Annotated in this window: 48 protein-coding genes, 1 tRNA gene and 1 CRISPR repeat array; of the genes, 35 read left to right on the top strand and 14 right to left on the bottom strand. The window is 49.5% G+C overall.

Annotated features, from left to right (window positions below):
* Nucleotides 1-69: 69 nt before the first annotated feature.
* Nucleotides 70-1,113, top strand: a complete 1,044-nt coding sequence (locus ACFQ03_RS12365; protein WP_379288412.1) for a D-alanyl-D-alanine carboxypeptidase family protein — start codon at nt 70-72, stop codon at nt 1,111-1,113.
* Nucleotides 1,114-1,421: 308 nt separating this feature from the next.
* Nucleotides 1,422-3,089, top strand: coding sequence for an alpha/beta hydrolase family protein (locus ACFQ03_RS12360; RefSeq protein ID WP_379288410.1), 1,668 nt, complete (start codon nt 1,422-1,424; stop codon nt 3,087-3,089).
* Nucleotides 3,090-4,003: 914 nt separating this feature from the next.
* On the opposite strand, the gene ACFQ03_RS12355 is transcribed toward ACFQ03_RS12360, so the two are convergent.
* Nucleotides 4,004-4,096 (bottom strand): YjcZ family sporulation protein, encoded by a 93-nt coding sequence (locus ACFQ03_RS12355; protein ID WP_144935213.1) that lies wholly within the window; start codon nt 4,094-4,096, stop codon nt 4,004-4,006.
* 104 nt (nt 4,097-4,200) lie between these two features.
* Nucleotides 4,201-5,091 carry a DMT family transporter gene (locus tag ACFQ03_RS12350; RefSeq protein ID WP_150960167.1) on the bottom strand — a complete coding sequence of 297 codons (891 nt, stop codon included), beginning with the start codon at nt 5,089-5,091 and terminating at the stop codon, nt 4,201-4,203.
* Between the two features lie 337 nt (nt 5,092-5,428).
* Here ACFQ03_RS12350 and trpB point away from each other — a divergent pair, with 337 nt between their 5' ends.
* Entirely contained in the window at nt 5,429-6,589 is a 1,161-nt protein-coding gene (gene trpB / locus ACFQ03_RS12345) for a tryptophan synthase subunit beta (protein ID WP_150960168.1), read from the top strand.
* 37 nt (nt 6,590-6,626) lie between these two features.
* Here the strand turns inward: trpB and ACFQ03_RS12340 are convergent, their stop codons facing one another.
* Complete coding sequence (locus ACFQ03_RS12340) at nt 6,627-7,385, bottom strand: SDR family NAD(P)-dependent oxidoreductase (protein WP_379288407.1); 759 nt, start codon at nt 7,383-7,385, stop codon at nt 6,627-6,629.
* Nucleotides 7,386-7,958: 573 nt separating this feature from the next.
* Here ACFQ03_RS12340 and ACFQ03_RS12335 point away from each other — a divergent pair.
* A complete protein-coding gene (locus ACFQ03_RS12335) occupies nt 7,959-8,279 on the top strand; it encodes a hypothetical protein (protein ID WP_150960169.1) in 321 nt (106 codons plus the stop codon).
* A 5-nt stretch (nt 8,280-8,284) separates the two neighbouring features.
* Complete coding sequence (locus tag ACFQ03_RS12330; protein ID WP_150960170.1) at nt 8,285-8,734, top strand: hypothetical protein; 450 nt, start codon at nt 8,285-8,287, stop codon at nt 8,732-8,734.
* Here ACFQ03_RS12330 and ACFQ03_RS12325 read toward each other — a convergent pair.
* Nucleotides 8,642-9,688: a YkvI family membrane protein gene (locus ACFQ03_RS12325; RefSeq protein ID WP_144935228.1), complete on the bottom strand. Its 1,047-nt coding sequence runs from the start codon at nt 9,686-9,688 to the stop codon at nt 8,642-8,644. The two genes, ACFQ03_RS12330 and ACFQ03_RS12325, sit on opposite strands and share 93 nt — an antisense overlap.
* 100 nt (nt 9,689-9,788) lie before the next feature.
* A complete protein-coding gene (locus ACFQ03_RS12320; protein ID WP_150960172.1) occupies nt 9,789-10,466 on the bottom strand; it encodes a hypothetical protein in 678 nt (225 codons plus the stop codon).
* Between the two features lie 281 nt (nt 10,467-10,747).
* Here ACFQ03_RS12320 and ACFQ03_RS12315 point away from each other — a divergent pair, with 281 nt between their 5' ends.
* Both ACFQ03_RS12315 and ACFQ03_RS12310 read left to right on the top strand, forming a co-directional pair.
* Entirely contained in the window at nt 10,748-11,320 is a 573-nt protein-coding gene (locus ACFQ03_RS12315) for a xanthine phosphoribosyltransferase (protein WP_379288403.1), read from the top strand.
* A 120-nt stretch (nt 11,321-11,440) separates the two neighbouring features.
* On the top strand, nt 11,441-11,758 hold the full coding sequence (locus tag ACFQ03_RS12310; protein ID WP_144935236.1) for a hypothetical protein: 318 nt from the start codon (nt 11,441-11,443) through the stop codon (nt 11,756-11,758).
* A gap of 47 nt (nt 11,759-11,805) precedes the next feature.
* Here the strand turns inward: ACFQ03_RS12310 and ACFQ03_RS12305 are convergent, their stop codons facing one another.
* On the bottom strand, nt 11,806-12,156 hold the full coding sequence (locus ACFQ03_RS12305; protein WP_379288401.1) for a hypothetical protein: 351 nt from the start codon (nt 12,154-12,156) through the stop codon (nt 11,806-11,808).
* Nucleotides 12,157-12,468: 312 nt separating this feature from the next.
* Here ACFQ03_RS12305 and ACFQ03_RS12300 point away from each other — a divergent pair, with 312 nt between their 5' ends.
* Nucleotides 12,469-12,681 carry a hypothetical protein gene (locus tag ACFQ03_RS12300; protein WP_379288399.1) on the top strand — a complete coding sequence of 71 codons (213 nt, stop codon included), beginning with the start codon at nt 12,469-12,471 and terminating at the stop codon, nt 12,679-12,681.
* Nucleotides 12,678-13,376: an adenosylcobinamide amidohydrolase gene (locus ACFQ03_RS12290; protein ID WP_449290184.1), complete on the top strand. Its 699-nt coding sequence runs from the start codon at nt 12,678-12,680 to the stop codon at nt 13,374-13,376. Before ACFQ03_RS12300 ends, ACFQ03_RS12290 begins: the two co-directional genes overlap by 4 nt.
* 31 nt (nt 13,377-13,407) lie before the next feature.
* Here the strand turns inward: ACFQ03_RS12290 and ACFQ03_RS12285 are convergent, their stop codons facing one another.
* Nucleotides 13,408-13,800 carry a hypothetical protein gene (locus tag ACFQ03_RS12285; RefSeq protein ID WP_379288397.1) on the bottom strand — a complete coding sequence of 131 codons (393 nt, stop codon included), beginning with the start codon at nt 13,798-13,800 and terminating at the stop codon, nt 13,408-13,410.
* 208 nt (nt 13,801-14,008) lie between these two features.
* On the opposite strand from ACFQ03_RS12285, the gene ACFQ03_RS12280 reads away from it, so the two are divergent.
* From ACFQ03_RS12280 to ACFQ03_RS12270, 3 genes are all read left to right on the top strand, one after another.
* Nucleotides 14,009-14,095 (top strand) — tRNA-Leu (locus tag ACFQ03_RS12280).
* An 89-nt stretch (nt 14,096-14,184) separates the two neighbouring features.
* A complete protein-coding gene (argS, locus tag ACFQ03_RS12275) occupies nt 14,185-15,903 on the top strand; it encodes an arginine--tRNA ligase (RefSeq protein ID WP_379288692.1) in 1,719 nt (572 codons plus the stop codon).
* 606 nt (nt 15,904-16,509) lie between these two features.
* Nucleotides 16,510-19,663: direct repeats of the CRISPR family, unit length 32 nt; unit sequence GTCGCACTCTACGCGAGTGCGTGGATTGAAAT.
* A gap of 224 nt (nt 19,664-19,887) precedes the next feature.
* The gene (locus tag ACFQ03_RS12270; RefSeq protein ID WP_225312751.1) at nt 19,888-20,139 is read left to right on the top strand and encodes a YqzE family protein; all 252 of its coding nucleotides are present in this window, start codon (nt 19,888-19,890) and stop codon (nt 20,137-20,139) included.
* Between the two features lie 39 nt (nt 20,140-20,178).
* Here the strand turns inward: ACFQ03_RS12270 and ACFQ03_RS12265 are convergent, their stop codons facing one another.
* From ACFQ03_RS12265 to ACFQ03_RS12255, 3 genes are all read right to left on the bottom strand, one after another.
* Nucleotides 20,179-21,264: a hypothetical protein gene (locus tag ACFQ03_RS12265; protein ID WP_379288394.1), complete on the bottom strand. Its 1,086-nt coding sequence runs from the start codon at nt 21,262-21,264 to the stop codon at nt 20,179-20,181.
* Between the two features lie 129 nt (nt 21,265-21,393).
* Nucleotides 21,394-22,347, bottom strand: coding sequence for a YqhG family protein (locus tag ACFQ03_RS12260; protein ID WP_144935254.1), 954 nt, complete (start codon nt 22,345-22,347; stop codon nt 21,394-21,396).
* The gene (locus ACFQ03_RS12255) at nt 22,344-24,131 is read right to left on the bottom strand and encodes a DEAD/DEAH box helicase (protein WP_144935257.1); all 1,788 of its coding nucleotides are present in this window, start codon (nt 24,129-24,131) and stop codon (nt 22,344-22,346) included. The genes ACFQ03_RS12260 and ACFQ03_RS12255 overlap by 4 nt, the downstream gene beginning before the upstream one ends.
* Before the next feature lie 177 nt (nt 24,132-24,308).
* Between ACFQ03_RS12255 and ACFQ03_RS12250 the strand changes: the two genes are divergently transcribed.
* The 5 genes from ACFQ03_RS12250 to ACFQ03_RS12230 all read left to right on the top strand — a co-directional run bounded on the left by ACFQ03_RS12250 (nt 24,309) and on the right by ACFQ03_RS12230 (nt 30,716).
* Complete coding sequence (locus ACFQ03_RS12250; RefSeq protein ID WP_379288391.1) at nt 24,309-25,151, top strand: lipoate--protein ligase family protein; 843 nt, start codon at nt 24,309-24,311, stop codon at nt 25,149-25,151.
* A 483-nt stretch (nt 25,152-25,634) separates the two neighbouring features.
* Nucleotides 25,635-28,238 (top strand): adenosylcobalamin-dependent ribonucleoside-diphosphate reductase, encoded by a 2,604-nt coding sequence (locus tag ACFQ03_RS12245; RefSeq protein ID WP_144935262.1) that lies wholly within the window; start codon nt 25,635-25,637, stop codon nt 28,236-28,238.
* A 237-nt stretch (nt 28,239-28,475) separates the two neighbouring features.
* On the top strand, nt 28,476-28,940 hold the full coding sequence (locus ACFQ03_RS12240) for a MarR family winged helix-turn-helix transcriptional regulator (protein WP_379288388.1): 465 nt from the start codon (nt 28,476-28,478) through the stop codon (nt 28,938-28,940).
* A 183-nt stretch (nt 28,941-29,123) separates the two neighbouring features.
* Nucleotides 29,124-29,582 (top strand): DUF2269 family protein, encoded by a 459-nt coding sequence (locus tag ACFQ03_RS12235; RefSeq protein ID WP_150960181.1) that lies wholly within the window; start codon nt 29,124-29,126, stop codon nt 29,580-29,582.
* A gap of 348 nt (nt 29,583-29,930) precedes the next feature.
* Nucleotides 29,931-30,716 carry a M55 family metallopeptidase gene (locus ACFQ03_RS12230; protein WP_191964383.1) on the top strand — a complete coding sequence of 262 codons (786 nt, stop codon included), beginning with the start codon at nt 29,931-29,933 and terminating at the stop codon, nt 30,714-30,716.
* Between the two features lie 163 nt (nt 30,717-30,879).
* Here the strand turns inward: ACFQ03_RS12230 and ACFQ03_RS12225 are convergent, their stop codons facing one another.
* Nucleotides 30,880-31,470 (bottom strand): TetR/AcrR family transcriptional regulator, encoded by a 591-nt coding sequence (locus ACFQ03_RS12225; protein ID WP_379288385.1) that lies wholly within the window; start codon nt 31,468-31,470, stop codon nt 30,880-30,882.
* Between the two features lie 157 nt (nt 31,471-31,627).
* Between ACFQ03_RS12225 and ACFQ03_RS12220 the strand changes: the two genes are divergently transcribed.
* From ACFQ03_RS12220 to ACFQ03_RS12205, 4 genes are all read left to right on the top strand, one after another.
* A complete protein-coding gene (locus ACFQ03_RS12220) occupies nt 31,628-32,098 on the top strand; it encodes a DUF3574 domain-containing protein (protein ID WP_150960184.1) in 471 nt (156 codons plus the stop codon).
* 245 nt (nt 32,099-32,343) lie between these two features.
* A complete protein-coding gene (locus tag ACFQ03_RS12215) occupies nt 32,344-33,399 on the top strand; it encodes an ABC transporter ATP-binding protein (RefSeq protein ID WP_150960185.1) in 1,056 nt (351 codons plus the stop codon).
* Entirely contained in the window at nt 33,396-34,184 is a 789-nt protein-coding gene (locus ACFQ03_RS12210; RefSeq protein ID WP_379288382.1) for an ABC transporter permease, read from the top strand. Before ACFQ03_RS12215 ends, ACFQ03_RS12210 begins: the two co-directional genes overlap by 4 nt.
* 28 nt (nt 34,185-34,212) lie before the next feature.
* The gene (locus ACFQ03_RS12205; RefSeq protein WP_379288380.1) at nt 34,213-35,004 is read left to right on the top strand and encodes an ABC transporter permease; all 792 of its coding nucleotides are present in this window, start codon (nt 34,213-34,215) and stop codon (nt 35,002-35,004) included.
* Between the two features lie 136 nt (nt 35,005-35,140).
* On the opposite strand, the gene ACFQ03_RS12200 is transcribed toward ACFQ03_RS12205, so the two are convergent.
* The gene (locus tag ACFQ03_RS12200; RefSeq protein WP_379288378.1) at nt 35,141-36,022 is read right to left on the bottom strand and encodes a methyltransferase domain-containing protein; all 882 of its coding nucleotides are present in this window, start codon (nt 36,020-36,022) and stop codon (nt 35,141-35,143) included.
* Between the two features lie 577 nt (nt 36,023-36,599).
* Complete coding sequence (locus ACFQ03_RS12195) at nt 36,600-38,678, bottom strand: serine hydrolase (RefSeq protein WP_260982049.1); 2,079 nt, start codon at nt 38,676-38,678, stop codon at nt 36,600-36,602.
* 270 nt (nt 38,679-38,948) lie between these two features.
* Here ACFQ03_RS12195 and ACFQ03_RS12190 point away from each other — a divergent pair, with 270 nt between their 5' ends.
* From ACFQ03_RS12190 to ACFQ03_RS12180, 3 genes are all read left to right on the top strand, one after another.
* Nucleotides 38,949-40,238: an NCS2 family permease gene (locus tag ACFQ03_RS12190; protein WP_144935289.1), complete on the top strand. Its 1,290-nt coding sequence runs from the start codon at nt 38,949-38,951 to the stop codon at nt 40,236-40,238.
* Nucleotides 40,239-40,425: 187 nt separating this feature from the next.
* Entirely contained in the window at nt 40,426-41,667 is a 1,242-nt protein-coding gene (locus ACFQ03_RS12185) for a Gfo/Idh/MocA family protein (protein WP_379288375.1), read from the top strand.
* A 133-nt stretch (nt 41,668-41,800) separates the two neighbouring features.
* A complete protein-coding gene (locus ACFQ03_RS12180; protein WP_144935292.1) occupies nt 41,801-41,992 on the top strand; it encodes a hypothetical protein in 192 nt (63 codons plus the stop codon).
* 49 nt (nt 41,993-42,041) lie between these two features.
* Here the strand turns inward: ACFQ03_RS12180 and ACFQ03_RS12175 are convergent, their stop codons facing one another.
* Nucleotides 42,042-43,622 carry an alkaline phosphatase family protein gene (locus ACFQ03_RS12175; protein WP_379288373.1) on the bottom strand — a complete coding sequence of 527 codons (1,581 nt, stop codon included), beginning with the start codon at nt 43,620-43,622 and terminating at the stop codon, nt 42,042-42,044.
* Nucleotides 43,623-44,032: 410 nt separating this feature from the next.
* Between ACFQ03_RS12175 and ACFQ03_RS12170 the strand changes: the two genes are divergently transcribed.
* From ACFQ03_RS12170 to ACFQ03_RS12120, 11 genes are all read left to right on the top strand, one after another.
* A complete protein-coding gene (locus ACFQ03_RS12170; RefSeq protein ID WP_379288371.1) occupies nt 44,033-45,067 on the top strand; it encodes a YeiH family protein in 1,035 nt (344 codons plus the stop codon).
* A gap of 1,576 nt (nt 45,068-46,643) precedes the next feature.
* On the top strand, nt 46,644-47,807 hold the full coding sequence (locus ACFQ03_RS12165) for an ROK family transcriptional regulator (protein ID WP_379288369.1): 1,164 nt from the start codon (nt 46,644-46,646) through the stop codon (nt 47,805-47,807).
* A 72-nt stretch (nt 47,808-47,879) separates the two neighbouring features.
* On the top strand, nt 47,880-48,887 hold the full coding sequence (locus tag ACFQ03_RS12160; RefSeq protein WP_144935306.1) for an asparaginase: 1,008 nt from the start codon (nt 47,880-47,882) through the stop codon (nt 48,885-48,887).
* Between the two features lie 143 nt (nt 48,888-49,030).
* Nucleotides 49,031-50,608, top strand: coding sequence for a glutathione ABC transporter substrate-binding protein (locus tag ACFQ03_RS12155; RefSeq protein WP_144935309.1), 1,578 nt, complete (start codon nt 49,031-49,033; stop codon nt 50,606-50,608).
* Between the two features lie 176 nt (nt 50,609-50,784).
* Nucleotides 50,785-51,714 (top strand): nickel ABC transporter permease, encoded by a 930-nt coding sequence (nikB, locus tag ACFQ03_RS12150; protein ID WP_379288366.1) that lies wholly within the window; start codon nt 50,785-50,787, stop codon nt 51,712-51,714.
* A 32-nt stretch (nt 51,715-51,746) separates the two neighbouring features.
* Nucleotides 51,747-52,622 (top strand): ABC transporter permease subunit, encoded by an 876-nt coding sequence (locus ACFQ03_RS12145; protein WP_144935366.1) that lies wholly within the window; start codon nt 51,747-51,749, stop codon nt 52,620-52,622.
* Between the two features lie 15 nt (nt 52,623-52,637).
* Nucleotides 52,638-53,624, top strand: coding sequence for an ABC transporter ATP-binding protein (locus tag ACFQ03_RS12140; RefSeq protein WP_150960195.1), 987 nt, complete (start codon nt 52,638-52,640; stop codon nt 53,622-53,624).
* Nucleotide 53,625: 1 nt separating this feature from the next.
* Nucleotides 53,626-54,603: an ABC transporter ATP-binding protein gene (locus ACFQ03_RS12135; protein ID WP_313960578.1), complete on the top strand. Its 978-nt coding sequence runs from the start codon at nt 53,626-53,628 to the stop codon at nt 54,601-54,603.
* Nucleotides 54,600-56,183 carry a leucyl aminopeptidase family protein gene (locus ACFQ03_RS12130; protein WP_379288363.1) on the top strand — a complete coding sequence of 528 codons (1,584 nt, stop codon included), beginning with the start codon at nt 54,600-54,602 and terminating at the stop codon, nt 56,181-56,183. The genes ACFQ03_RS12135 and ACFQ03_RS12130 overlap by 4 nt, the downstream gene beginning before the upstream one ends.
* 63 nt (nt 56,184-56,246) lie before the next feature.
* A complete protein-coding gene (locus ACFQ03_RS12125) occupies nt 56,247-56,948 on the top strand; it encodes a copper homeostasis protein CutC (protein ID WP_144935323.1) in 702 nt (233 codons plus the stop codon).
* 25 nt (nt 56,949-56,973) lie between these two features.
* The coding region (locus tag ACFQ03_RS12120; protein ID WP_379288689.1) for an ROK family protein at nt 56,974-57,671 on the top strand (698 nt) is incomplete at its 3' end.

Here is a 57,671-nt window from a genome sequence, read left to right as displayed (position 1 = left end):
TTGGTTAAACAATTTTCGGTAAAGTAAGGACCAGATATAACGAGAGTTCGGTAAACGTGGAAATAAGCAATGCATGAAGAGACAGCGGCGGCTATGGGCCGAGGTTTGGCCATTCTTGCAGAGCTGGTCCAGGGACGGACGTTCAGACAACGTAACAGATTGACGGAGGAAAGGGTCGGAAGCATGAAGCAAAAATTTGCACTTTTTGTATGTATTGTTGCAGTAGTACTACTGGTTAATATGGTAGGGAAAGATCAGTGGAGCCGGGTATGGGGACATGTCAAGGTTCAGACCAACGACCGCCAATTCGCAATGAATGAAATTCGGGGAGAAGCCGCCATTCTGATGGATCAGAGAACAGGCAAGGTTCTTTTCTATAAGAATGACAAGGAAAGGATGTATCCTGCCAGCACGACGAAAATATTGACCGCACTTCTTGCCCTCGAGCTGGGAGACCTGGACGAAATGGTTCAGGTTGGGGAAGAAGCGGTTCCGCACCCCGGGGAAAGCAGGGCGGGGCTTGTGCCCGGGCAGCAGTTCAAGCTGATCGATCTGCTCCATGCCCTCATGCTGCCTTCAGGCAATGACGCGGCAAGGACGATCGCCATTCATATTGCGGGCAAAGTAAGCGGCCGCGAGGATATGGAGCCTGACGAGGCAATAGACTATTTCGCCCAGCTTATGAATAAAAGAGCGAAGCAAGCGGGGGCGAAGCAGTCCCATTTTGTCAATCCTCACGGCTTGCATGATGAGAATCACTATACAACCGCCCGCGATCTGATGATGATCGCCAGTGAAGCGATTAAGAACGAGCAGTTCCGGAAAATTGTCAATACGGGGCAATATACCGCATACAGCAAGGGTAGAAGCCATGCAGATACGCTAAGCTTTACCAACACCAATCAATTACTTCAAAGAAACAGCGGCTACTATTTCGAAGGGGCGGACGGCATTAAAACCGGGTTTACGGATCAGGCAGGTTATTGTTTAGTCTCCTCGGCTACCCGTTATAATGCCGGATTGATCGCTATCGTGCTCAAATCTACGAATGATGAAGTCTGGCGGGATTCCAACCATCTGCTCGAGTACGGATTCAAGGCTCTGTCCCAATAGGATTCAATCGTTTTTATGTAATTGAAGCATCATTCGATACTGTGCATACGGATACTGGTCTCGCATTCTTGTGAAGAGTGCTGCATCTCTTTGTACCGGGCCAATCGAAAATAGTTTCTGGACAGGGTCTTCCGCATATAGGATAATTAAATAGAATTCAATAGATTTTCGGAGAAAGCGGGAAGACGCGATCGGAAAGGAGAAGGAAGGAACGCTTCTTTTCTTCGCAGGACGGTTGGCAGAAACTCCTTAATCGTCCCAACTGAAAATCTTGAATGATCTATTACGCAGGGGGCTTGATGAAAACGATGAAACAAGTTAAATGGAAAAAGGTTGCGGCCGGTACTGTGCTTGCTATTAGCTTATGCCTTCCAGTGAATGTGATGGCGGCTCCGGTTCCCGTCGCTAGTGTGACAGTTGAGGCGGCCATTGCGGATTTGGTGCCTCTCAGAGCCGTTGCAGAATCGATCGGTGCCCAAGTATCTTGGAATCAGGAAACTTATCAGGCGGAGGTGCGCCGGGGAACCCAGTCGCTTACGGTGACTATCGGCGAACAGAAGGCAATCGTGAACGGTGCGGAAGTGCATATGGACAAAGCGGCAGAACTGGTCAATGAAACGACGATGGTTCCGCTGGATGTCATTAGTCAGGCTTTCCAGGCCGAGCTCGAATGGAATGACGAAACCGGCCTTACGATTGACAGCAATGATCTTATCTCTATTAGCGGTTATCTCATGAGCCTTGTCCAGAATGGGCAAATTTCCGAAATCCCCTCTTACATGAGCGCCCCATTGCAGAAGGCCATGCAGCCGGAGTTGATTGCGGCTATTAATGCGCAATTAACTGCAATGTACGGCACTATTGAACAGTTGGCCGGCGTACAGCGGGAAGATAATGCTGTGCACAACAATGTGAAATTGACCTATATGACGGACAGACAGCTTCCTCTTGAAATAACGCTGCGATTCGATCAGAATCAGAAGCTGGATGATGTTTACATTCCTTACTTGTCGGCGGGCGGTTATGAGAAGCCGGATTATGACGATTCGAGCGCCTACACGGAGAAAGAGGTAGTTATTGGCGAAGGGCAGTTTAAATTACCGGGCACCCTGACGCTTCCTGCAGGCGAAGGCCCGTTCCCGGTTGTTGTACTGGTTCATGGTTCGGGTCAGAACGATCGTGACGAAGCGGTAGGAGCCTATAAGCCTTTCCGTGATATTGCGGTCGGTCTGGCTGCGCAGGATGTAGCCGTGCTCCGATATGAGAAGCGGACTCGGGAATATCCTTACCAATCCATGTCCATCCCGAATTTCACCGTTAAAGAGGAAACGGTCGATGACGCTCTGGAAGCAGTGAAGTATCTGCTTAAGGAAGACAAGATCGATTCCGAACGGATTTATCTGGCCGGGCATAGTCAAGGCGCCATGCTCGTTCCCCGGATGATCGAGGCGGATGAAGAAGGCCATATTGCCGGCGCCGCCGTTATTTCCGGACCTTCTACTCCTCTGGAGGATATCCTGCTGTGGCAATTCGAGAACCAATTGGACAATGCCAAGAAAGCCCAGGCTCCTGCAGAACAGATTGCGCAGCTGGAGCAGCAGATTGCATTGTTTAAGGAGGATTTGAAGGCGATCAAGGATCCGGCGGTGCAGACCCAACCGGATAATTTCTCCTTCGGAAACTTTGCCTGGTGGAAGGACTTCAGCAACTACTACGGCGGAGAAATCGCCAAGGAACAATCGGTTCCGCTGATCATTATGCAGGGGGAGAACGATATCCAGGTGCCTGCTAAAGAGCTGGATGGCTGGAAAGAAGCGCTAACCGCACGCAGCGATGTGACTTACAAGCTTTATCCGAAGATGAACCACTTCCTGATCGAGGTGGACCAGCCGTCTACCGGAATGGAATATTCGGTTCCGGGTAACGTATCCAAGCAGCTCATAGACGATTTGGCGGAATGGATTAAGAATAATTAAACTCATTGGCCGGGGGAAACCCCGGCTTTTTCTTTTCCGGCACGGATATCTAGTGGATTTATTTGTGGGTGTTTTACCTGTTCTTATATTTCATCGGTAGAACGCGCCTGTCCAAAGGACGGCGATAGCCGTTTATCCTTGTGCGAGTTTGCTCTGACGCGTCTAACTGGATTTATACAGCTAGTTTGCTTTTCTAGAGCGAAAGACGGTAACTACCTTGAAAATCCGTCTATTTTACCGTCTGCAGGCATCGTTGCAAGCGTAGCGGCACGTCTAACTGTATTTTGTACAGGTAGATTCAAGCGAATGGGCGAAAATGATCAAACTAACTGGATAAACTACAGTTAAAATGGGCAACTTTGGGTGAAACGACTGTTTTGGCGCAAACTAGCTGTAGGTTTTCCAGTTAGTTTCCATATTTCTTCCGAATATAGAAATCTAACTGTATGAAATCCATCTAGTCTTCAAATTTCACACTATTGAAGCAATTCAACTCTATTCTACCTTGATAATCCATCCATTTTCATCATCGATGGTGTCGCGTTCAGCGGCATGGGGGTCTAGCTGCAAAATGCAGCTAGTTTGTGCAAAAAGGCGATTTCAGCAAAAAACCTCGATTCTAAATGTAGTTTTTCCATTTATTTCAATAGCCTTCCACCATTCGCTCGAATTTACCTACATAAAATACAGCTAAATGTTTACCAAACGAAGGGATGGCGACCGACCAGCCATGAATATTTGTGGGTCCCGCTAGTTCGGCCGCGTTCAGAAGAATTAGACCCCGTCTCAGCCGGGGGCGAAGGAGCTACGAAGGTTGCAGCTTAGCGGCTTTTTCCCGAATAAAACAAACGGCCAACGCCTCACAAGGCACTGACCGTAATCAGACATATCCGGTTTCTCTGCAAGGACTTAAATCAGATCCAGGCGCGAGAAACGATGACCAAGAGTATGAAGAGAACCAGAATAACTCCGGTGCTGGTCCAGAGTCCACCTGCAGGATGTCCCATGTTCAAGTCCCCCTTTCTCTTCCATCTGGTCCTATTTTATGCGATCGCGAGAAGGGAGGTCACGAGGGCATCATGAAATGTGCGAATGCCTCTATTGTCTACGGTTAACCGATCAGCCGAAGCAGAATCATACCGCAGAAAGCGCAAATAATTCCCGCCGTTTCCTGGCGGTTGAATTTCTCCTTCAGAAACAATCTGGCATAGAACAGAATAATCAGGACATTCATCGCTACGACCGCCGATACGAGCCCGGTGACTCCAAGCTTGAACGCGGGAAGCAGGAGCAGCATTCCGGATATGTTGCTGACTCCGACGACGAGTCCCCAGAGAATAGTTTTCGAGAAAGACCAATTTGGTTTAGTGTCGGGCGAATTACCGGGTTCCTTCTGTGCTTCATCAGAGCTCCTTTTGTTCCGTCCCCATAGCCAAGAAATAAAGAACAAAACCATCCCTGTCGCATACATAATGACTAGTGTGGGAATGGTCTCACCGCCCCATAATACGGCCTGCTTGGAGGCGACGTCGGTTAACCCGAAAGAAATAAGAGTAATGATTCCCCACTGAAGCCCCTTCAAATTCGAGAACGAGAGATCACTGGAATAACGGATCAAGATGATGCCGCAAATAATGACAAGAAAAGCGGCCCCTTGCCCCCACGTAAGTGCTTCCCCCCACAAACCGTAAGCGAGAATAACGACGACAACCGGAGGAAGACCGGCCATAATCGCAATTAAAGAGGCTTTGCCGACCGCAAAACCTTTATACATGGCCGCATTGGCCGTAAAGGAAAATACCCCCATGAAGAGTCCAACCCAGACTCCGGGAGTCCATTCCGGCTGAACGATGAAATTAAGTCCGACCCCAATGAGCGTTCCGGACAAATAAACGGCGAATAAAAGCAAATTGCGATCCAACGGCTTCTGGGAAGACCATTGATACAGAATTCCTCTTAGCCCAAAGCATAGACAGGCTAAACCAGCATAAACAAGCCACATTGTACTACTCAGATCCTTTCTGTCATTCTATCAGGCTGTGCCAAGTCACTCTAACCACTATAGGCAGACTCACGAATTCCGTCAAGGAGGGAATCTTTATGCCGGAGAACCGGCGAGAAGAAAACCGGCCCCCCCATTTCAGCATTGATCTGTTAAAAAAGCGCTGGCTCTGCCGGCAAAGGAGCATCATCTCTCATCCTGAAAGCGGGAGAGTTCCGGAATTTAGTATTCATGACAAAAGGACGGGATTCTAGTAAAATGAGGTGGACAGCTTAGTGCAGCCAACCTTAATCGCTAAACTTTGAAAAATTTGATTGTCTATCGGGAGGGTTTAAGAATGAGTGCGGAACAGCAAGCGGGTTATTTCGGTTCATTCGGGGGCAGCTTTATTCCTCCGGATTTGCAGCAGGCCATGGATTACTTGGCGGAGCAGTTCGAGAAATATAAGAATGACCCCGAGTTTATTGAGGAGTACAAGTATTATTTGAAGGAATATGTCGGCCGGGAAAACCCTCTCACGTATGCCAAGCATTTGACCGAGAAGCTCGGCGGGGCCAAAATTTATTTGAAGAGGGAAGATTTAAACCATACCGGTTCTCATAAAATCAACAACGTGCTGGGTCAAATCCTGCTGGCGAAGCGGATGGGGGCCAAACGGGTCATTGCCGAAACAGGAGCGGGACAGCATGGAGTGGCTACCGCCACGGTCTGTGCCATGTTCGGAATGGAATGCGTTATTTATATGGGAGCCGAGGACACCCGCCGTCAGGCGCTGAATGTATTCCGTATGGAGCTGCTGGGGGCCAAGGTAGTACCGGTCAACAAAGGGCAGGGAAGGCTGAAGGACGCGGTTGATGAGGCTCTGGAAGACCTGGTGGCCAATTACAAGAATACGTTCTATTTGCTCGGATCCGCCGTAGGGCCTCATCCGTTTCCAACGATGGTGAAGCATTTCCAATCGATTATCAGCGAGGAATCGAAGAGGCAGATTATGGAGAAAGAAGGCCGCTTGCCGAATGCGGTCATCGCTTGTATGGGAGGAGGAAGCAACGGCATCGGTTCGTTCGCGCATTATATTGATGAGCCGTCCGTCCGGTTAATCGGAGTGGAGCCCGATCAAGCCCCGACCCTGACGCAAGGCGTGCCGGGAATGTTGCATGGATTTAAATGTCTCGTTCTGCTCGATGAGAACGGCGAACCGCGGAAAACTTACTCCATCGCCGCCGGTCTGGATTATCCGGGAATTGGACCGGAGCACAGCTATTTGAAAGAATCCGGCCGCGCCGAATACTATACCGTTACCAACGAGGAAGTGCTTGAAGCTTTCCAGGTGCTCTCCCGCACCGAAGGAATTATACCGGCCCTGGAAAGTGCTCATGCGGTTGCTTATGCCCTGAAATTGGCCCCGACCCTGGATAAGGATCAATTATTGATCGTCAACTTGTCCGGCCGTGGTGACAAGGATGTCGAGCAGGTATTCGAAATGCTTAATAAATAAAAATGAGAAGGAACGGGGGATGATATTCCCTCGTTCCTTATTCGTAAATCATTCGGATCGTCATGCCCCCGTCAATGATCAGGTTCTGGCCGGTAATAAAACCGGAATGCGGCCCGGTCAAATAAAGGCAGGCTTCGGCAATATCGTCCGGGGTGCCGACTCGGCCTACCGGATGCTGCTTCTTGTCCCGCTCACTATGCTGTGGCAGGGTGGCACGCGAGGATAGCTGCCAGTCGCATGTTTCGATCCAACCCGGGCTGACGGCATTCACCCGGATTCCATACGGCCCCAGACTGACGGCCATGGAATGGGTCAGAGCCAGCAGTCCTCCCTTGGATGCGGAGTAGGCTTCCGTATCCGGCTCAGACATGAGCGCCCTCGTTGACGCAATATGCAGAATGCTGCCTCCTCCCTGTGTTCTCATCACCTGTGCGGCTTGCTGTGAACAGAGGAAGGCACCACGCAAATTGACGGCTATGACGCGGTCGAAATCGTCGGCAGACAGCTCCATCATCGGCGCATTGCGGCTGATTCCGGCGTTATTCACCAGTACGTCAATTCGCCCGTATTCTTCCATCGTCAGGCGAAACCAGCGCTTGACCGCTTCTTCATCGGCGATATCGACGCACATGAACATGGCCTGCCCGCCGATCTGCCGGATTTCCCGAATGACTTCGAATCCGGCTTCTTTGTCTATGTCGGCTATGGAAACCAAATATCCGCAGGAAGCAAATTTCCAGGCAACGGCCCTTCCGATTCCTTGTCCTCCTCCTGTTATCATGACCACTCGGTTCATATTGACCCTCCTTCTTGCAGCTTGACGGTACCGTACCGATTTTCCGGCAGGTAGCGTCTAGCTGGATTTCTTCAGCTAGTTTGATCCACTGGGGCGAAAGTCGGGGACTAAGTGGAAAAACAACAGCTAGTTTATGCAAAAAAGGCGATTTCACCCAAAAGCTTCGATTCTAAATGTAGTTTCTCCATTTATGTTAATCATTTTCTACCATTCCCTTGAATCTACCTACATAAAATGCACCTTAACCGCTTGCCGATCCTTTAAAATCGGGTTATTCGTCTTCGAAGAGGCTCCGTTAGGAGCTTTTTTTATATTTCATCGGTAAACGCACCCGTCCTAAGGACGGCGATAGCCGTTTATCCTTGGTGGGGTCATTTCATTATACGGAAAGCTAGAGAAATATGGAAATGTTCGTTGCTTTTTCGATAAAGGTTCGAATACTATAGAACTAGTACATAAGATAATAGGAAACGTAAGATGTATCAATCATTCAGCTCGGGCTGAACACAAGCCGAACTTGCATCATGGACGGTAGGAAGATACATTTCGTCGGCTTGCGAAAGGAGGCAGGACATGGGTTCACCGAGAGGAAACCGGCCGAACAGGCCCATTACCTATCAGATCGGATGGAGAAAAGGCAGGATTGAATATGATCCGGCGGGAAAGGGGAGCAAGGACCACGGACATTCGGGTTCGAAACCGGGCTCCAGAGCCAGAATCGCCACATATCCCGCAGAACGTCCTACCTTAACGGGAATAGCCGGTTTGCTGTGGAAAAGGCTGCCTTTCGTTCCGTTGAAGGCCGCTGAAGTGCTGCTGTGGGCACTGCCTGCTGTCAGTTTTGCCATGATTATTTGGCTCGTGCATTCGCTGATTCATATAGGGAAGGGGTGACCGGCATGTACACTACGTGGGCGATTTTTGCCGGAGTCGTTGGATTGATAGTGACTGGAGCGGCCGTTTTTACAGTGTGGCATGTCTATTTTGCGGCACAGCAGGATGCGGATAGTCAGGGAAAGCCTGCGCCCGGACACTCACTGGAATCGAGAGTAAGCTCCTACTTTTTGCAATGGACCGTACTTGATTATGTAATGCTCGGGTTGATCGTAACCGGCCTGCTGTTTCTATTTGTCGATTTATTGGCGGTAATGCGCAATCCCGGCCGATTTCCGTATCATCATCATGCTTACCTGATGGTGGGCTTTGTGTTCAGCTTTCTGGGCACGCTGTTCATGGTCGTTCGTCTTGCCTTGACCTTACAGAGTATACGTCCTTCTGCGACGGGGGAAGAGCATCATGATCAGCCAGAGCAGACTGACCCCGCCGAACAAGGGATACAGAACGGATAGCAGCTTGCTGAATCCGATTTGGCTGACCAGATAGCTGACAGCAAGAATAAGGACGATCCCTTGAGTCCGGGAGATTCGGGTCCGCTGCTCTAACTGGAGAGTGAGTCCGTATGCATCCGCAATAAAAGTGGTGAAGATTTCTCCGAAAATAACGAAAACATACAGCAATTGAATGACGGGGCCCAGGTGGCGGATAATTTGTCCCATAGGAATTTCGAACTGAGCTATATCCGGCATCCGTGCGGCCAATGCAATATGAGCGGCCAAGAGCATTACCCCGATGCCGATCCCTCCGATAAGCCCTCCCCAGAACAGGACCGAACGGTCCCGAATGGCTGAGCCAAGCGGTACCAGAACCGCTTGCGCCATAGCTAAATTGAATGCGCTATATAGGAAAGGGGAGAACCATACCCTCCATGCGGAAGAGTCGGTGGACAACTGCAGCCATTGGCCGGCGTTAGGCAAGCTCAGGGTTGACCAGACGACAATGACCGAGAAGATCATCATAACAGGAACAACGATAGAGTTAACGACCAATATCCCCTGAATACCCCGGGTCAGTACCAGGTAAGAGAAGATGATCGTCAGAAGGAGTCCCGCCTGATAGGACATGTTCAGTTGTTCCTTGAACAGAGAACCGGCTCCGGCCAGCATAATCGTCGTCACACCGAAGAGTACGATCATGGTAAACAGACTGACATAATTTCCGATTCGCTCCCCGAACAATATCCGATTGAGATCCTCATAAGACTGTGCTTCCAATTTATGGGCCATCAGCATAATTTTAATCCCGATCCATGTGAAGAACAGACAGGAGAGGCCGATGGTGAATGCGGCAGCAGAACCGTACCGGGTATAGAACTGCAAAATTTCCTGTCCGGTAGCAAACCCGGCTCCGACAACGGTTCCGATGTAGGTAAAGGCAACCTGCATAATCTTCCCTGTCCTGCGCATAAAAATAAAGCCCCCTTGTCCACACCATTAATATAAGGTATGTCCAAGAGGGAGCGGGCATGACTATTGGATTGCAAACTATCTCTTGTTTCCGGCCAGCCTATTGCTTCTGGGCATCATCGAACAATTTGATCGACTGGATTTTCCCTGTTTTGGAATCGATGTCGAGCCTGAGCACGGTAGCTTCGTTAGAATAAGCCATGACGTAGTTGGTGGTCGTATCCGGCTCGCCCAGAGCCTTGATGGCATCGGCTGCTTTCTGTCCGAGCTTCAAACCGTTCAGACCCGGGTCGATATCGATCGAATCAATGCTGACAAATTCAACCTTGTCGGAACGATTGATTCCTACGGTAAAATCCGAATAATCCAACACCGTGATGGGGTCGGTCGGATCATCCATAACAAATTCGTTGTCAGGTTCTCCAAACTTGTCCAGGACGGTCTGCCTGCTATCCGAGATGGACAGTCCCATCAGCAACGGTCTTTCGCTGCTGTAGGCTTCTATTTCGGGCTTGTTCCGATCAGGCGTCATCGATTGGGCCGTTCCGGAAGGAGGTTCGCCCTCCTGTGGTACGAAGACAGGAGTGCCGTTAACCGGTGCCCCCTCTCGGGATTCGAAAGGGGAAGGGGCGGGCTGGGACTCATTCAGCTTGTCGTTCATTGACGAAGGAGACGGGGCCGGTTGAGCTTCCTTGCCGCCGCTTTGGCAGGCAGTGAGAGCGGCGGCAGCGGCACAGGCCAGTCCAACCAGGGCGACCCTTCTAATAAAGGGGTACATGATTTTTCTAGTCCTTTCAATTGTACTGTAATGAGGTACGTTCCATTCTTTTCTATACTTATATAGACAACTTAAACGCGTCGAAAGTTTCACTTTTTTTGTAAAAAAACAAAAAAAGTTGTCTCTTGATCAAGACGGACCGGCTGTGATAAGTTTTTAATCAAACCATATGCAAAGGATGCTGTTTCTTCTTCCGTTATGACTATGCCAGTAATGGGAGTGAAGGTCGGCTTAAATGGGAAGTAGCATTTTGTGTCAAGTTGGGGAGGCTGAGTTTTGTTATGGAACGGTTAAAACAACAAATACGCGAGCATGGAAAAATTTTATCGGATAAGGTTCTTAAGCTGGATGCCTTGCTGAATCACCAAGTGGAGCCTTCTCTTATTATGGAAATGGGGCAAGAATTTGCACGAAGATTTCAGGGGGATAACATTACGAAAGTGATTACAGTGGAATCTTCCGGGATCCCGGTTGCTTTCGCAACGGCTTGTCATCTTGGGGTTCCCATGGTTTTCGCCAAGCGCAAGAAGACGCTGACGACCGATGAGGATTGTTATATGGAACGGGTTCCTTCCTTCACCAAAGGAATTGTAACGGATATAATGGTATCCAAATCGTTCCTGTCTCCGCAAGACCGGCTGCTCTTCATTGATGATATTATTGCAAATGGGGATGCAGCCCGAGGCTTGATTCGGATTATCGAGCGGGCCGAAAGCCAATTGGCAGGAATGGGGATTGTTGTAGAGAAGTCCTTTCAGAAAGGGGCGCAAACGATCAGGGAACAGGGAATCCGCTTGGAATCTCTGGTCAACATAACCGGATTAACGGATGGGATCATTCACTTCGATTCCTGATTTTGCAAGAATCTGCCGAGCGGGATTAGGCAGGTGGATTTTGACAGACGTTCTTTACCTTCCCAACCTTGTTGTTTTTCGTTATAATTAAATCAGACTATAGAGAGAGGAGGCATTTCTATGGGGAAAGAGAACGTGCCGGTGGACTATTTCAAGACGAAGCTGAGGGAAGCCAAAGTTCATTTTGAACGTGCCCTGGACTGCAAGCATACAGAATTCGACGACTTGTATCCCTATATGATAGAGCATCCCCAATTCTTCTGGTACAAACGCTATGTAGCTTGGTCGGAATTGTTGACGATCGTTAAGCTGTGCGGTGAACTCGAGGTTAATTGGAAAGAGCAATTTACTCCTCAACAGATCAATTACATTGAGTCAAGAGTGATGTCCGGAACAGTGTTGGATTGCTGGTATGAGTCGAAAGAGCATGTCGGTTGACAGCCCTCGGATAACGAATCGGATACGACCTAAAAGCGGCTTCGCTTTTAGGTCTTTATATTACTATCCGCAGCATGCGGATCAAGCTCATGAGGCAAAATGTTCATGCTCTCGATATGCTTCCTTGTTTCTGGAGTTCCTAACTGATGCAGCATTTGATAAATTTGCTGCAGGTTGGCATCATACCATTCATTTTCTTTATCATGGGAATATTCGCGGAAAGGGATGACGGCTCTGGCGGCAGTACTGATTTCCGAAGCGGATGTATCTTCGAATAATTCCTGCAGCTTGTCCAATTCATCATCGGTTGCCTGAATAACGAACTCGTAATTCAAGGCTTGCTGATCCTGCAGAATCTCGCCGGGGGCGACCGCTACATAGTATGTTTTTTTCTCCACGGGTGTCGCTCTCCTTCCATAAACCGAATCTTTACAGAGCTTCTCTCAGTCAATTACTTTGTATATATAGAGCAATAAAAACAACCTTATATCCTATAGTGCCCCGAAGAAACCATGTTATGTATGTCCGTTGGCCATAACTACATGAATTAGCTTACTATGGATATAAAGAAGATCAAGAGGCCTGGCCAAAAGGCCGTGAATAGAAAACAAATCGGGAGCATTTGGTATTATATCAAGGGGCAACGAATTAATACGGACCATAAAGAGATGGATAACAGGAGCAATAAATTAAGTCGGGAGGAGATAAATATGATCTCGGATGAAGAACTGGATCGTTATCGGTTGGAAGGAACGAGGGTAAGGGTGGTCAGAGATGCGGACCCTGCCAACGATGTAAGAGGCTTCGTTATGGCCTGGGACGATAAAACGGTACTAATCCGCAAAATGAACCGGAAAGTCATCAAATTGGACCGAAATTATATATACCAACCGTACAATGAGGAGCGGAAGCTGCCGGAATGACGATCATTAGCGGAGTAAATGAAGCATTCGTCGAGCAGAATGGCAGTCCATATCTTCTGATCACATCGGAAAAATCGCTGTATACTTTAAATTCCTCCATCTGGAGAGGAGGATTCTCCGAATGCCGGTATCTGATAAATCGGCAGGTGAGCAAAAATTACTGCTGTGACGACCCAGTATTGGAGATGGAGCAATTTCTGCAGGGCGCAGGTCTTGCCCCCGCGGAGACGGCCGGAATGCTGACAGCGGCCCGGGTAACGGATGCGGGACGTTGCGAGGCGGAGGACTCCGGAATCCGGGTAAGCACCATAGTTACCGCAGGGCTGAGCAATCCGGCAAGAGCAGGCTCCAGACGGGAAAGGCATTCGTTATTCCCCGGCACGATTAACACGATTGTCATAGTGGAAGCCGCAATGACCGATTCGGCCATGGTCAATGCGGTCATAACGGCAACAGAAGCCAAGACGGCTGCCCTACAGGACTTGCGCGTACAAGCGGGTGACGGGGAAGGAACGGCAACCGGAACGACGACGGATGCCATCATCATCGCGGCGACCCAGACGGGGCGTACGTGCCAATATGCCGGTACGGCCACCTTGCTCGGGCATATGATCGGCCGTACGGTATATGAGGCTGCGTATTCATCGGCCCAGCGTAATTTGAATTATTGGCGGGAGAGAAACGCCGGCCAATAACGAAACGGCCGCTATTGGCCGATTCAGGCTGCTAGATACGGGAATGGACATAGTTCCCGGCAAGAATGCTGATCTCAGCCTTCACCATGCTGCGGGACAAGGTCAGGCTGCCTCTGTTCTCCCGGCAGATGTATTTACAGCGTATGCCTTGGGCATCCTTCACTTCGATATATATCCGGATGCCCGCTGATCTCAGCCGCTGCTTGAGCTGGACGAGATCAATCTGAATCATCTCGAGCATCCTCTGCATGACGACAATGTTCGGAAGGCAGAGCCTATGCGGTGAAGCCGATGAATTCTGCATCCGGTCCATATCCCGCCTGATCATGGTCAACAGAACAGGCAGTAACACAGCTTCCTTGACCAAATCGGATTCTTCCATCGTAATATGCTGCGGCTTGCGGACTAATGTATTTGTCGTCATAATAGCGAACCTCCGTTCGTATATTTGTTTTTATTGTAATGGAAAAAATCGTAAAACGCAAGTCAATTTTGGGACTTATTTGAATATATATAGTAGGTTAAATTTTTTTCGAAAAAAGGTTTGACAACCTATAAGCAGTCATGGTATATTACTTCTTGTCGCCGCAATAATTACTTAAGACGAAGCAGATAGCCGGCAGACACCATTCGCGGTCGTGGCGGAATTGGCAGACGCGCACGGTTCAGGTCCGTGTGGGCTTACCCCCGTGGAGGTTCGAGTCCTCTCGACCGCACCATTACATAATCTACGAGGGCACCCCTAATTGGGGTGCTTTATTGCATAGATTTCCTATATTCATAGCCCGAAAGGACGAAAGCGAACATGATTCAGTATAAACATAAGGTAGCCGGCTACCTCGTTCCCTCTTTGGAAGGAATGGAGGAGGCTGCGATTGCCGGAATGTTGGAATATCCGCCGAATCCGGACATGGGAGACTTGTCGCTGCCATGCTTCAAGCTGAGCAAGGTGCTGCGCAAGGCGCCTCAAGCGATTGCTGAAGACCTTAAGGCCAAGCTGGAGCAGGCTGATTGGCTGGAGAAGGTTGAAGCGGTATCGGGATATTGCAACTTATATTTGAAGAAAGATAGTTTTGTTCAAGATCAGTTGTCCTCCGTACTCTCCATGAGACAGCAATTCGGTTCCCAGAACCTGGGTCAGGGCCGGACGATTGTCATCGATTATTCCTCTCCCAATATCGCCAAGCCGTTTCACGTCGGACATCTGCGCACGACAATTATCGGCAATGCGCTTTATAAAATTTTCTCATTCCTCGGGTACAATGTAGTTCGGGTCAACCATCTCGGAGATTGGGGAACCCAGTTCGGCAAGCTGATTGTCGCTTATAAGGAATGGGGCCAGGCGGAAACCATCGAGCAGGAAGGAATCAGCGAGCTTCTGAGGCTTTACGTCAAATTTCACGATGAAGCGGAAACTCATCCTGAACTGGAGGATAGAGCCCGCGGCTGGTTTGTCAAGCTGGAGCAGGGGGATGAAGAAGCGACCCGGCTGTGGAAATGGTTTGTCGAGATCAGCCTGAATGAATTCAACAAGATTTATGATTTGTTGGGGGTCAGCTTCGATTCCTATGCGGGAGAAAGCTTCTACAATGATAAGATGGCCGCGGTCGTTCAGGAGCTGAAAGACAAGCAGCTTCTGGAAGAAGACGACGGAGCGATGCTTGTACGTCTGGACGACTATAATATGCCCCCGGCTTTAATTATCAAGAAAGACGGAGGCACCCTGTACCATACAAGGGATATTACAGCGGCCCTGTACCGGAAGAACACCTACGATTTCGAGAAGGCGATCTATGTCGTCGATGCGGGGCAGAGCCTTCATTTCAAGCAAACGTTTAAGGTTATTGAACTGATGGGTTACGATTGGGCAGAGGATCTGGTGCATGTCGCTTTCGGCAAGGTAAGCCTGGAAGGAGCCAAGCTTTCCACGCGTAAAGGCAACGTTGTCATGCTGGAGGACCTGCTTACACAATCGATCGCCAAAATTCGGGAAATTATCGAAAGTAAAAATCCGGACATGGAAAATAAAGATGAGGTGGCCCGTCAGGTTGGCGTTGGTGCCATTATCTTTAACGATTTGAGCACAAATCGGATTAAAGATATCGTCTTCTCTTGGGAAGAAGCGCTCAATTTCGATGGGGAGACCGGACCTTATGTGCAGTATACCCAAGCCCGCTGCTGCAGCGTCCTGCGCAAAGCCAACGATGGCCAATCGACAGAGCTTCCGGACGGAGGCGCATCGTTCGATGCTTCGCTGTTGCTGAACGAGGAAGCTTATGCGGCAGCAAAGCAGATAGCACTGTTTACGGAGACGGTAGAGCAGGCCATGGTCAAGATGGAGCCTTCGATCATCAGCCGTTATCTGGTCGATTTGGCTCAGAGCTTCAACCGCTTCTACCATAACTGCCCTATTCTTGTGGATGATGAAGAGCAGCGCAAAGCAAGATTGGCACTGGTTAAGAGCGTGCAGATTACGCTTCAAAACGGCCTGGCCCTGATCGGCTTGGAATCGCCTGAGAAAATCTGATAATTGTTAGACCGCCCTCTGGGCGGTTTTTTAAATGCCAGATGTTTACAATATTTAGGGGCCGATTTCGTTACTGGCACCAAAGACGAGCAAAAATGCAGGTCATTTTGCGTAATTCCGGTAATTCTCGGGAAAGACGAGCAAAAGTACAGGTCTTTTTCCGCAAAACGCTGAAAATCCGCAAAATGGCTGAATTTACCTGCACAATTGCACGTCTTTTGCTGTTTTTGGCTTAAATCGTTCCGAAGACCTGCACTTTTGCAGGTCCTTGAGCGCCTCGTCCTCATTCATTGACCTTTAAATCTAAAAAGTTAGGAAAGGTACGGTCTGCTGTTGATAGCGAGTTTTGAATAAACTTTATTTAGAAGAGATAATATTAAATCTGGTAACTTTACGGAATTTTAATGAGTAGTGCCGTTATGAGATATAGTTTTAAGAAGTGCGAACCTATAGCTCACATGCAAACCCCGGGAAACTCGCACCGACGTAACGACGCGGGTTTTTGGCATTTTTGCAGATTTTGTTGGCAGTATGAACCTCGCAAAATGGAGATTCGCACTTTTAACTGTTTGAGCCCTTGTGGTATGCTGGATTTGGCAGCACCCTGTCGCACTCTACGCGAGTGCGTGGATTGAAATAAAAAAATGTAACTACTATATCCCCGAATTTGATATAGTCGCACTCTACGCGAGTGCGTGGATTGAAATACCATTTGTATAGGCAGCCAAGTTTGCAATATAGTCGCACTCTACGCGAGTGCGTGGATTGAAATCCTATCGTTTAATTGCCCAAAATTCAACGCTGTCCCAGTCGCACTCTACGCGAGTGCGTGGATTGAAATCTTGATCCAGGAATGGAAAAATACTGGCTGTCATACAGTCGCACTCTACGCGAGTGCGTGGATTGAAATTAATGGTTTTATATTTCCGGCGAGTAAAACGCCTTAGTCGCACTCTACGCGAGTGCGTGGATTGAAATATTTCGTCCAGTTCCGCCTCTTTACGCCGGATGTCGTCGCACTCTACGCGAGTGCGTGGATTGAAATATCCCATAGTATGGACATTAGCTCATCTTTTGTAATGCGTCGCACTCTACGCGAGTGCGTGGATTGAAATCGTCTGCGCTGTATTGCTGTGTAAAATCCCCCGCAGTCGCACTCTACGCGAGTGCGTGGATTGAAATTGGACCGGATTATTAAAGGGGCCGAGTACATCGAGAGTCGCACTCTACGCGAGTGCGTGGATTGAAATAAGGCCAATGTGGATTTCCGAAGCCGGTAGCTTGTCGTCGCACTCTACGCGAGTGCGTGGATTGAAATGGCAACTGCCATGCTAAACGCATCACACAACGAAGGGTCGCACTCTACGCGAGTGCGTGGATTGAAATCTCACTTACAGCCGCATCCCACATCTTTTTGAACTCATGTCGCACTCTACGCGAGTGCGTGGATTGAAATAACATGCTGCAGGAAAGGGGGATGATGTTATGGATGTCGCACTCTACGCGAGTGCGTGGATTGAAATAACCAACTTTGAACGTATGGAACAACGGCTTTTGCGGTCGCACTCTACGCGAGTGCGTGGATTGAAATTGGCTATGAGCTCAAGTTTCCGTTTTACTAAGTCTCTGTCGCACTCTACGCGAGTGCGTGGATTGAAATCTTTGGTGCATTAGCAGCATAACCAAGGAGAAGGAGGGTCGCACTCTACGCGAGTGCGTGGATTGAAATACGTAGGTCCGGCGGAGGAAAAGAAAATGACCGCGTCGCACTCTACGCGAGTGCGTGGATTGAAATACTCGCGAGGATATTACGGAGTTTGAACGAACCAGTCGCACTCTACGCGAGTGCGTGGATTGAAATTCGGAGTTTCAAAGCTATACGTAATGAGGGAAATTGTCGCACTCTACGCGAGTGCGTGGATTGAAATAGCTCGCCAGGTCAAAGGAATGTTCGGAAAAAAACGAAGGTCGCACTCTACGCGAGTGCGTGGATTGAAATCGTTTTACTAAGTCTCGTTGATCCAATATATCCCCAGGTCGCACTCTACGCGAGTGCGTGGATTGAAATAATTACTTTCACGTTTGATTCCAACGGCGTAGTAAGTCGCACTCTACGCGAGTGCGTGGATTGAAATATGTCTATGAGCCCTATTAAGTCCATCGAGTTAACCCGTCGCACTCTACGCGAGTGCGTGGATTGAAATCGCTCGTTATTAGGGTCGTTTTGGGATTTAGTTTTTGTCGCACTCTACGCGAGTGCGTGGATTGAAATCCGATCCAGCCGAACAAGGCTCTCAGCCAGGCAATCCGTCGCACTCTACGCGAGTGCGTGGATTGAAATATCATCGTCTATATTAGCAATCTCTATCGAGATAGCGTCGCACTCTACGCGAGTGCGTGGATTGAAATGCAGTGATGACTACCTCGTACTTGTTCCGAAAAAGACGTCGCACTCTACGCGAGTGCGTGGATTGAAATTTTTTGCGGTAGTTGGTCCGCAGATATAGCTCCAGTCGCACTCTACGCGAGTGCGTGGATTGAAATATATCTGTTAGCTCCCATTTCATCCACGCTATACACGGTCGCACTCTACGCGAGTGCGTGGATTGAAATCATTGTTGTTATGACAATCATAGAATCACCTCTACTCGTCGCACTCTACGCGAGTGCGTGGATTGAAATGAAGAATTTGCGAAAAAGGCGGTCACTATCGATTACCGTCGCACTCTACGCGAGTGCGTGGATTGAAATGATAAGTAACGGAGGTGAGGCGCTATCCTTGACGTGTCGCACTCTACGCGAGTGCGTGGATTGAAATATGGATTCTTTTGTTTTTATAAACACTCTTGTCATGTCGCACTCTACGCGAGTGCGTGGATTGAAATCTCCTTGTGATATGTATATTTTAGTTTTATCATGGTCGCACTCTACGCGAGTGCGTGGATTGAAATCGTCGTATTATCGAGGTCTGGCCATACCTTGCAGTCGCACTCTACGCGAGTGCGTGGATTGAAATGGAAATGTATAAGGATAACTCCGCGATGCTCGAATGGTCGCACTCTACGCGAGTGCGTGGATTGAAATTGGGGTTGAACAGTTGCAACAAGATAAAGTGTTGAGTCGCACTCTACGCGAGTGCGTGGATTGAAATTCTACATAAATGGAGCAAACCGGGGCGCCGCGCAAAGTCGCACTCTACGCGAGTGCGTGGATTGAAATTGGCCCCAGTAGTACAACCACTACTGCTAGTGGAGGGTCGCACTCTACGCGAGTGCGTGGATTGAAATATTTCGGATTGCTTGGAACGATCTTGGGGCATCTAGTCGCACTCTACGCGAGTGCGTGGATTGAAATAAAAAGGCAGGTGATAATTTATGGCCGTCCCATTGGTCGCACTCTACGCGAGTGCGTGGATTGAAATCAACACGAAGTTTGTCTTGAGATCGACCGGTTGAAAGTCGCACTCTACGCGAGTGCGTGGATTGAAATTTGGAGTGATTCTTAAGCAAACCCCTAAATTTCCAAGTGTCGCACTCTACGCGAGTGCGTGGATTGAAATAATATCGAATTTATGAAATCCGTTGCGGATCTGAGTCGCGCTCTACGCGAGTGCGTGGATTGAAATAATCGGATTTAGGAAGCAGCAGCCTAAATGGATGTCGCACTCTACGCGAGTGCGTGGATTGAAATGGTCTCCTTCTTAGGCTTTTCCGGCTCCCCTGCTGGAGGTCGCACTCTACGCGAGTACGTGGATTGAAATCACTTGACCGGATTTAATATACTTAACTGCGCTTATCGTCGCACTCAACGTAAGTGCGTGGACCAAATCAATTGCCCGTTATTCGTTGTTATACGTCGCTCTGCATACCGGAGTGTAGAATCGAATCATTTATAGGAGACTGCAAATAGCAGTGCTCCTTTTCGGCTTCTCTTTGATTAAGATGCAGAGAAAAGGGGAATGCTGGTGACTGAAAGGGGCGGGAGATGCTGCCCTCTGGACGGCAAGCTGACGATCCATTGGAGGAAAGAAGGAGTGCCATGGTGAAATCGGATGAATTGGTTAAATATATTACCCAGCAAGTAGTTACTTATATCGACACCCCGCGTGAAATCAGACGGGAAAGGAAGCAGCAAAGGAAACAGGCGAAATCTATGGAGGGGTGGACGGTTCGCTGGTTCGGGCTGATTCCTGTTTCTCTACGGATGTATTATGATCAGCGCAAACGTAAAAAGTAAAAAGCTCTGCACCGCTTGTCGCGGGCAGAGCTTTTTTTCTCATTCCTGCGGCTGTTGAAACCATTGACCCGTTTGTTGAAGCTGTTCAAACATGAAATAACGGGGGCCATCCTGATCCAGAGCCGCATACAGCGAGCCGTCATTCCAGAGGTGAACTCCGGTTACCGCATAAGGATTGTAGACCTTACCGGCAAACAACCGTACGGTATAAGTAACTTGATTCATGGAGGACAGCTTGAAGAAGGCATTCTCTGCATTCAGGTCCTCAACAGGTTTTCCCGTTAGCCAATAGGCATGCTCGAAAGGGTCGAATTCGGGCATTTCCAAGGATTGTACTTTCTCCTTTGGCTTGGCGGGTTCCCTTTGAAAGATAGTCTCCGCGGATGGGCGGGAAGACAGCCATTCGGACAGATCAGGCAGCTCTTCTCCCGATTTGGCATCGAAGTAATGGAGCTTGTCATCTATCGTTACTTTCCACAGTGCCTGTAATCCGTTGGAATAGCAGGCTTCTTTGCGAATTGTGAGATCGGCGGCAAAATCAACATAAGAAACCGATGAATCGATAATTCCGGACTGTACCAATCCCTGGTACAGTGTTTGCATACTGTAGAGAGGCTTGCTGCCCGTTCCGTATTCCGTCAACTGGTAACCGCCGTCCTCTGCAGCGTTCACGATCAAGTATCCGACCTGGCGATCTCCTTGGTTTAATAACACCACCCAGCCGTGCAGGCCGGGGCCGAGAGGGAGAACCTCGCGGCTCGCCCCTTTCCATGTATCGAATCCGGGCTGATCGTAGAGGGAAGCAATCCATTTGTCGATTTGCTGATCCAGCTCCGGCTGAGCGAAGATTCCCGCTTGTGCATATTCATTTTTGATATAGTTGGAGGGCTCTTCGTCCCTTGCCTCACTTGAAGCATCCTCCATCTTGAGCTGGTAATCGTTGTTGGAGACAGGGCTGCCGGCAACCGGCAGGGAGCCTTCCTCCGGCCGGACAGACAGCTTGTCCTCCATGCCTTCGGCCTTCACCTTATCGATGGAAGCAGCGGTGGAGAGAGCTTGCGGGAATACCGCGTAACCAATGAAACCAAGCAGGAGCAGCAGCAGCCAAATCCATATTTTATTCATCCTTCACCCGCCCCTTGTTCAAATAGTTTTGTTTTCCTAGCTGTATTCCAGTGTATCGGAACCCGATGAAAAAGTTTGTTTAAATCTGTTGCCGGACCTGTTTTTTTTCAGTTCTTTTCTTGCAAGCTTTTAGCGATTTTCGTCAGATAGTGGGGCCTTTCCGTCCTTGAGATGAAATAATCCGCAGTTCATGACGGAAACTACGATCCGGGGCTTATACTGCCACTCCAATTCCTGCTGGCGGCCCCGATATTCCTGTTCCATCTCCGGCTTCTTCTCCGGTTCCGCAGTTTGCAGAAGCTCCTCATAATAATGTTTGATTCGGTCCAGCTCTTCCTGCAGCCGTTCCGATGCTTCGTCCGCCCAAGAATGATCGTAGCGCTTTATCTTTTTCTCCAGATGGTTTTCCATCGTGCTGACGGCTTTGGCAACGGTATGCCGGGTCGGGAGGAGGTGGATGTTGGTCGGCAGCAGAGGGGTCAGCTTCACGTTCTCCATCTGCTCGTGAAAGTGCTCCATGAATTCACCGCTGCACAGATTGAAGCCGAATGAATGATATTCGTCTCTCTTTAGGTCGCAAGTGAATTCCACCTTGAAATTGACTCCGAACCACGAAGTATACCCGACGGCTTGCGGTCGCCGGTTAGCGGTCCCGCGGTTTTCCTCGAACAGCCGGACGAACTTTCCCTTGCCGCGGACGACGTTGAAGATTTGCTCCAATCTGCGGCTGCCGTAAGTCAATATATCCTGGGGGAGCCTTCTTACGGTCTGGGCGGAGACATGGCCGAAATACCGGCCAAGAATGCTGTCCTGAGGCGGCGTCGAGGGCTGTGGGGAAGAAGCGGATTCGGCATCCGTTTCGTTCTTCAGCCCTTCCGGATCGAAGACGAATTGAAAGGTCATCGTCTCGGGCTCGGCACCGGTCCGCTCGACGAAGCTCCAATAATAGGACCGGCCGGTCAAATCTTTGTCCGCTTCGGGAGACAGCTTGACGGTTACGTAGGAGCGGCCTTTTTCAATGATCTGGCACTCGGTCGCCTCGAGATAGCGCATGACGTATTTCTGAATTTGTTTCGTATTCATCTGCGCCCTCCCGCCTGGTCCGCTGCCGGCCCGCTAATTCCGTTCAATACCGAAAGCATGGGGGCAATTTCTTTCTGAACCTCGTCACGGATGGAAAGAATCGATTGGCCCCATTCATCCATTTTGCTGCGTAATTCCTCGTCATCCCGCGATTCCAGGAAAAGCTTCATCAGATCGCTTTCTATGGAGCTTTTTTTGTCCAATCTCTCCAGAATGACATCCAGCTCGCCAATGACCAGCTCAAACATATTGATCTTCTCGTGAAGCAGCGATAGAATATGCTCCTCGATCGTTCCTTTGGTAGAGAGATTGAAGATGTGAACATCCTTGGACTGGCCGAGACGATGCACTCTTCCTATTCTTTGTTCCACGCGCATCGGGTTCCAGGGAAGGTCGAAGTTAATGATATGGTTGCAGAACTGCAGGTTGATTCCTTCTCCCCCTGCCTCGGTCGCGACAAGCACTTGGGCGCGGTTGCGGAACAGATCCATCATCCAATCCTTCTTGCCCCGGTTCATTCCTCCCCGGTAAGGAACGGACGTTATGCCATGATCCTTGAGAAATTTGAGCAGATATTCCTGTGTCGCCCGATATTCGGTGAAAATAATCGCTTTATCCCCGATGCTCTGCAAAATCTCCAACGCTTTCTCCGCCTTGGTATTCGCCTGAATGCCGCGGATCATCTCCACGAGCTCCCAAATTCGCACCCGGTCGGGGGAGTCTTCGGCCGTTTTCTTGAATAAATTGACCAGAGAAACGAACACCGCATCCCTGCTGCTGCATACTTCCCTCTGCAGCGTCACAAGGGACAGGATGCTGCTCAGATTGCCCCCGGCCGCGTTGTATCTGCCCTTGACAAAATCGGTTACCCCTTCATAAAGCCGCTGTTCTTCCGGGGATAACGTCAGCAGCAGGTTATTGACCTGTCGTTTAGTAAACGAAATGCCTCCGTCGCTCCGCCGGTTGCGGATCATCACCTTGGACAGCTCCTGCTGAAGCTGGTCCTCGTTCTTCGGAATCCGCTTGTCTACGACGAAATTGGTCGCAAAGCTTCCCTGTCCCCCGAGGTGTCCCGGCTTTAAGAGCGTTATCAGGTTGTACAGCTCGCTCATATCATTTTGAATCGGAGTGGCCGTGAGAAGCAGGCAATATTTTTTGCGGAGTTCTTTGACAAATTGGTAGTTGGTGGTCTTCTTGTTCTTCAGCTTATGGGCTTCATCCACGATCAGCATGTCATATTCCTGCTGGAGAACGATGCTGCGGTGGGGATCCCGTTTGGCCGTATCCATCGAGGCGACAATAACGTCGCAGGAGGTCCACATGTAAGCTTTCTTCTGGGCAGCGGCGGGGATACCGAATTTCTGGTTCAATTCCCGGACCCACTGCAGCACGAGAGAGGCCGGAACTAGAATCAGAGCTTTGCGGACGAGTCCCCGGACCATATATTCTTTCAGGATGAGCCCGGCTTCAATGGTTTTACCCAACCCCACTTCGTCAGCCAGGATCGCCCGGCCTCTCATCTCGTACAGCACTTTCTTGGCCGTATCGATTTGGTGGGGCATCGGTTCCAATTGCGTCGTATGAGCCAGACACTGCAGTTCGTCGAAGCTGGAGATCAGAGCCGCCTTCTCGGCCTCTACGGCCAATTGATACAGCGTCCAGCTGTCCCAGGGTCCGTTCCTGTCCATGCGGGATTGCCAGTCTTCCATCCAGCCGCGGTCGAAATATAGCTGCAGCCTGTCGTTGATGCTTCGAACATGTTCCGTCTTATCCGATCTGGTCATAGTCTCCTCCCGCTTGAAAAGCCATTTATTCTTGTGTCTAGTATGAACATAATGCCCCGGTTTCATAACTTTCGGACGGCAAACCATCCATTAGTTGGAGGTGGAAAACAGGGGGGATTTTCGCTATGATGAAAGAATAGGCAACAACTAGCACACGGAAAAGAGGCTGGATACATAATGAATCAATGGAGATGGATCCGTTCGGGGGCGGAAGCCCCGGCGATGAATATGGCGGTGGACGAAGCTATTCTCATAGCGCACAGCGAAGGGCGGACTCCTCCGACGCTGCGGTTTTACGGCTGGAGTCCGGCATCGCTCAGTATCGGGTATTTTCAGAGAGCGAGGAATGAAGTAGATTTCGAGGAGCTTAAGCGGCAGGGAATCGGGTTTGTCCGCAGAGCGACCGGAGGACGGGCGGTGCTTCACGACCGGGAGCTGACCTACAGTATGATTGTCGCCGAGTCGTATCCCGGGCTGCCCAGAAGGGTTACGGAGGCTTACCGTGTGTTGAGTCAGGGCTTGCTTAACGGCTTTATCAACCTGGGGCTCGATGCGGAAATGGTGACTCTCGCTTCCGAAGAAGAGAAGGCGAAATATGAGTCTATGGGCTCAGCCGCTTGCTTCGATTCCCCGTCCTGGTACGAGCTGGTTGTCGAAGGGCGCAAGGTGGCCGGCAGCGCGCAGGTCCGGCAGAAGGAGGTTGTGCTCCAGCACGGATCGATTTTGCTTGATCTGAACGTAAAGCAGTTGTTTTCGCTTTTGAAATTTCGCAGCGAAGCCTTGAAGGAGCGGCTTGAGCAAAGCTTCGAGTCCAAAGCGGTGGCCATCAATCAGCTTCGCAGGGAGCGTGGGATGAACCCCGTCAAGCTGGAAGAAGTGGAGCAGGCATTCGTCCGCGGCATAGCGGAAGGAATGGACATCCGGTTGGAAGAAGCGGAACTGACTCTTTATGAGAAGGAGCTGGCGGAGCGTCTGGTCCGCGAGAAGTACGGCACCGACGAATGGAATTTCCGCCGATGACAGGGGGCTTGTCAAGGCCTATTTTTTGACTTGCGTTCAGGTGCCTGATTTAAAAAAATGAGCTTAATAGAGAAAATAAAAGAAAAGATCATTTGCGGACAGGCTAAATGATTTTTTTGGATGTTTGGTTATTAGTAGTACTATATATAGTGTTGTATAATGGATATCGCACACAATATGTTGTAATATTATACATATAGACAGGGTGCGTAAAGGGCCCGAACTATCGTCTTTTATCAAAATATAAGAAAGTATAAGTTTCACCTTATACTTGTTCTTATATTTCATCGGTAAACGGGCCTGTCCAAAGGACGGCGATATCCGTTTATCCTTGTCATATATGGACATTGGGGGCTATGAGGCGGGATTGGATGCTCATACCCGACGCCTTAAGTCTCTTTTTTCTGCCTTCGGACACTGTGTAAACAGTGCAGGAACGGGACGATAACGACAGGGCTTGATTATTTATAGGAGGTCGTATAAATGGGAGCTGCACAGACGACACGTCTGGAAGGATTAAGCGAAAAAATATTTCTGGACCGTTATGCAATGAAGGATGCGGATACGAGCAACGCCAAGGTAGGGGATGTTGTTCTTGTACTGACGAAGGATGACCCCAAATTTCCGGCTAAGGAAGTGGGGGAAATTATAAGCAGGGAAGGCCGTAACGTGACAGTCAAGCTTCGCAGAGGAGAGGTGGTCGAATCGACGATCGAGAAGCTCACTCTGACGAAGGAAAGCACTCCCGATCAGATGTGGGACCGGCTGGCCGGAGCTATGGCCTCTGTTGAAGCGACTCCGGAGAAGCAGCGGGAATGGGAAGAAAAGTTCAGATATATCCTTGATGACTGGAAGCTTGTTCCGGGAGGACGGATTGCAGCGGGGGCTGACGCGAGCGATGAACTGACTCTGTTCAATTGTTATGTCATTCCGTCACCGCATGACAGCCGCGGCGGAATTATGAATACCTTGTCCGAGATGACCGAAATTATGTCGCGTGGCGGCGGAGTCGGCATTAACCTGTCCTCGCTGCGTCCGCGCCGGGCAGTTGTCAAGGGAGTTAACGGCTCCTCCAGCGGTGCGGTATCATGGGGCGGCTTGTTCAGCTATACGACTGGTCTAATTGAACAGGGCGGAAGCCGGCGCGGGGCACTTATGCTGATGATCAACGACTGGCATCCGGACCTTCTTGACTTCATTACCGTTAAGCAGACGATGGGGCAGATCACAAATGCCAACCTGTCGGTTTGTGTAAGCAACGATTTCATGAAGGCTGTCAAGGAAGATTTGGAATGGCCGCTTGTGTTCCCCGATACGAACGATCCGGACTATAACGATGTATGGGACGGCGATTTGAAGAAGTGGAAGGAAGCCGGCAAGCAGGTCAAGGAATACCGTACCGTTCGTGCGAGAGAAGTATGGCATACGATCATTGAATCCGCCTGGAAATCGGCGGAGCCGGGTGTCGTCTTTATTGAATACTATAATGAAATGTCCAACAGTTGGTATTTCAACCCGATTATCTGTACCAATCCATGCGGGGAGCAGGGGCTTCCGGCTTGGGGAGTGTGCAATCTGTCTGCGATCAATCTGTCGAAATTCTATGATGAGGCCAATGATGACGTGGCATGGGAAGAACTTGGCAAGGTTGTCCGTTACTCCACCCGGTTTCTGGATAATGTCATCGACAAGACTCCTTATCACTTCCCGGAGAACGAACGCAATCAGAAGGGGGAACGCCGCATAGGGCTCGGTTCCATGGGATTGGCGGAGCTGATGATCAAGCTGAAAATCCGTTACGGCAGCCCGGAATCGATGGAATTCCTGGATAAATTGTATGGATTTATGGCCAAGGAAGCCTATCTCGCATCGGCCGAAATTGCCGAAGAGAAAGGTGCTTTCCCGCAGTTCATAGCCGATAAATTCCTGCAAAGCGGGTTTATGAAAAACATGATAGCCGTTTATCCCGAAGTGGAAGAGGCTATTCGAAATAAAGGAATGCGCAACGTCACAGTTATTACGCAAGCACCGACAGGAAGCACGGGAACGATGGTGGGCACATCGACAGGGATCGAGCCGTACTTCGCCTTCGAATACTTCCGCCAAAGCCGGCTCGGTTACGACAAGCAATACGTGCCGATTGCCCAGGAATGGAAGGACAGTCATCCGAATGAAGAGCTCCCGGATTATTTCGTAACCGCGATGGACCTGTCGGCGGAGGACCATATCCGTGTGCAGGCAGCTATCCAGCGCTGGGTGGACAGCTCGATTTCGAAGACGGCCAACTGTCCGGCGGATTTCACCGTCGAGGAGACGAAGGAACTGTACGAGCTTGCATTTGATCTCGGCTGCAAAGGCGTAACGATCTATCGGGACGGAAGCCGCGACGTGCAGGTGCTGTCCACGGACAAGAAGGAGGACAAAGCGAAAGCCGACTCCACAGCAAGCTCCGAAGCCGGGGCATCGGCTGCTGCCCAAACGGCGGCAGGCGGGAATGATGCGGCTGTGCTGCCATCGCTGTCCGTTACTGCGGCCGCCGTGGAACCGAAAGTGTTCGACAAGCAGTACAAGAGCCGTCCGCAGGTGCTGCGCGGAGCCACGTACAAAATCAACACGCCGTTCGGTATGGCCTACATTACGATTAACGATTTGGACGGTATTCCGAGCGAAATTTTCCTGAACGTGGGCAAAGCGGGATCGGATGTCTTCGCCATGTCGGAAGCGTTGGGGCGCGTCTGCTCGCTGTTCCTCCGTTACGGGGACCACGGAAACAAGGTCAGCCTGCTGATCAAGCACCTGAAGGGAATCGGCGGTTCCGGAGCCATCGGCTTTGGCGTCAATCGGGTAGAATCGATCGCCGATGCGGTGGCCAAAGCACTGGAGACGCATATCGGTTCCACCGCCGAGCAGGAGATGGCTACAACGTCGGCACAGGTCAATGAGGAAGCACCCGTCACCGCTTCTCTCGAAATCCCGATGCCCGGCGTCAGCTCGAAGGACATCTGCCCATCCTGCGGCTCCGTCGCCTTGCTGAACGTGGAGGGCTGCAAAACCTGCTCTAACTGCGGATACAGCAAGTGCAGTTGATTAAGTAGTTGTAGCGGTGTGAATGGATGTAGTCGGTCAAATGTAATGGAAAAATGATCGAAGTAATGAGAAAGTTTGTTCATAAATAAGAGAAACCACTGTGATATACAGGCTGATTGCATTTTATGCATGTGTGCCGATATCACAGTGGTTTTTATTTGCAAAATTAGTTGACAATGCATTATAAATTCAAGTATTATGCATAAAGTTGGAAAATAAACTAATGGAGTCGAGGTTATGATGAATCGTGATCTGTTCCAGCATGGAGCGTATGGGAAAGAAATCGCTGCCATTTACCGCCATCTGCAGATTCTTGTCTCCGCCAGGCTCGCCCCACTGCGGGTCGGATTCGGACAGCATATGTTTCTGCTCATGCTAGCGAAGAAGGAGGGATTAAATCAGAAAACGTTAAGCGAGCTTCTGCTGGTCGACAAGACGACTACGGCCAAAGCAATCCGGAAGCTCGAGAAAGAAGGTTATGTCCGAAGGGAAATCGATCCCGTCGATTTCCGAAACCAAAACCTTTATTTGACCGATGACGGTAAGGCCATCGTGCCGAAAATCGAAGAAGCGTTAGCTGAGGTAATGGAAACGGGATTGGCCGGTATTGATCTTGACGAGTCGGGCTATAAGGAATTTATGGATTTGTTAAAAGTCATATTAACCAACTTCCATAGGAAAGTTCGTCAGAACGATCAATAACTATTTTCGTGGGAGGGAAGTGCCTATGAAGATTGCCGCTATCGGCTCAACGAGTCCGACGGGGCCATCGAATGACCGCTCTTACGAGACGCCTCGCCTCCGTCCTAATGGATGCGGCGGAATCCGCCTTATATTGTCGAGCGGTCGTATATGTGACGGGCAGTAAGTAAAAGGAGGAATACGATGCATTATCTTTATACCGCATTATTGGTGATTCATATCTTGTCGGCTATCTTGGGTGTCGGACCCGTCTTTCTCCTTAATATGATTTTGCGGAAAGCGAAGACGGCGGAGCAGCTTCGCTATGCTCACCGGATCGTGAGCAGATTGAATCGGAACGCCAACGCTTCCTTCGGCTTGATCCTTCTCTCCGGGTTGTCGATGGGGTGGATAAATCCTTGGTTGTTTCGGTTGGAATGGTATATCGCATCCTTGGTCTTATTTTTCGTATCCGGCGTATATGCCATCACGGCGGTAGAGCCGATTTTGAAGCAAATGAACAGAATTGCGGGGCAAACGGAGGACAGCGACATCCCCCGCGAGCATGCGGCGTTGCTTCAGAAAAAGCAAGTTCGCGATCGGGTCGCAAACCTCATCGCGATAGCCATTATCCTTCTTATGATCGTCAAGCCTACGTTCTGATCCGGATGAAGAAGGGAATCATGAATCGGCCCATCCATGACTGGCAAGCCCTTCGAGATGCCGGCTGATGAATAACGACGGCAGTCAATCCAAGATTGGCTGCCGTTGCCCGTTGAAGTAACGGGCAGGAGAACACAGCAATACAAGCTCGAATATTCCATGTCACATGTGCAAAAATGAGCAAACCAAAAGAAATACCCTATAATTTGAAACAGTGGTATTATTATGATGAAATACGTAATTTCGAGGGTTTGTGCGCAGGAATTGTTATGGACGATGTCGATGCATCCCTTATTTTTTAGCGTTAAAGCTTGCTCTTAATATTTCATGGAAATGGAGGGGCGACGAATGAAGGTTTATATACTTACAGATATGGAAGGCATCAGTCTGGCTTATCATTGGGATCATGTTAAGGAAGGGACGCCTTATTATCGGAACTATCAGAACATACTGACGAACGAAGTTAACGCGGCGGTTGAGGGAGCACTGGCCGCCGGCGCAAGTACAGTTATTGTAAATGACGGGCATGGGGGCGGTTCGGATTACAACTTGCTCTGGGAGAAGCTCCATTCGTCTGCAATCCTCGAAAAACCCGGTTCTTCTACAAATATATTAACTTCGTTGGACGAATCTTTCCATGCGCTGCTTCTTGTTGGTTACCACGCTATGGAAGGAACACCTCTTGCGGTAATGCCGCATACTCAAAGTCATGTGAAATGGAAGTCTTATGAAATTTGCGGACAGGTCTACGGTGAAATTGGCCAAATGGCCCTTATAGCCGGCGATTATGGCGTTCCTGTGGCTTATATTAGCGGTGATCTTGCCGCTGTCCAGGAGGCGAGACAGTTGTTGGGACCGGATCTGCCTAATACGGTTGTCAAATGGGGGCATCCCAACGGCAAGGTTAGAAGTCTTCACCCGGAACAATCGGCAAGACAAATTAGGGCCGACGTGGAACGGGCGCTGCAGTTCAAGGATCGGAAACCGTTCTACTTCCCGGGCCCTTATGAAATTACCGTCAGGCTTAAAGAACCGCAATTCGCGGACGAATATGTTTCCAAAGACATTCGGCGGGTGGATGAAGTCATTATTTCCAAGACTGTGAACTCTGCTCAATATATTTTGGACCTCTAAAAAGAGTTGGCCGAAGAGGATACCCTCATGAACGGGAAGCAGATAAAAGATGCAGCTGCAGACCGTCATGAGGGGTTATTCGGCCGATATTCCTCGCCCCGCTGTCGTTCATCAACCAATCCTGTGCTAAATTCAGCATCCAAATTTGACGTTTCGAAGATAGCTATTGTTCTCGGATTTGAAGCAGCTCGAAGATTACGTGCAGCATTTCCTCCAGTTTAATTTTTTCGTCAACAAAGTGCTGCAGATTAATTCCATTAAATAAGGCCATGGATGCTGTAGCAAGAATCCTCGCGTCCAGGGGACTTCCAATAAGGCCTTCGTCCTTCATCACTTGAAAAAAATGCGTGAGGAATTGTCGCCATTCTTCCATTTGTTCAATAAGCCTTTCCTTGACCAGGGGAAGCTCATTCGAGTTCATGCATCCATGAATCAGTAATAACGAGGAACCTTGCTCATAAGATTCTCTGATTAACCGTAGAGAAAATTCCTTGAAATTGCTCAGCATATTCTGATCCTTCCGTGCCAATGCCGCTTTTAATTCATCAAAATAAAAGTCGATTCCTTCCTTGATGATGGTAAGCAAGAATTCCTCTTTACTAGTGAAATGAGCATAAAAGCCGCCTTTTGAATAACCTGCGTGTTTTACGATTTGCTCGATGCTTGTATTTGAATAGCCTTGGCGGGAGAACAGCTCTACTCCGGACTTAATTAATCTATCGATTGTTTTCTGTGATTGCTCCTGATTTCCCATTACCAAATCTCCTTTTATAATTCTGAAGACCCATTGATTATAACATATTTTGAAATGTATAATGATCCCTAAATACCGACTGGTTGGTATGAAGACGGAGTGAAAAGTTTTTCGTAAGCAATCTCTCGGTGAGAAAATAGTAAAGGAGACATCGATAATGAAGAAAAAGAGTTGGATGATTGCGGCGGCATTTGTTGTACTTTTGACTCTCGTATTCTTACCTGTCCAGCAGTCTTACAGTGCGGAGGGCTCTGAGACAGTCGGAATTACAGGCAGTGCGCTTGATGGCAAGTTTCATCTTAGTCACGTGATCAAAATCTACGTACCGTCTACGGTAAAGGGCAACATCCCGATTACCGAGGAAGCACAGCAAAGATTCGTTGATGAGGCGCTTACGAATTTCTCGGAATGGTTTGGAGGCGCTACCGCTGTGGACGGGGAAGGAGCTTGGGTCGATAAAGACAAGACATTGATTAAGGAAAACGTCACGATTGTGTACGCTTTCGCTGAAAAGCTCGATAAAAAATTGATCGATCAAGTGGTGGCTTACGCGAAGCAACTGAAGGAAGATTTGGCACAGTCTTCGGTATCCCTCGAAGTGGATGGCAAAATGTATTTTATAGAGTAAAAAAGTTTCGTCAGCAAGACTGGGTACCATTGGAATTGCAGTCGAAGTAGGACGTGGGAATCGTTTCTTTTCGTAAGGAATAATTTATGAGATGTCATCGACTCGTACCTTTAGGGTGCGGGCTTTTTTTTGTTCAACGAATAAAATGCTGAATGATATTGCCAATAGTATTCATTATTGAAGAAACTTTTTTTCTTTGTTATAATCCTTTTGAATTTCCAACTATTAGAAAATAGAGGAGTGTAATGATGGCTATCATTTCTTTACATGATGTAGTAAAGGAATATAAGCAATATAAGCGATATAAAGGGTTCTGGGGGTCATTTCGCAATTTGGTCACTCAGGAATATTCTATTAATCGAGCAGTAGAAGAGATCTCTTTTTCAATAGCCAAGGGAGAGGCCGTTGGACTGCTTGGGCAAAATGGTGCAGGCAAATCAACAATTATTAAAATGCTGACAGGCATTCTTGTCCCCACTTCGGGCCATGTTCTTGTTCGCGGAAACAATCCGCATAAAAAGAGAAGAGAAAATAATCGGCATATCGGAGTTGTATTTGGACAGAGGAGTCAGTTGTGGTGGGATCTTCCTGTCGCCGATTCGTTTGATTTGCACAGGCATATTTATAAAATACCCCTTAAATCATACAAGGAAAATTATAATAAATACATTGAATTGCTGGGCATGCATTCATTCATCACACAGCCTGTACGTCAATTAAGTTTGGGGCAGCGGATGCGCGCAGAAATTGCGATCTCCCTCTTGCATGAGCCCGACATTTTATTTCTGGATGAGCCTACGATCGGGTTGGATATTATGGCAAAGGACCGGATACGGGAGTTTCTGCGAACCGTAAATCAGGAGAAAAAAGTAACTATCATTCTGACAACCCATGATATGAAAGATATCGATGAGATTTGTCCCCGATTGCTGGTTGTGAACAAAGGGAAGTTGGTTTATGACGGCGAGGTCAAGCAATTGAAGGAGCAGTTAGGCGGGGGGCAGAAGGTGACGATTGAATTTGCCGATCCAATCCATCCTATATCTATTCCCGGTGTCCAATTGATTCAAGATGAAGGAAAGCGCAAGCATTATCAGTTTTCCCGGAATAATGCTTCTGTTTTTGAACAAATCAGCAAAATAGCAGCACAGCATCCTGTTATCGACGTGACGATGCGGGAGAACGATATTGAGGACGTCATAAGGTCTTTATACCAACACCTGGAGGGTGAAGGTTCTGAAAGCGATAAAAGTATGCAAGGATTGTCCAATTTCGTGGAGAAGAAGGTGGCCGGCACATGATGGCTTATTTCTCCCAAGCCATGAAATCGTTCTCAAGAAGTATGGCCTATCGGGCTGAAGTATGGCTACAAATTGGCGGCAACATCCTTTTTCTTCTCATTCAAATATCGATATGGAAAGCCCTGCTTGGAGATTCCATTACGAGTGGTGTAGGACTTAAAGAAATGGTGAGCTATTCCATATTGAATACGAGCTTATCTATCATACTGATGACACATGTACATAACCAGGTTGATGAGAGTTTGAAGACGGGCGGAATAATGATGCATCTTGTAAAACCGCTTCGCTATCCTTTCTTTTTGTTTGCCGATGAAGCGGGGAAAAACATGTATAAGATTGTGTTTCAGTTGATACCGACTTTGCTTATTGCCGCGCTGCTCTTCGGACTGCAGCCGATCTCTGCATCTCATGATCTCATTCCCTTTGTGGCTACTGTTATGATCGCCTTGTTGATTTCTTTTGGGATTGGCTATCTTATTGCCCTGGTCGCCTTTTGGTTTATGACAACCTTTGCTCTAAGGTGGACGGTGGGAGGACTTATTAAAATTTTTTCAGGTTCATTTATCCCGCTATGGTTCTTCCCTCCGGTCTGGCAGGATGTTGCCAATATGCTGCCTTTCAAGTTTCTGGGATTTGTTCCTGCTGCAGTTTATTTAGGGAAAATGACATCAAACGAAATCTATCAAAATATCATTGTCGGCTTGATTTGGATCGCTATTCTGTACGGTTTGGTATCGTTATTATGGTGGAAGGCACTACGGCGTCTGGCAATACAAGGCGGTTAACAGATTATGTAGAAAAAGAAGGGATCCTATGGGCTTGTCACTATTTTTGCGTTTCGTTCTATATAAATTTAAATCACAGATGGAATATCGTGGGGCATTCCTAATCGGGATCTGGGGGCAGGGGTTAGGATATGTTGCAGACTTTGTTGTGCTATGGCTGTTGGTGCAAAAATTTCAAACGATTAACGGATGGAATTGGTCCGAGATTGCACTGCTCGTTAGTCTTAATGTATTTACTTACGCGCTTGGCGCATCATTTTTTTACCATATGACGGGTTTCGATTCATTGGTTATAAGCGGGGGATTCGACCGCTATTTGACTTCACCTCTTCATCCGCTTACCCACCTTAGCGCAAATCAATTCAATATAGGGTATATTGCGCATTTCATCGTTGCCGGTTCGTTTTTAATTTTGTCGTTAGTGCAATTGGAGACCGATTGGTCCATTGCCACCATATTTTTTCTTGGTGTCGTATTAGTCAGCGGCGGGTTGATGCATGCTGCCGCATTCATTTTCTTGGGGAGCTGGGCATTTATCTTTACAAGCTCTCAGTTTTTATTTACTTTGTATGGCGCGTTGCGTGACTTTATATCTTATCCCATATCCATTTATGGTTTCTTCGTGCAAACGCTGCTAACCTTCGGTATTCCGTTTGCGTTTATTAATTATTACCCATCCGTCGTCATCCTTTCCAAGGATGGGGGAATATTCCCGACTTGGTTAGGTTTAATTGCCCCTCTAGTTGCCGTAGCTTGTTTCTTGCTTTCGCTTTTGATGTGGTTTTATGGAATTAAAAGATATCAGAGTGCGGGAGGATAAATCTTCGATTTCCTCGATAATTAACGTGTTCACTGAAAAAACAAGCGATCCTTGAGGAGACGGTTAAACTATAATCTCCAGGGATCGCTTGTTTTGCTTAAGTTGAAATGACGAGCTTCTTTTGTTGTTGCAACCCTTATATCATTTTCTTGTTTACCCCGACTAAAATATCCAAATCTATTGTGATCTGCGCGGAGTCTTGATTTTTGAACATATCCATGTGCATTTTGTCTGACGACCAGGCGAGAGGGGTCATTTGCGTCAAATGATCCATTTCCTCCTGGTTTAAGTTTTTCACGTAGCTGATATGGGTGACATTCAGTAAATCGAAGTGTTTTTTAAAAAGCTCCGCGGATTCATCATTTTTATAATGCTCTTTTTCATTGTTTTCAAAGAAGGCTTTTCGCAGCTCCAATAAATAATCGGGCCGAGGCACGACTTTAATGATCAACCCGTCAGGAACCAAAACCCTCTTGAATTCCTTATAATTCGAGGGAGACAAAATATTCAATATGACATGGAACGAATCATCTCTGAACGGCAGCTTGGCTAAATCGCTAACAAGCCAAATGTGGTTTTCGTATCTTTTGGAAGCCAGGTTAATAGCCTCCTTCGATATATCCAGGCCGAATCCGGTCATGGCTGGGTGTATCCGCTCATTCAAAATTTTCTGCAGATGAGAGCCTTCTCCGCAGCCTAAATCTACAACCATTAAAGGAGATGCGGAGGCAGCCGCATGCCCTTGTATACATCTTACGATGGCTTCATGCAAAGGAGTATATAATTCACTTTCGGCAATCATTTTGTGTCTTGCTTCAAATAATTCTTTTTTGTAATGACTGTTAGCGGGACGGGTCAGTAAATTCAGATAGCCGGTTTTGGCAAAATCAAATGTATGCTTATTAAGGCACCTCATGCTTTTTAGTTCCGTTACCTTCATCGAACCGCTGCAGTGGGGGCATTTGAAGATCGTTTCAAATGTCTTCGCTATTTTTGCGCTGTTGTTTAACTTGTTCATTCTGTCTCTCCCTTTCTTACCAAAATAAAAAAATCACAGGCTATTTGCCCGTGATTCAGAGTAAATGGGAAGAAGACCTTACAGGTAAGGTTTATTATATGAAAATAGTCGTAGCCCAATAAACCTTCCCCTTAATACAAAGAGAAGGTAATCATCTGCATACAAGGATAAACGGCTATCGCCGTCCATAGGACGGGCGCGTTTACCGATGAAATATAAGAACAGGTATAGATAAAAACTTATACTTTCTTATATTTAAATAAAAGAAAGGCAGATTAACCCGCCTTTCTTCATTAATTTATTGCGTAATGAAGATTATTAAAAATGGGCAGACTGATCCCGTTTACTCTGTTTTAAGACAAACAGAGCCTTTGAACATATTCAATTACTTGTTCAAAGAAGGGAGTCGCAGTCTGATATAGTACACCATTATTTAATAATCCTCCTCAAGATTTAAAGAGATACCTGAACTATAGCATGACTTTAAGGAATATTCAAGACGCATATTCAAACAATTGCCCGTCACCCCGGAACTCCGATAACGGGCAATTGTTAATTAAATACCTACTTCTCAGGATCAATAAATCTGGCGCAGCATGAAATAGAGCAGAGCGGCGGCTTCCTGCCGAAGCAGAACGTCTTTGGAACGGAACTGGACGGAGCCGTTGGCCGAAACAATTACTTCCGGCCCGAACATCCGGTTGGCCACCAGGCCTTGAACCGCTTCACGGGCCCATTCATCCGTTTCATCAGCGAGGATGGCTTCCCCAGGCTGAGTCCCGAACGTCTTCATCAGGTTCCACAGCATGACGGCAGCTTCCTGACGGGTAACCGGCTTATCCGGCTCGAAGATGCCGGGAGCCGTTCCCCGGACGATTCCCGATTCCAGTGCGGTTTGCAGCAGGGCGGCTTCCGGATGCTGCGCGGCATCGGCAAACATCACCGGGACCTTCGATGGCTCCAGCCCGAGTGCAGTTACGATTTGCGAGGCAAACTGGGCTCTTGTCATCGGGATCTCCGGCCCGAACGAACCGTCCGGCTCAGGGCGAATGATTTCCAATTCAGCCAGCTCCCGGATATAAGAGGCATAAGGATGATGATCGGGAACATCGATAAATCCGTCCGGTTCGGCCATTTTCTCCGCCCAGGAAACCGGATTATTGTAGAACAGGTAAAGGATGCTTCCATCTTCCCGTTCTTTGAAGGCAAGAGGCTGCCCGTCTTCATCTTCAAACAGGAGGGCATCCCGCTGGCGCAATATTTTCGACGTTTTGCCGGACTGAACCTCTAATTGGCCTTCCGGCGTTACGGAAACGCGGCTGACCAGAAACTTCTGCCGCAAATCCCGGTAAGTTCCCTCAAAACGCAGAAGTTCCTCCCGCGTGGACGTTATATACTCCTTCGGCTCCGATTCCGGAAAATACCGGTCCATGAAGGCATTGAACCATTCTTTTCTCAATTCGGCCGTCAAAGTGTCATCTTTATTATAGGCAATAAAGGCACCGGTGTTATGCTCGGGAAGCAGCCACATCCACGATGAAAATCCCGGGATATTTCCTCCTTTACCAATGACGGAATGCCCATTATGGTGATTGTGGTAAGCCGTTTCGAAGCCATAGCCCATATGCGGCACCTCGGGATGAATGGCATTATGGATTTGCTGCATCTGTAGTACGCTTTCTTCCTCCAGGACGCGGGCATTATCCAGGGCTCCTCCATTCAATTGCATCAGCATAAATCTGGTAATGTCCGAAGCTGTGGCAAACAGGCTGCCCTGCGGCATATCGGTTGGTTTGAGAGTATATAGCGGTACAGGCTGTCCCAAGGAGCTGTACCCGGTTGCCAGCTTGTCGCGAATGGAGTCTTTAAGCAAGAAGCTGCTGCTGTTCATGTTCAGCGGCTGAAAAATATGTTGATCCACATATTCATTGAATGGCATCCCCGATAAGTTCTGTACAATGTATCCTTGCAGCATGGAAGCGAAATTGTCATAAGTAAATGTAGTTCCGGGTTGGCGGACGACGGTAGGCATGTGCTCTTTAATATAATCTTCCATTGGAGTGAAGAGTCCCAGATCCATATGTATGTCGGTGCGCTTAAGATCGGGAAAATCGAAGCCGGTCGTATGCGTCAGCAGATGCTTCAGGGTCAATGGAGTTCCTGAAGGATTGTTTAGCTGAATATCCCCCATATAGGTTTGGATATCCGATGTAAGATCGAGCTTGCCTTGCTCCAGCAGCTGCATGACCGCCGTCGCGGTAAATACTTTGGATACGGAGCCGACTCTAAGGACGGTAGTATCCGGATCCATCGGAATTTTGCGCTCCCTGTCTGCATAACCGTAGCCTTTGGACAGAATGATCTCTCCGTCTTTGATGACGATCAGTACGGCTCCCGGAATGTCCATCGCCTGCACGTCGTCCCGGGCAAAGAATTGGTCCGCAAACGATTCAATATCGTCGGCGTTCAGCAAAGCGGTTGTCCCAGCCTCGGCGGAAGGACGGGCTGCTGCCATAGGTCTGCTCTCTTGCTCCATCTCTTTTTCTTGCGCGGAACCGGGTAAGCCCGTCCCGTAAGCGGCAGGAAGAACAGAAGCGGAAACTGCTAAAGCTGCGGATAAAGCGAGGCATTTTTTTCTCCCCCATGTTATTTTCAATCGAATGACCTCCTTATATGATGACGAATCTGAAGATAGTACGCCCAAGGAAAGGATTTCGTTCATTGAACTCTTGTCAAACGATTATTTCTCTCTCTTTTAACAAAAAGTAAAGGTAAAGCATTGGAAGCTCGGTTCGGGAGATTGTAATTTTTCGGTAATAATTTAAATAAAGATCGGGGATTTTTCTACAGTTGACAAAGGAACCGGTTTGGACTAGGATACGGAAGTGTTGTTTTGCATGAGATACGGGAAGGAGCTTTTTTTGACATGGAAAGATGGTTCAAGTTAAAGGAAAACGGCACCAATGTCCATACAGAATTGACGGCGGGCGTGACTACGTTCCTGACTATGGTTTATATCGTAGTAGTTAACCCGGCTATTCTTTCGGGGGCGGGTGTGCCTTTTCAACAGGTGTTTACGGCAACGGTTATTGCCGCCATCATCGGAACACTGACGATGGCCCTGGCAGCCAACTATCCGATAGCGGTGGCGCCGGGAATGGGAATGAACGTTTATTTCACCTCGGTCGTTGCCTCTCATGGGGTGAGCTACCAGGTGGTCTTCGGTACGGTCTTTCTGGCAGGTGTTCTTTTCCTGCTGCTCACTTTCACCAAACTGCGTGAGACACTGATTGCATCGATTCCGTCGCCGCTAAAGTTCGGCATAACTGCGGGAATCGGACTGTTCATCGCCTTCATCGGTTTAAAATCGTCGGGGATCGTGGTTGCCAACGAATCCACCATGGTAGCCTTTGGCGACCTGCATCAGCCGGTAACCGTTTTGACTCTCGTCGGGCTATTTCTTACCTTAATTTTAATGGCGCGCAAGGTCCATGGAGCTCTGTTTATCGGCATGGCCGTAACGGCGATTATCGGATATATCATGGGAATGATGGAGTTTAAGGGCGTTGTGGCCCTCCCTACGGCACCGGTGTTATTTGATCTGGACATTCCGGGTGTATTCTCCCACGGGCTGTACACGGTTGTCTTCGCCTTCTTGCTCGTCACCATCTTCGATACGACGGGAACGATGATCGGTGTCGCTGAGCAGGCAGGATTAATGAAAGGAAATACGTTCCCCCGGGCGAAGCAGGCCCTGGTGGCGGACGCTTTGGCTACAACAGCGGGCTCCTTGATGGGAACCACTCCATCCAGCGCCTACGTGGAATCGACGGCGGGGGTGGCGGCCGGGGGGCGTACCGGGTTGACTTCGGTCGTAGTCGCCGGACTGTTCTTCCTGTCGATCTTTTTCTCGCCGATCATCGAAGGAATTTCCTCCCTTCCGGCCATTACGGCGCCCGTGCTTATTATTGTAGGCTGCTTTATGATGGAGGGGCTGGCGCGTATCCAATGGAAACAATTCGATGAAGCTTTCCCGGCGTTCGCGATCATGATCAGCATGCCTCTCACTTCGAGCATTGCGACGGGAATAGCGATCGGCTTCATTACTTATCCGCTGATGAAGCTGTTCAGCGGCAAGGGGCGGGAGGTCCATCCGCTATTGTATGCATTAGGTGTCATTTTTGCACTGCAAATGGTCTTTTTCCCAGCACACTAACCGGCGGCATTTATGGACATAAATTCGTTCCCCCGCACCCTTTCGGTTAAGACCGTTCCATTGATATAATTAAACCATGCGGGGGAGCGTGGCCGTTTTTAACAAACAATTAGGAGCGCTTGTGGAAGCGCTTCTTTTTTGCCATCCTGCGGAATAGGTTAGAACAACAATTCTAGGAGGAGATAGAGTGATCCATTCAGGGAAATCGGTTATCCAGCTCGGCGTGATCGGATTAGGCGGGCGGGGAAGAAGTTTATTGAAAGAATTGTTGGCCATGGATGATGTCTCCGTAACGGCAGTTTGTGACGTTTATGACGACAGGCTGCAGATGGGATTGACCATCGCGAAACAAGCGGGAAGTCCCGCGGAGGGCTATAGCGATTATAAAGCCATGCTGGAGCGCGATGACTTGCAGGGGGTTATCATTGCAACTACATGGAATACTCATGCGGAAATTGCCATTGCCGCGATGAAGGCCGGCAAGTATGCCGGTATCGAAGTTGGAGGAGCAGCTTCCCTGGAGGAATGCTGGGAGCTTGTACGCACTTCCGAAGAAACCGGCTTGCCCTGTATGCTGCTGGAGAACTGCTGCTATGGCCGTGATGAGCTTGCCGTGCTGAATATGGTCAAGCAGGGCCTCTTCGGCGAATTGATCCATTGCCAATGCGGGTATCAGCATGATTTGCGGGATGAAGTCGCCATGGGAGAAGAGAACCGCCATAACCGGTTCCACAATTATTTGCACCGCAACGGTGAGCTGTATCCGATTCACGGCTTGGGCCCGATATCCAAATGTTTGGATATCAACCGGGGGAATCGTTTGCTTTCCCTGACATCTATGTCCTCCAAGGCACGCGGCATCCGCCATTGGGTCAACGAGAATCTGGGCGAGGAGCATCCTCTGGCCAAGCTGGAGTTTGCCCAGGGCGATATCGTGACGACGATGATCAAGTGCGCACGGGGAGAGACGATACAGCTCATCCATGATACTACCCTGCCGCGTCCCTATTCACGGGCCGGGAGAGTGCAGGGAACGAAAGGCTTATGGATGGAGGATAATAATTCCATACATATAGAGGGCCGCAGTCCGGCTCATCGATGGGAATCGTTCGATTCGTATCGGGAGCAGTATGAGCATCCAATCTGGAAGCATTATTTGAAGGATGGAGTCCGGGAAGGGCATGGCGGCATCGATTATTTGGTCCTACGGGCTTTCGCGGAAAGCATCAAGTATGGAACGGATACACCGATCGATGTATACGATACGGCGGTCTGGATGGCGATTACCGTTCTTTCGGAGCAATCTATCCAACTGGGAAGCGCCCCGATGAACATTCCCGATTTTACCAAGGGAAAATGGATTAAGCGGTCCCCCGGACCGGACAGCCGTTATACTCTGGAGAAGGTCGATAATACTTTATTCGGGTAACGTTCACGTCTTGGTTATCGAGTAGCAGATATGGAATAACTTCATCAACATGTCCGCCCCGGTTTCGCCGCAAACTAATAGCGTTCAGTCAATGAACATGCGAACCATAATCCCATATCAGGCGGTGAAAAAGATGCAGTGGATGATGTCCTGGTTCAGAGGCCGAAATCGGCGGAATGCCGTTAAATGGCGCAGACCGTGGATGATGTCGGCATTGGCGCTTGCAGTGGGGGCGACAGCCGTCGGTTTAGCCAGAGGCCGAGGGGCCAATGTTGTTCAGCGAGTCCTTCAGCCATTCAGAAACAGAAGAATCGCCGGACAATGACAGCCTTCAAACCTCAGCTAACGGCTGAGGTTTGAAGCTTTATTCGTGATTAATCGTTTTTTACATTTAATAACTGGAGAAGCCATGGTTTCATGTCTACTAATCGCAGAGAATGTGGCAGCAAATCGGTTCCCGTTACGATAAGCGGGACCAGGGAATCGTCTTTATGCAGTGAGCCATGTCCTCCTCCGCCTACATGAGTGGGAGAGCCATCTCCGATGAATTCATATCCGGGTTTCGCAGTAATGACCAGATATCGGCCCTCGTGGGAATTTAACGAGCTGTACAGCCTTTGGAGTGCATCAGGATAGGAGCCGTATTGGATTTTATTGTCCCCTTCGCTTACCGTAATATCCAGCAGATCATGATCACCTTGGAGAGACCATTTCTGATTGTAGGTATCCACGTAAGTTCCGTTAACGTTGTAATGCAAGGTTTTCTCGCTGCCTCCCGCCCGAACCCTGACCCCGTCATTTTCTTTCCACGCGATTACATCCATTCTGTCATCCTGACGCAATTGTTCGGCTACGTCTTCGAAGCTCAGATCGGGCGTTAACAAATAGACGTAGGCCATCCGTTCATTCACACAGAGGACCATCTGATCTTGACCGGCAGCAGGTGGATTCTGATCGGCAATCCGGTACGCTCCGAGCCTCTCCTTGAGAGGAATGACGGATTTATTGCGGTCGGCGCCGATCACCGCTTGTCCGCTGTCTCCCATCACTATCCATATCGCTTGCTTAAGCGATTCTTCCCAAGATCCGTATGCATTCAAAATTTCCTGAAGCTGTTGATCCATCTCTCTAATCCCTTTCAGCGTTTCCGGTCCTTTCCGATGGACGATCAAGTCGTTATCCGGGAAGTAAACTACATTTAAATCCGTCAGCCGGTTTTCCTTAATCATCATTTTCAGCTCTTCAGCCGAAAATTTGTTATTGATGCCGTAGCTTTGCCATACAAACGTATTCCACTGATTAGCCGGATTATGCTGTGACAATACGCCAAGAGAAAGTAGCTTGGGACCTTGGGTTTCTAATTCAGAGGGTAAAGGAGATAGGGATGCGACCGAATCCGGCAGGACAAGCTTATGCTTTGTATTTCCACTATAAATCAATGCATTTATGGATGCCGATTCTTTCCCGTGGTCTGCCAACTGTTCATGAATCGTCCGGATGTCCGGGTTTAAATGTCTATTGTTCAAATGAAGGAGACTGTCTGTAAGAACCTGATTGGGCCCTTGCTTGATAACTTCCCGCAGACCGGTGCCGTAATTAATGACCCGCTGCTCGCCGGCATTGAACCAAACGAGACCGGGAATACGATGCTGATCGGGATGGGTTCCGGTTAATAAAGTGCTGTCGACCGTTACCGACATGGTAGGAAAAGAGCTCACCACATCGGGATAGTAACGTCCATGGGTGATTAGAAATTCGAAAGCAGGAGCCTGCCCGTTCCGGATCGCCTCCTGTAGGGGCTTATCCATGATGGAATCCGCCATAAGCAAAATAACGGGCTTCGATGATGGAGTCCGCTCCGATTGAGTGTGCAGCTGGTGCATGTTCGGCGGCCTTGTCTGACAACCGGCCAACAACGCTGCATTGATTAATAAAATCAGAATGATTTTTTTCATGAACATATATATCCTTTCGCTTGGCGTTAGTACAAAGGATCCCTATCGGCATGAAAAGCTAGAAGCTTTTTCTTATCACATTAGAAAGTTCATGTTCATTAAAGCATTAAAATGGAACAACTTTCTAATTGGCATAAAAAGCTACCTTTAAAACCGGGTTATTCGTCTTCGAAAAGGCTCCGTTAGGAGCTTTTTCTTAATATGGCCTGCCAGTCTGAAATTCATTAGTGATACACAAAAAACGCCCTTACGGCATTAAGGCTTCCCCGCGATTACGCAGCAATCATTAGAAAAACTAATGCTCAGAATAGCATATCGGTATTTCACATTTTGCTTTCCCCGCTTTATAGTGAATAGCGTAAGGAATAAGCATGTTCAAATAATGACAAGCAGCAGAGGTGGGAGAAAGTATGGGGGAACCGTTAACTCGACAAAATAAAAAAAGACAAACCGCCGGTTTTGCGCTCGGCATCGGACTAACGCTGATTATTGCACTCGTCGCCAAATATTTGGCCGGGTTTCCTTTCCTCAGTATCATGGGGCAGCTTGTCATCGCCATCTTGATCGGGATTTTTTGGAGGGCGACGATAGGGGTGCCGGACAGGCTCATAGCCGGTACCAACTTTTCTAGCAAAAAACTGCTTCGCCTCGGGATCATTTTGCTGGGGATGCGGCTTAATTTAATGGATATCGTGCATGCCGGCCCCAAAGTATTCCTGATGGCGATCATTGTCATCTGCTTTGCGCTAACGGTCGTATACGGGCTTGCCCGTTTGTTCAAAGTGGAGAAACGGCTAGGCATACTGACGGCTTGCGGTACCGCCATCTGCGGTGCGGCGGCCGTGGTGGCCATTGCTCCGCAAATTAAAGCAAAGGACGAGGAAACGGCCATAGGAGCAGCCATGGTCGCGATTCTGGGGACGCTTTTTACATTAATTTATACATTTATGTATCCGGTTATCGGGTTATCGGATCTGGGGTACGGTATTTTCTCAGGGGGAACCTTGCATGAAATAGCTCACGTCATTGCCGCATCCGATCCGGTAGGCAGCGAAGCCGTAGATATGGCTGTAATTGTCAAACTGACGAGGGTCGCTTTGTTAGTCCCGGTAGCCATTCTAATCGGGATATGGGCCAGCCGGTCGGAACATAGTAAAGGCAGTAGTGGAACCTCCTGGAAGTCCATTCCGATTCCGTGGTTTATAGTGGGCTTCCTGATCGTCAGCGGAATTAATTCTCTCAACATCGTATCGTCGGATGTAGCCGGCGTAATAGTGACGGTGGCCTACATGTTGATCGCCATGGCGATGGCCGGTCTAGGGTTAAATGTGGATCTGGTTACGTTCCGGCGTCTCGGTATGAAGTCGTTCGCTGCCGGTCTTATCGGTTCGGTCCTGCTGTCGGCATTGGGTTTTGGTCTCGTTCATCTTCTGAATTTGGCCTAACAGCAAGTGGATCCGGTTGAAATTGGTGAAGAAATCCCAATAAACCGCCCACGACTCCCAGCACGCGGTTTTGGCGTCGCATGACGGTAGTCGAGCACATGCCGCCCCTTCACATTCGCTTCGTCCAGAATGAGTCGACCAGACTGCAGTTTCGCAGTCTGGTGTTTTTTTGTGCACGAAAATAACTTCCCGTTTCTGTAAACCCCAAAGTAGCATTTATTGTGCACTAGTCGTTAAATGCGATTCCGTCTTGTGCAGAATTTCGTGTGCAGGTTTCCATTTTCTCTCCCTTTTGACTAGTATCCCTTTGACTCAGGAAGCTCGTATACGCCATGAATTTGGAAAATAGGATTCCATACTGGATAGGCAAGGAATAAGGTTAGAAGGAATGGAATGGGTTTAGATTCTATTTGGCCCCAGTCGTCAAAGGATGGGTCTATTTTTAGTTGTAGTTGCTCTGCAAAAGTGAATGAGGGCTGGATAAATTCTTATGGTGGAGAGAGAGAGAAAATTTTGAAGCGATAGGTTCCTGATTGAAGGGGATAGCAGTCGAAGGCCTGTTGAAGCACTGTTGGTTTCTGATTGAAGGGGATAGTGGTCGAAGGGTCTACTGAAGCACTGTTGGTTTCTGATTGAAGGGGATAGCAGTCGAAGGCCCGATGAAGCAATGTGGGTTTTCTGATTAGAGGGGAACTGAATTACACCAAACGAACAACGGGGGGCTGTCGATTTAATGTAGAATAGGTAACAGGATGATTGTACAAGTGAAAAGCGAATTGGTGCAGCATCAATGAAACTGGCAATGGATAACAGCGAAAATGTAACGGACCTGAGAGACTCTATTTCGTCAAATTAGGCGGTTTTTTTAGAATAAACGGACACAGATGCGCTTATTTTATAGAATTCTCCTACTTTCGCGTGCGTTTCTTGGGAATAAGGTCGTCTCAGTCCGTTAAAGTTACCGAAAGGCCCTTCCGAAGAGATTAAGGTCCCTTGGGTCCGTTATAACCAAACCGTGCAGGTTTCCCACATGATCTTAGTTGCACACCATTAATCGGCAGTCTCATCGGAATCGTTATTTGCGGCAAAAAGGGCGTTTTTCCCGTGTTACGGATTGAGAAGGCGTTATTTAGTAATCAACGTATCTCATCGCGTTCAATAACGGCTGGCGTGTTCGTTGGCAAGGCTAATAGGAGAAAATCAGCCCAATAACGGCAGCGATGTCTGTTACCTACGATGTCCGTTACCTACCTTCTCAACATCTCCTACCTATTATGAAGAAGCAGACCAGCTAACTGAATTAATTTCACGGATGGAATAATTAAGCGATCTGCTACTGAATCTGCCATAATCTCTGCCCGCCTTCCTTAAATATCCTTTATGGAACCTTTACATTATTATTGACACTTAAAAAAACAGTCTGCTATTATTAATACCATTGGAGAATATAAAGGGTTGTTTTTGCATAGTAGCCTCTAACAAAGGACTTGAATGAAGAAATAACAGGGAAAACGGCGAATATTTAGTTTTATTATTCCCTCGAAGAAAATAATTAAGGGGGCAGGTGACGGTCCTCGTGCAAAAACACGATCAGGACTATATCAAAAAGAAAAACAAGGCCACCGTCTTCCAACTGATCAAGTCCAGCTCTCCTATATCCCGAGCCAGTATAGCCAAGAAAACCGGGATGAGTCCAACTACGGTGGGGCGAATTGTTGCCGAGCTCTATGAGCAGGGTTTCGTTAAGGAAACGGAGGAGCAGGTAACGACCGGTTTAGGAAGAAAGGCGACTATGCTGGAATTGGACCGTACTTCGGTACTGACCGCCGGAGTAGAGCTGGATAAGTCGAAATTCAGGATCGGAATGGTCGATTTCGACGGGCGCATTATCAGTTTGCGCGAGGTGAACCGGGAAGTCTCCGAAACGGCGGAACAGACGCTGAACCGGATCGGCCTCGAATTGCAGTCGATGATTGAGCAAGAGGGGATGGACCCCGGCAAAATTATCGGTCTTGGCATCGGGATGCCCGGAATTGTAGACGAGCAAAGCGGGGAAGTTATATTATCGGCCCAGCTTGGCTGGAGAAACGTTCGCGTGGCTGAAACGTTAAAAACGATTACCGGTTACGAGGTGGCTGTCGATAACGAGCTTAAGGTGAAAGCGCTGGCAGAATATTGTTACGGTGCGGCCAAAGGCTCGAAGCGAACGGCCCTGATCGGCTTCGGTACCGGAGTCGGCTCCGCGCTAATCATTAACGGGGAAATCTATCGCGGTGAAACCAATAGTGCAGGAGAGATTGGCCATACGATTGTCGATCCTAACGGAGTCATGTGCGAGTGCGGCAAAATAGGCTGCCTTCAAACCTACATAGCGGAGAGCTCGCTAATAACCGAGTCGAATAAGATTAAACCGATCTCCACGCTGAATGAATTGTTTGAAGAACGCCGTAAAGGGCAGTTTTGGGCGGCCAACATACTGGACCGTGCCATTACATTTATCGGAATTACAATTGCCAATGTCATCTGCCTGTACAATCCCGACACGGTCATTGTCAGCGGGGATCTGGTGGAAAAATACGACGAGGTCCGTTCTTTCTTCGAAAATGATCAACTGCAGCAGTATGTTTGGGAGCCACTTCGGGATACGTATCAGGTCGTATATTCCGCACTTGGCAGCGAGGGAGTCGTTATAGGGTCGAGCCTGCTGGCTCAGGAGAAGTTTTTAAGCATTGAGTGCTAGGGCTCCGGTGGCTGGGAACGAGGTGTTCCAACATTCACCGCGCCTCTAGAATATTAATCTGGAGGGAAGACGATGAACTACGAAGTATTGGTCGAGGAATACCGCGGAGGTATTCTGGAAAATGTCCATATGGGCGTCCTGTGCGGGATCAATGAAGAAGGAAAGGTCGTCTATTCGGTAGGCAACGAGAATCATATCACCTTCATGCGCTCGGCCGCGAAGCCTTTCCAGGCCATCCCGGTCATTCAACACGGGGTTGTGGAGAAATTTGGCTTGACGCCTAAGGAAGCGGCGCTTTTTGCCGCCTCCCAGCGGGGGGAGAAGTATCATATTGAAGCGCTGGAATCCATTCTGCGAAAAACAGGCGTCGCCGAAGAGCAAATTCTGTGCTGCCCGACCTACCCGCTGAATGAGGAACCGAAAGCCGCGTACCACAGGGAGCACGGGGAGAAGCGCAAGCTCTATCACAATTGCTCGGGCAAGCATAGCGGCTTCCTCGCCCTGGCCAAGCTGCTCGGACATGATATGGACCGCTATTGGGAGCCGGATCACCCGGTGCAGCAGCTAAGCCTGGCCGCGATGGCCGAAATGGCCGACTACCCCAAGGAAGATATTCAAATCGGGGTGGATGGATGCGGCTTCCCGGTTTACGCGCTGCCGCTTCAGCATATCGCGAGAGCATATCTGAAGCTCGCCTGTCCGGATTTGATCGAAAATCCGGGGACAAGGGAAGCGGCCGTGAAAATCGCCGGATACATGAATGCTCATCCGGAAATGGTCGCGAGCCATGACTTTATTTGCTCCGTCCTTCTGGCGGATCCTAACATCGTGGCCAAAGGGGGAGCCAAAGGAGTCTACGGCTTCGGCCTCAAGAAGGAGCGCATGAGCTTCGCTCTGAAAGTACTGGATGGGTCCGAGCTTGTATGGCCGAACATCGTTGCTTCGATTCTGGAGCAAATCGGTTATGACAACCGGGAGACGATCGAGCGTTTATACGCCCTGTCGCCCAAACAGATCAAGAACGACAATCAAGTCATTGTCGGTGAGAGAAAGGCCGTCTTTACTCTGGAGGGAAAATAACGGCCGGGCTCAGGCTAAGTTGGGTGTCCAACAGCATGTGATTGCCGCATTTTCTTAATAGAGAAAGACCGCGTCAGCGACTTCATCCAGCCATTAACCGATGGCGAGAAGTATATATTTTAAAAAGGGAGAGGAACACAGAAATGAGGAAATATTTCCTAAGCTTAATGGCTGTTGTTATGGCTGTATTTATATTTGCCGGCTGTTCCAGCAAGCCTCAGGAAACCCACCAGGGAGGCGGCGAAAACCAACCGTTAGCCAAGAAAGAAGGCAATAGCGTAACGATAGCGGTTAACGCCAACTTCATTACACTGGATCCGCATAATGCCGCAGATACTCTTTCGATTAGCGGATACCGTACCATGTACCAAGGTCTGCTAGGCTTTGACCAGGATATGAAGGTCGTGCCGGTATTGGCCGAAAGCTATGAAGTAAGCGAAGACGGTAAAGAGTATGTGTTCAAGCTGAAAGAGAATATCAAGTTCCATGATGGCACACCATTCAACGCCGAAGCGGTCAAAATCAATCTGGACCGCCTGAAAGACAGCAATTTGCGGATGTCCAAAAGCTTTGCCGTAGTGGATCATACCGAAGTTGTTGATGAGAAAACGGTCAAGCTTACATTGACCAAGCCTTATTCCGCCATGTTGAACAAACTGGCGATGCTGATGATTATCAGCCCCGATGCTCTAGAGAAGTATGGTAAAGATATCGGACAGAATCCAGTCGGAACCGGTCCTTTCAAATTCAAGGAATGGATGCAGGGGAATCATCTGACCATCGAGAAAAATCCGGATTACTGGGAAGAAGGTCTGCCGAAGGTGGACAGCATTACGTTCAAGCCAGTGCCGGAGAACGGTTCCCGCGTGGCCATGCTGAAAACAGGAGAAGCCGATTTCGTCTATCCGCTGCCTACGGAACAAGTTGAGCACATTGACGGCAAGGACGGCATTGTCGTAGAGAAGAATCCTTCGACGATCGCCCGCTACATTTCCATCAACACGACGAAGAAGCCTTTCGACGATGTTCGTGTTCGTCAAGCAATGAACTATGCAATCAACAAAGATGCTTTCATTAAAGTAGTCAAGCAAGGATTTGCCGAGAAGCTGGATTCGGCTATGGCCCAGAAAACCCAACACTATGCCCAGCAAGGTGTATATGATTTCAATCTGGAAAAAGCTAAGGAGCTTCTGAAAGAAGCGGGCTACGCTGACGGTTTCAAAGCCGAAATCTGGGGCAACACCGATTCCGAAACGATTAAAGGAATGCAGTTTATTCAACAGCAATTGGCCGCTATCGGCATCGAGCTCGATGTGAAGCCGATGGAGGAAGGCACGCTGTCTCAAGAAATCAATTCCGCGAATTCTCCGGAAGAAGCCAAGGTTCAAATGTGGTATGTAAGCTGGTCTCCGTCTTCGGCGGATGCGGATGCTGCTATCCGTCCTTTGTTCGCGAGTGAAATGTTCCCTCCGAACGGAGCTAACACCGCCTATTACAAAAACGACCAAGTGGACGAGATGATCGCTACGGCGAACCAGCTGTCCGATCCGGAAGAGCAGAAGAAGTACTATTCCGATATTCAAGCTCAAATCTTCAAGGATGTACCGTGGATCTTCCTCGTCGTGGACGATACGGTCTCCGGTAAGAAAAACTATATCGAAGGCATCCACGTATACCCTGACGGTTCCATCAATGTCCGGGATGCCGAAATCAAGAAGTAATGACCTACATGATGCTGTGTTGAGCCGTCACCCGAGCTTAACACAGCATCGTTACTAAATGACAGGAACTTAACGTTCGGTGCGGAGCATCTGGGAATCCCAGCGCTCGATATGCTTTGGCCACGGCTGAGGCAAGGACTTAGGACCGGACATAATGCTGGGAGGTTTGGAAGGTTTTGGCCAAATTTGTGTTGAAACGGTTGCTTGGCGTGATTCCGATCCTATTGATCGTTTCTGTGCTGGTATTTTTCTTTATTCACTTGATTCCCGGTGATCCTGCACGAATGGTTGCCGGCAAGGAAGCCACTCTGGACGAAATCAATATGATCCGTGCCGAGCTTGGCCTGGATAAGCCGCTTTGGGAGGAATACGTTATTTATATGACCAAGCTGTTTCAGGGGGATCTAGGCACCTCGCTGAAAACGGGACAACCCGTGACCGAAATCATTCTGTCGCGGCTGATGCCCACCGTCTGGCTTACTTTGTTCAGTATGGCCTGGGCTTTGATCATTGGACTGATCATTGGAATTATATCGGCGGTCAATCGTAACAAATGGCCGGATTATTTAAGCATGCTGACGGCGGTATCGGGCATTTCGATTCCTCCTTTTTGGCTGGGGCTGCTGTTGATTCAGATCTTCTCCGTTCAATTGGGATGGTTCCCGACCGGAGGAACGGAATCCTGGTCCAGCTATGTTCTCCCTTCTATTACTTTGGGAGCGGGGATTATGTCTATGCTTGCGAGATTCACCAGAGCGTCCATGCTGGAATCGCTTAAACAGGATTACATCCGGACAGGGCGTGCCAAAGGGTTGAAGGAAAGCACGATTATCAAGGATCATGCCATCAAAAATTCAATGATTCCCGTGGTGACCATAGCGGGATTGCAGTTCGGTTTCTTATTGGGCGGATCGGTCATTGTCGAGACCGTATTCAGTATCCCTGGCCTCGGCCGGCTGCTGATCGATTCGATCTCCTTCCGCGATTACACGGTTATTCAGGCGGAGCTTCTTCTGTTCGCAGTCCAGTTCATCCTTGTCAACTTGCTCGTGGATGTGCTCTATGGCGTTCTTAATCCCAAAATTCGTCTGTCGGATCAGAGTTGAGGAGGGTCACCGTGAATTCAAATGAAGTAACCATGCAGCCGGCCGGTGAAGCCGCTCCCGTTGCGAAAAGCGGACCAATCCGTGATTTCTGGAACAAAATGAAAAGGCAGCGTCTTGCTTTCGCGGCCGGCGTTTTTATTATTTTGCTTATTGTCATAGCTATTATTGGACCACATATCGCTCCGTATGATCCGGCCGAGCCTGACTACGAGAACATTTTGTCCGGCCCGTCATGGGAGCATTGGGCCGGGACGGATGAATACGGCCGGGATATTTTCAGCCGGATTCTGGCCGGAACCCGATTGTCCCTTTCCGTAGGGATCAGTGCGGTGCTCATCGGCGCGGTCATCGGCACGGTGCTTGGACTGATCAGCGGCTATTACGGCGGCTGGCTGGACAGGCTCATTATGCGGGGGAGCGATGTCATGTTCTCGTTCCCGGATTTGCTGCTGGCTATCGGGATTGTCGCGATTATCGGCCCGGGCTTGATTAACGTTGTTATTGCCGTTGCCATCTTCGGGGTCCCCTCGTTCGCCAGAATCATTCGCAGCGCAACGCTGGAGACGAAGTCGACGTTGTTCGTTGAGGCGGCCAAATCGATTGGGGCGAAGGACCGGCGAATTATCGCGAGGCATATTTTCCCGGAGACGGTTCCAAGTCTCATTGTTTATTTCACCATGAGAATCGGAACCACGATACTGGCCGCATCCGGTCTGAGCTTCCTAGGACTCGGGGCCAAGCCGTCCGATCCGGATTGGGGCGCTATGCTGAGCATGGGCCGCGATTATTTGGGAATTGCTCCTCATGTAGTTTATTTTCCGGGAGCCGCCATCTTTTTGACCGTATTGGCCTTTAATATATTAGGAGACGGCTTGAGAGACGCCTTGGATCCTAAGATTAAGAATTAGATAGGAGTAACGCGCATGGCTCAAAAATTGCTAGATGTGAAAGGTCTCCGGACACAGTTTACGAGAGAACAAGGGAAAGTCAATGCCGTTGACGGGGTAGATCTCCATGTGAACAAGGGTGAAGTTCTCGGTCTTGTGGGCGAATCCGGCTGCGGCAAAAGCGTCACCTCCTTGTCGATAATGAGGCTGCTCAAGAACACTCCCGGCAAGATCGTCGGGGGGACCGTTCATTTCGGTGATCGGGATCTGGTCAATTTGCCAGAGAATGAGATGCGCAAAATCCGCGGCAAGGACATAGCGATGATTTTCCAGGAGCCTATGACCTCGCTGAATCCGGTATTGAAAATCGGCAGGCAATTGGAAGAAGCGATCATGCTTCACCTTAAATATGATAAAAAACAAGCTCGCCAGCACGCCATTCATATGCTGGATCTGGTAGGAATTCCGAGGGCTGCTGAAATTATACACGAATATCCGCATCAATTGTCCGGCGGTATGCGCCAGCGTGTTATGATAGCTATGGCGATGTCCTGCCATCCGCAGCTTCTGATCGCAGACGAGCCGACGACAGCGCTCGATGTGACCATCCAGGCGCAGATTCTCGAGCTTATGAAAAAGCTGAAGGCCGACAACAACATGTCCATTCTGCTGATCACCCATGATCTGGGGGTCGTTGCCGAAATGTGCGATCGCGTTGTCGTCATGTACGCCGGAAGAGTGGTGGAGGAAGGCGATGTGCTGGATATTTTCGATCATCCTCAGCATCCCTATACCAAAGGACTGATCCGCTCCGTACCGAAGCTGCGTCAGCCGGTTAAACGGCTCGAGTCGATTCCCGGCAATGTGCCGGACCTGACGAATATGCCCAGGGGCTGTAAATTTGCTCCCCGCTGTGCGGAAGCGATGGCGATTTGTCACGAGAAAGAGCCGGAGCTGTTAGTGAACGAAGGGCGAAGCTGCAGATGCTGGCTTTATGATGACGCGGCGAAGGGGGAGAAATAAAGTGTCGAAGCCTTTGGTGGAAGTGAAGCATTTACACAAAGTTTTTCCGGTTAAGAGAGGCTTGTTCGGGAAAAAAGCTTATTTGCGCGCCGTTAATGACGTCTCTTTTACCATACAAAAAGGAGAAACGTTCAGCATCGTCGGCGAAAGCGGCTGCGGGAAATCGACCACCGGACGCTTGATAACTAATCTGCTGACCCCAAGTGAAGGCGAAATTTGGTTCAACGGGCAGGAAATCAGCAAGCTGAACGCGAATCAGATGAGACCGCTGCGCAAGCAAATGCAGATGGTTTTTCAGGATCCGTATGCATCGCTTAATCCGCGAATGAAAATCAAGGATATCGTCGGGGAACCACTGCTAATCCATGAATCGATGTCCGCGGCGGAACGTGAGAAGGAAGTCCACAAGCTGCTGGAGGTGGTCGGACTCAACTCTTTCCACGGGGAGCGCTACCCGCACGAATTCAGCGGAGGGCAGCGTCAGCGGGTGGGAATCGCCCGGGCGCTCGCGGTTAAGCCGAGCCTGATTGTAGCGGATGAGCCGGTGTCCGCCTTGGACGTCTCGATTCAATCGCAGGTGCTTAACCTGCTGCAAGATTTGCAGGAAGAATTCGCGCTGACTTATTTGTTCATCTCTCACGACCTGAGTGTAGTCGAGCATATTAGCGACCGGATCGGCGTCATGTATCTCGGTTCCATGGTGGAGGTGGCGGATAAGGAGACTTTATACGATAAGCCTCTACATCCTTATACTCAGGCGTTGTTTTCGTCAGTGCCGGTACCCGATCCCCGCCTGAAGCGGGAAAGGATCGTGCTGAAGGGCGATCTGCCCAGTCCGGTCGATCCGCCATCCGGCTGCCGGTTCCATACGCGCTGTCCTTCCTGTATGGAAATGTGCAAAACGAAAGTGCCTGAATTCAAGGAAGTGGCACCCAATCATTATGTGGCCTGCCACTTATATGAAAAGGGGAACGAATGATGAAAATAACGGTCGGAAACGAGCAGTCCGCGGAAGTAATCGTTCATCTGTGCCGGGAATCGGACGGGGATCCGGTCCCTGGAGTGAAGCTCAGACCGCATGCCAGAAAGCGCGGAGCGGTCACCTGGCTGTACAGCCGGGATCAACAGCCTCATGATTTGATCATCGGTCTGGGTCCGGATGAAGGAATCTCCGCCGAGCGGATTCGGGAAGCGGCGGGCAATGCGGTGAGAGCGATCAGCAAGGAAGGCTTCAAGACGGTCGCTGTCCGGCTGGATCGTCTGGCGGAGCGGTTCTCCGCCTTCTCGGCGCCTGCTGGGCAGGCAGGCGGTTCGGCAGAGTTGAACTCCGCTGAGACTGGGTCGGCCAACGGGACGGAAGGTTCCATCCCCGCTGTGTCGACCAGCGCGGCATGGAGCATGACTGTGGAAGATTTAGTCGCTGCTTGGGCTGAAGGATGGCGGCTGGGCTCTTACACGTTTGATCTGTATAAATCCAACAAGTCGTCCCGCTCGGTGGAGCATCTGCATCTCATCCTTCCTGCAGGAGCCTGCACCGCTCAGGATCTGGAGCCGGCTCTGAAGCAGGCCTCCATCCGTGCGGAAGGAACGATGCTGGCCCGCGACCTATGCAACGAGCCGCCGAATGTACTCCACCCGGAATCGCTCGTGGAGCGGGTTATGGAGCATTTTGCGGAGCTTCCGGTAGGAGTGCGCATTTACCGCGACGAAGAGCTGGAGCGGCTGCAGATGAACGGCCTGTTGACCGTAGGGCTGGGAAGCCGCTATAAGCCGGCGCTGATTGAGCTGTCCTACGCGACCGATCCGCAGCTGCCCTTGATCGCGCTCGTCGGCAAAGGCATCACGTTCGACATGGGCGGCATGAATATCAAGTCCGGACGGGACCTCAGTGACGCCCGCTTCGATATGGGCGGCGCCTGCGCGGTCCTGGGGGCGATGGACATGATCAGCCGCTCCGGGATTCAGGCGAACGTGACCGCCTTGATTGCGACCGCCGATAATATGCCGGATGCCCGCGCATTCGTTCCGTCGACCGTGATCACCTATCCTAACGGAATCACGGTGCAGGTCGGGAACACGGATGCGGAAGGTCGGCTTGTACTGGCGGACGCTTTGCTCCATGCCGACCGGCTCGGCGCCAGGGAGATCGTGGACATCGCCACGCTCACCGGCAATGTCGGCCAAGCGCTCGGCTTGAAAATGGCGGGAGCCTGGGGCGACCGGCCGTTCATCGAGACTCTTGCCGCCATTGGCGAGAAGAACGGCGACCGCATCTGGCCGATGCCGCTGATCGACGAATACGAAGAACAGCTTCACAGCGATTATGCAGATATGAACAATATCAGCCATTCCCCGTACGGAGGGGCTATCGTAGCCGCCTTATTCCTGCGTCGCTTCGTGGATAAAGCCTCCCGTTGGGTGCACATCGATATGGCGAACACCGTACAGGTCGCGTCGGCCAATGGCTATTATACTGCAGGGGCTACCGGATATGGCGCCCGCCTGCTGGCCGATTTCGTTGCCTCCCGGGTGGAGGCAGCCAGGCAGCCGAAGGCTTGATTTATCGCAGTATCTGCTTTTAACCATCATTATGAAAATGATTCTTACTAGGAGGAGTCTAGAATGCTTCTGGAAATCATTAGTACCAGCCTGGAAGATGCCGTCACTGCCGAGCGCAGTGGAGCTAACCGTCTTGAGCTGTGTTCAGCCATGACCGAAACGGGACTGACCCCGAGCCTCGGGCTGATTGAAGCGGTCGTCGGCGCGGTGCAAATTCCGGTCAACGTCATTGTCCGCCCCCACAGCCGCTCCTTTCATTATGATAAGCACGACCTGGCCGTAATGGCCGCAGATATCCGCCACATCAAGAAAGCAGGTGCGGCAGGAATCGTCATCGGGGCGCTTACCGAGGAGAGGAAAGTGGATACGGAAGCAATCTCTTATCTGTTGGAAGAAGCGGAAGGTCTGGATGTCACTTTCCACCGTGCTTTCGACGATATAGAGGTAGAAGAACAACTGGAGGCTCTGGAGACGATCGCGCAGTTTCCGCAAATCCGGCGCATTCTGACCGCCGGCGGACAGGCTCCGGCGCCGCAATCGGCGGAGCAGTTGAAGAAGCTGGTGGACCGGTCGAAGAATACTTCGGTAAATATCATGGCGGGTTACGGGATGACTCCGGAATCGTTGAAGACTCTGGTACCTGCGACGGGTGTGACGGAGGTTCATTTCGGCTCCGCGGCCCGCGTTAACCGAAGCTTTGCTCACCCGATAGATCCCGGGGTTATAGAAACCATAATAAGAGATCTTAAGCAACTGAGCGAATAGATCAGAAGATAATGAGGAATAGGAAATGGAGCAAAATACGCAGTATGTTGTCGGGGTCGATCTCGGCGGCACCAAAATAGCGACGGCGCTGTTGGATCAAAGCGGCCAAGTGCTGCGGCGGACACGGTTCCAAACCGCCGAGCTGAAGACGGCGGAGGAAGTGATCGATTGTCTCGTCCGTTCCGTTGAAGAAGTACGCGGCGATCTGCCTGTTGCGGGCGTCGGAGTAGCTTCTCCGGGTGCGGTGGATACGGAACGGGGAATCATTCTGAACGGAACCAACCTGCCGGGCTGGGCCGGAATTCCGCTGCGTGAGGAAATGAAGCGGAGGCTGGGTATTCCCGTTCAAGTCGTCAACGACGCGAACGCGGCGGCATGGGGCGAATATTATGCCGGTGCCGGCCAAGGCTCGAAGACGATGGTTTATATTACGATCAGCACCGGCATCGGCTCCGGAATCGTGCTGGACGGCAAGCTGCTGCTCGGCAGCAACGGGATTGCCGCCGAGCTCGGCCATACGATGATCGGAGTGGACGGCCCGGTCTGCAGCTGCGGCCGGCCCGGCTGCTGGGAAGCCTACGCCTCCGGTACGTCCATTGCCCGGATCGCCGAGGAAGCGTCGGCACGGGAAGCGTCGCTGATGACGAATTTGGCCGCTCAAGAAGGAATACCGATCAGCGCCAAGCATCTGTTCGAAGCCGCCCGGCAAGGGGATGGAACGGC

Source organism: Paenibacillus residui (assembly GCF_042677205.1).
Lineage (GTDB): Bacteria > Bacillota > Bacilli > Paenibacillales > NBRC-103111 > Paenibacillus_L > Paenibacillus_L residui.
The sequence above is the reverse complement of the archived record's forward strand: the minus strand, read 5'-3'. Positions and strand labels throughout refer to the sequence as shown.

Coding starts and splice junctions, on each gene's coding strand:
- ACFQ03_RS12315 (WP_379288403.1), top strand. CDS start 10,748: ATGGAACGGTTAAAACAACAAATACGCGAGCATGGAAAAATTTTATCG.
- ACFQ03_RS12365 (WP_379288412.1), top strand. CDS start 70: ATGCATGAAGAGACAGCGGCGGCTATGGGCCGAGGTTTGGCCATTCTT.
- ACFQ03_RS12205 (WP_379288380.1), top strand. CDS start 34,213: ATGGGCTTGTCACTATTTTTGCGTTTCGTTCTATATAAATTTAAATCA.
- ACFQ03_RS12355 (WP_144935213.1), bottom strand. CDS start 4,096: ATGGGACATCCTGCAGGTGGACTCTGGACCAGCACCGGAGTTATTCTG.
- ACFQ03_RS12200 (WP_379288378.1), bottom strand. CDS start 36,022: ATGAACAAGTTAAACAACAGCGCAAAAATAGCGAAGACATTTGAAACG.
- ACFQ03_RS12210 (WP_379288382.1), top strand. CDS start 33,396: ATGATGGCTTATTTCTCCCAAGCCATGAAATCGTTCTCAAGAAGTATG.
- ACFQ03_RS12255 (WP_144935257.1), bottom strand. CDS start 24,131: ATGACCAGATCGGATAAGACGGAACATGTTCGAAGCATCAACGACAGG.
- ACFQ03_RS12320 (WP_150960172.1), bottom strand. CDS start 10,466: ATGTACCCCTTTATTAGAAGGGTCGCCCTGGTTGGACTGGCCTGTGCC.
- ACFQ03_RS12250 (WP_379288391.1), top strand. CDS start 24,309: ATGAATCAATGGAGATGGATCCGTTCGGGGGCGGAAGCCCCGGCGATG.
- ACFQ03_RS12270 (WP_225312751.1), top strand. CDS start 19,888: ATGCTGCCCTCTGGACGGCAAGCTGACGATCCATTGGAGGAAAGAAGG.
- ACFQ03_RS12285 (WP_379288397.1), bottom strand. CDS start 13,800: ATGACGACAAATACATTAGTCCGCAAGCCGCAGCATATTACGATGGAA.
- ACFQ03_RS12260 (WP_144935254.1), bottom strand. CDS start 22,347: ATGAATACGAAACAAATTCAGAAATACGTCATGCGCTATCTCGAGGCG.
- ACFQ03_RS12265 (WP_379288394.1), bottom strand. CDS start 21,264: ATGAATAAAATATGGATTTGGCTGCTGCTGCTCCTGCTTGGTTTCATT.
- ACFQ03_RS12140 (WP_150960195.1), top strand. CDS start 52,638: ATGGCTCAAAAATTGCTAGATGTGAAAGGTCTCCGGACACAGTTTACG.
- ACFQ03_RS12230 (WP_191964383.1), top strand. CDS start 29,931: ATGAAGGTTTATATACTTACAGATATGGAAGGCATCAGTCTGGCTTAT.
- ACFQ03_RS12215 (WP_150960185.1), top strand. CDS start 32,344: ATGATGGCTATCATTTCTTTACATGATGTAGTAAAGGAATATAAGCAA.
- ACFQ03_RS12145 (WP_144935366.1), top strand. CDS start 51,747: ATGCAGCCGGCCGGTGAAGCCGCTCCCGTTGCGAAAAGCGGACCAATC.
- ACFQ03_RS12130 (WP_379288363.1), top strand. CDS start 54,600: ATGATGAAAATAACGGTCGGAAACGAGCAGTCCGCGGAAGTAATCGTT.
- ACFQ03_RS12180 (WP_144935292.1), top strand. CDS start 41,801: ATGCAGTGGATGATGTCCTGGTTCAGAGGCCGAAATCGGCGGAATGCC.
- ACFQ03_RS12245 (WP_144935262.1), top strand. CDS start 25,635: ATGGGAGCTGCACAGACGACACGTCTGGAAGGATTAAGCGAAAAAATA.
- ACFQ03_RS12360 (WP_379288410.1), top strand. CDS start 1,422: ATGAAACAAGTTAAATGGAAAAAGGTTGCGGCCGGTACTGTGCTTGCT.
- ACFQ03_RS12310 (WP_144935236.1), top strand. CDS start 11,441: ATGGGGAAAGAGAACGTGCCGGTGGACTATTTCAAGACGAAGCTGAGG.
- ACFQ03_RS12225 (WP_379288385.1), bottom strand. CDS start 31,470: ATGGGAAATCAGGAGCAATCACAGAAAACAATCGATAGATTAATTAAG.
- ACFQ03_RS12325 (WP_144935228.1), bottom strand. CDS start 9,688: ATGCGCAGGACAGGGAAGATTATGCAGGTTGCCTTTACCTACATCGGA.
- ACFQ03_RS12190 (WP_144935289.1), top strand. CDS start 38,949: ATGGAAAGATGGTTCAAGTTAAAGGAAAACGGCACCAATGTCCATACA.
- ACFQ03_RS12170 (WP_379288371.1), top strand. CDS start 44,033: ATGGGGGAACCGTTAACTCGACAAAATAAAAAAAGACAAACCGCCGGT.
- ACFQ03_RS12160 (WP_144935306.1), top strand. CDS start 47,880: ATGAACTACGAAGTATTGGTCGAGGAATACCGCGGAGGTATTCTGGAA.
- ACFQ03_RS12290 (WP_449290184.1), top strand. CDS start 12,678: ATGACGATCATTAGCGGAGTAAATGAAGCATTCGTCGAGCAGAATGGC.
- ACFQ03_RS12335 (WP_150960169.1), top strand. CDS start 7,959: ATGGGTTCACCGAGAGGAAACCGGCCGAACAGGCCCATTACCTATCAG.
- ACFQ03_RS12330 (WP_150960170.1), top strand. CDS start 8,285: ATGTACACTACGTGGGCGATTTTTGCCGGAGTCGTTGGATTGATAGTG.
- ACFQ03_RS12125 (WP_144935323.1), top strand. CDS start 56,247: ATGCTTCTGGAAATCATTAGTACCAGCCTGGAAGATGCCGTCACTGCC.
- ACFQ03_RS12155 (WP_144935309.1), top strand. CDS start 49,031: ATGAGGAAATATTTCCTAAGCTTAATGGCTGTTGTTATGGCTGTATTT.
- ACFQ03_RS12240 (WP_379288388.1), top strand. CDS start 28,476: ATGATGAATCGTGATCTGTTCCAGCATGGAGCGTATGGGAAAGAAATC.
- trpB (WP_150960168.1), top strand. CDS start 5,429: ATGAGTGCGGAACAGCAAGCGGGTTATTTCGGTTCATTCGGGGGCAGC.
- ACFQ03_RS12350 (WP_150960167.1), bottom strand. CDS start 5,091: ATGTGGCTTGTTTATGCTGGTTTAGCCTGTCTATGCTTTGGGCTAAGA.
- ACFQ03_RS12300 (WP_379288399.1), top strand. CDS start 12,469: ATGATCTCGGATGAAGAACTGGATCGTTATCGGTTGGAAGGAACGAGG.
- ACFQ03_RS12220 (WP_150960184.1), top strand. CDS start 31,628: ATGAAGAAAAAGAGTTGGATGATTGCGGCGGCATTTGTTGTACTTTTG.
- ACFQ03_RS12175 (WP_379288373.1), bottom strand. CDS start 43,622: ATGAAAAAAATCATTCTGATTTTATTAATCAATGCAGCGTTGTTGGCC.
- ACFQ03_RS12235 (WP_150960181.1), top strand. CDS start 29,124: ATGCATTATCTTTATACCGCATTATTGGTGATTCATATCTTGTCGGCT.
- ACFQ03_RS12340 (WP_379288407.1), bottom strand. CDS start 7,385: ATGAACCGAGTGGTCATGATAACAGGAGGAGGACAAGGAATCGGAAGG.